Origin of the sequence: Pseudomonas syringae group sp. J254-4, from assembly GCF_032586855.1 — a bacterium.
In the GTDB taxonomy this organism is placed as follows: Bacteria; Pseudomonadota; Gammaproteobacteria; order Pseudomonadales; family Pseudomonadaceae; genus Aquipseudomonas; species Aquipseudomonas amygdali.
Window position 1 is genome coordinate 139,821 of record NZ_JAWHOO010000003.1, and the last position, 57,671, is coordinate 197,491.

General features: G+C 56.5%; 45 protein-coding genes and 1 pseudogene (2 of these 46 cut by a window edge). 13 read left to right on the forward strand and 33 right to left on the reverse strand.

The features are described from left to right. Nucleotides 1–82: the final stretch of a TIGR02285 family protein gene (locus tag RYB09_RS05700; RefSeq protein ID WP_058399625.1), read on the forward strand. It extends 758 nt beyond the left edge of the window; only the last 82 of its 840 coding nucleotides appear in the window; the start codon falls outside the window, past its left edge; the stop codon is at nt 80–82. Between the two features lie 183 nt (nt 83–265). Here the strand turns inward: RYB09_RS05700 and RYB09_RS05705 are convergent, their stop codons facing one another. Beyond that, nucleotides 266–562 carry a DUF3509 domain-containing protein gene (locus RYB09_RS05705; RefSeq protein ID WP_005743386.1) on the reverse strand — a complete coding sequence of 99 codons (297 nt, stop codon included), beginning with the start codon at nt 560–562 and terminating at the stop codon, nt 266–268. 287 nt (nt 563–849) lie between these two features. Between RYB09_RS05705 and RYB09_RS05710 the strand changes: the two genes are divergently transcribed. After that, complete coding sequence (locus RYB09_RS05710; RefSeq protein WP_316887630.1) at nt 850–1,512, forward strand: response regulator transcription factor; 663 nt, start codon at nt 850–852, stop codon at nt 1,510–1,512. Here the strand turns inward: RYB09_RS05710 and RYB09_RS05715 are convergent. The 11 genes from RYB09_RS05715 to ffh form a co-directional block, all read right to left on the reverse strand. Further along, on the reverse strand, nt 1,485–2,714 hold the full coding sequence (locus tag RYB09_RS05715; RefSeq protein WP_230018823.1) for an EAL domain-containing protein: 1,230 nt from the start codon (nt 2,712–2,714) through the stop codon (nt 1,485–1,487). The two genes, RYB09_RS05710 and RYB09_RS05715, sit on opposite strands and share 28 nt — an antisense overlap. 172 nt (nt 2,715–2,886) lie before the next feature. Beyond that, the gene (locus RYB09_RS05720) at nt 2,887–6,444 is read right to left on the reverse strand and encodes an ATP-binding protein (protein WP_316887670.1); all 3,558 of its coding nucleotides are present in this window, start codon (nt 6,442–6,444) and stop codon (nt 2,887–2,889) included. A 182-nt stretch (nt 6,445–6,626) separates the two neighbouring features. Further along, entirely contained in the window at nt 6,627–8,036 is a 1,410-nt protein-coding gene (gene thrC / locus RYB09_RS05725; protein WP_002552528.1) for a threonine synthase, read from the reverse strand. Between the two features lie 98 nt (nt 8,037–8,134). Beyond that, nucleotides 8,135–9,439, reverse strand: a complete 1,305-nt coding sequence (locus RYB09_RS05730) for a homoserine dehydrogenase (RefSeq protein ID WP_002552527.1) — start codon at nt 9,437–9,439, stop codon at nt 8,135–8,137. A gap of 145 nt (nt 9,440–9,584) precedes the next feature. After that, a complete protein-coding gene (dsbC, locus tag RYB09_RS05735) occupies nt 9,585–10,325 on the reverse strand; it encodes a bifunctional protein-disulfide isomerase/oxidoreductase DsbC (RefSeq protein ID WP_002552526.1) in 741 nt (246 codons plus the stop codon). 145 nt (nt 10,326–10,470) lie between these two features. Next, complete coding sequence (gene xerD, locus RYB09_RS05740; RefSeq protein WP_057411794.1) at nt 10,471–11,367, reverse strand: site-specific tyrosine recombinase XerD; 897 nt, start codon at nt 11,365–11,367, stop codon at nt 10,471–10,473. A 102-nt stretch (nt 11,368–11,469) separates the two neighbouring features. Then, nucleotides 11,470–11,820: a 50S ribosomal protein L19 gene (gene rplS / locus RYB09_RS05745; RefSeq protein ID WP_002552524.1), complete on the reverse strand. Its 351-nt coding sequence runs from the start codon at nt 11,818–11,820 to the stop codon at nt 11,470–11,472. 44 nt (nt 11,821–11,864) lie between these two features. Beyond that, nucleotides 11,865–12,617: a tRNA (guanosine(37)-N1)-methyltransferase TrmD gene (trmD, locus tag RYB09_RS05750; protein ID WP_002552523.1), complete on the reverse strand. Its 753-nt coding sequence runs from the start codon at nt 12,615–12,617 to the stop codon at nt 11,865–11,867. A gap of 5 nt (nt 12,618–12,622) precedes the next feature. Continuing rightward, nucleotides 12,623–13,162: a ribosome maturation factor RimM gene (gene rimM / locus RYB09_RS05755; protein ID WP_002552522.1), complete on the reverse strand. Its 540-nt coding sequence runs from the start codon at nt 13,160–13,162 to the stop codon at nt 12,623–12,625. Nucleotides 13,163–13,167: 5 nt separating this feature from the next. Beyond that, nucleotides 13,168–13,425 carry a 30S ribosomal protein S16 gene (rpsP, locus tag RYB09_RS05760; RefSeq protein WP_002552521.1) on the reverse strand — a complete coding sequence of 86 codons (258 nt, stop codon included), beginning with the start codon at nt 13,423–13,425 and terminating at the stop codon, nt 13,168–13,170. A gap of 247 nt (nt 13,426–13,672) precedes the next feature. Then, nucleotides 13,673–15,049, reverse strand: coding sequence for a signal recognition particle protein (ffh, locus tag RYB09_RS05765; protein ID WP_002552520.1), 1,377 nt, complete (start codon nt 15,047–15,049; stop codon nt 13,673–13,675). A 213-nt stretch (nt 15,050–15,262) separates the two neighbouring features. Between ffh and RYB09_RS05770 the strand changes: the two genes are divergently transcribed. The 3 genes from RYB09_RS05770 (at nt 15,263) to RYB09_RS05780 (ending at nt 18,795) form a co-directional block, all read left to right on the forward strand. Beyond that, nucleotides 15,263–16,075 carry an inner membrane protein YpjD gene (locus RYB09_RS05770; RefSeq protein WP_002552519.1) on the forward strand — a complete coding sequence of 271 codons (813 nt, stop codon included), beginning with the start codon at nt 15,263–15,265 and terminating at the stop codon, nt 16,073–16,075. A gap of 12 nt (nt 16,076–16,087) precedes the next feature. Further along, nucleotides 16,088–17,335, forward strand: a complete 1,248-nt coding sequence (locus tag RYB09_RS05775; RefSeq protein WP_005743378.1) for a CNNM domain-containing protein — start codon at nt 16,088–16,090, stop codon at nt 17,333–17,335. 149 nt (nt 17,336–17,484) lie between these two features. Continuing rightward, nucleotides 17,485–18,795 (forward strand): MFS transporter, encoded by a 1,311-nt coding sequence (locus RYB09_RS05780; RefSeq protein WP_122280211.1) that lies wholly within the window; start codon nt 17,485–17,487, stop codon nt 18,793–18,795. Between the two features lie 56 nt (nt 18,796–18,851). Here the strand turns inward: RYB09_RS05780 and purT are convergent, their stop codons facing one another. The 5 genes from purT to RYB09_RS05805 all read right to left on the reverse strand — a co-directional run bounded on the left by purT (nt 18,852) and on the right by RYB09_RS05805 (nt 22,233). Then, nucleotides 18,852–20,033, reverse strand: coding sequence for a formate-dependent phosphoribosylglycinamide formyltransferase (purT, locus tag RYB09_RS05785; RefSeq protein ID WP_058407377.1), 1,182 nt, complete (start codon nt 20,031–20,033; stop codon nt 18,852–18,854). Between the two features lie 103 nt (nt 20,034–20,136). Further along, entirely contained in the window at nt 20,137–20,604 is a 468-nt protein-coding gene (locus RYB09_RS05790; protein ID WP_004666056.1) for a preQ0 transporter, read from the reverse strand. 198 nt (nt 20,605–20,802) lie between these two features. Next, a complete protein-coding gene (locus RYB09_RS05795) occupies nt 20,803–21,021 on the reverse strand; it encodes a DUF1289 domain-containing protein (protein ID WP_122259228.1) in 219 nt (72 codons plus the stop codon). After that, the gene (locus tag RYB09_RS05800; protein ID WP_316887631.1) at nt 21,021–21,545 is read right to left on the reverse strand and encodes a gamma carbonic anhydrase family protein; all 525 of its coding nucleotides are present in this window, start codon (nt 21,543–21,545) and stop codon (nt 21,021–21,023) included. The genes RYB09_RS05795 and RYB09_RS05800 overlap by 1 nt, the downstream gene beginning before the upstream one ends. 85 nt (nt 21,546–21,630) lie before the next feature. Next, a complete protein-coding gene (locus RYB09_RS05805; RefSeq protein ID WP_316887632.1) occupies nt 21,631–22,233 on the reverse strand; it encodes a CoA pyrophosphatase in 603 nt (200 codons plus the stop codon). A 150-nt stretch (nt 22,234–22,383) separates the two neighbouring features. Here RYB09_RS05805 and RYB09_RS05810 point away from each other — a divergent pair, with 150 nt between their 5' ends. Both RYB09_RS05810 and RYB09_RS05815 read left to right on the forward strand, forming a co-directional pair. Continuing rightward, a complete protein-coding gene (locus RYB09_RS05810) occupies nt 22,384–22,935 on the forward strand; it encodes an NUDIX hydrolase (protein ID WP_058399620.1) in 552 nt (183 codons plus the stop codon). A 204-nt stretch (nt 22,936–23,139) separates the two neighbouring features. After that, nucleotides 23,140–23,562 (forward strand): annotated as a pseudogene (locus RYB09_RS05815) (L,D-transpeptidase family protein); the annotation flags it as partial. Nucleotides 23,563–23,677: 115 nt separating this feature from the next. Here RYB09_RS05815 and RYB09_RS05820 read toward each other — a convergent pair. Together RYB09_RS05820 and purL are read right to left on the reverse strand one after the other, a co-directional pair. Further along, nucleotides 23,678–23,989, reverse strand: a complete 312-nt coding sequence (locus RYB09_RS05820; protein WP_316887633.1) for a YqfO family protein — start codon at nt 23,987–23,989, stop codon at nt 23,678–23,680. 5 nt (nt 23,990–23,994) lie between these two features. Beyond that, nucleotides 23,995–27,891 carry a phosphoribosylformylglycinamidine synthase gene (purL, locus tag RYB09_RS05825; protein WP_316887634.1) on the reverse strand — a complete coding sequence of 1,299 codons (3,897 nt, stop codon included), beginning with the start codon at nt 27,889–27,891 and terminating at the stop codon, nt 23,995–23,997. Nucleotides 27,892–28,104: 213 nt separating this feature from the next. Between purL and mltF the strand changes: the two genes are divergently transcribed. Continuing rightward, nucleotides 28,105–29,595: a membrane-bound lytic murein transglycosylase MltF gene (gene mltF / locus RYB09_RS05830; RefSeq protein ID WP_080396146.1), complete on the forward strand. Its 1,491-nt coding sequence runs from the start codon at nt 28,105–28,107 to the stop codon at nt 29,593–29,595. On the opposite strand, the gene tadA is transcribed toward mltF, so the two are convergent. The 5 genes from tadA to RYB09_RS05855 all read right to left on the reverse strand — a co-directional run bounded on the left by tadA (nt 29,592) and on the right by RYB09_RS05855 (nt 40,803). Next, the gene (gene tadA, locus RYB09_RS05835; protein ID WP_057459677.1) at nt 29,592–30,101 is read right to left on the reverse strand and encodes a tRNA adenosine(34) deaminase TadA; all 510 of its coding nucleotides are present in this window, start codon (nt 30,099–30,101) and stop codon (nt 29,592–29,594) included. The two genes, mltF and tadA, sit on opposite strands and share 4 nt — an antisense overlap. Further along, complete coding sequence (locus RYB09_RS05840) at nt 30,101–31,474, reverse strand: multicopper oxidase family protein (protein ID WP_122280241.1); 1,374 nt, start codon at nt 31,472–31,474, stop codon at nt 30,101–30,103. Before RYB09_RS05840 ends, tadA begins: the two co-directional genes overlap by 1 nt. A gap of 178 nt (nt 31,475–31,652) precedes the next feature. Next, on the reverse strand, nt 31,653–33,629 hold the full coding sequence (locus RYB09_RS05845) for a tetratricopeptide repeat protein (protein ID WP_316887635.1): 1,977 nt from the start codon (nt 33,627–33,629) through the stop codon (nt 31,653–31,655). A 198-nt stretch (nt 33,630–33,827) separates the two neighbouring features. After that, nucleotides 33,828–36,545 (reverse strand): AAA domain-containing protein, encoded by a 2,718-nt coding sequence (locus RYB09_RS05850; RefSeq protein WP_316887636.1) that lies wholly within the window; start codon nt 36,543–36,545, stop codon nt 33,828–33,830. Nucleotides 36,546–37,086: 541 nt separating this feature from the next. Further along, nucleotides 37,087–40,803 (reverse strand): hypothetical protein, encoded by a 3,717-nt coding sequence (locus RYB09_RS05855; RefSeq protein ID WP_316887637.1) that lies wholly within the window; start codon nt 40,801–40,803, stop codon nt 37,087–37,089. Nucleotides 40,804–41,290: 487 nt separating this feature from the next. On the opposite strand from RYB09_RS05855, the gene RYB09_RS05860 reads away from it, so the two are divergent. Next, nucleotides 41,291–42,985 carry an LA2681 family HEPN domain-containing protein gene (locus tag RYB09_RS05860; RefSeq protein WP_316887638.1) on the forward strand — a complete coding sequence of 565 codons (1,695 nt, stop codon included), beginning with the start codon at nt 41,291–41,293 and terminating at the stop codon, nt 42,983–42,985. A 434-nt stretch (nt 42,986–43,419) separates the two neighbouring features. Here the strand turns inward: RYB09_RS05860 and RYB09_RS05865 are convergent, their stop codons facing one another. The 5 genes from RYB09_RS05865 to RYB09_RS05885 form a co-directional block, all read right to left on the reverse strand. After that, nucleotides 43,420–43,791 carry a plasmid mobilization protein gene (locus tag RYB09_RS05865; protein WP_316887639.1) on the reverse strand — a complete coding sequence of 124 codons (372 nt, stop codon included), beginning with the start codon at nt 43,789–43,791 and terminating at the stop codon, nt 43,420–43,422. Nucleotides 43,792–44,251: 460 nt separating this feature from the next. Next, nucleotides 44,252–44,374, reverse strand: coding sequence for a hypothetical protein (locus tag RYB09_RS05870; RefSeq protein ID WP_316887675.1), 123 nt, complete (start codon nt 44,372–44,374; stop codon nt 44,252–44,254). A 275-nt stretch (nt 44,375–44,649) separates the two neighbouring features. Then, nucleotides 44,650–46,227 carry a glutamine-hydrolyzing GMP synthase gene (guaA, locus tag RYB09_RS05875; RefSeq protein WP_004656303.1) on the reverse strand — a complete coding sequence of 526 codons (1,578 nt, stop codon included), beginning with the start codon at nt 46,225–46,227 and terminating at the stop codon, nt 44,650–44,652. A gap of 105 nt (nt 46,228–46,332) precedes the next feature. Then, a complete protein-coding gene (gene guaB / locus RYB09_RS05880) occupies nt 46,333–47,802 on the reverse strand; it encodes an IMP dehydrogenase (protein WP_004666065.1) in 1,470 nt (489 codons plus the stop codon). Between the two features lie 94 nt (nt 47,803–47,896). After that, nucleotides 47,897–48,445: a sugar ABC transporter ATPase gene (locus tag RYB09_RS05885; RefSeq protein WP_316887640.1), complete on the reverse strand. Its 549-nt coding sequence runs from the start codon at nt 48,443–48,445 to the stop codon at nt 47,897–47,899. 131 nt (nt 48,446–48,576) lie between these two features. On the opposite strand from RYB09_RS05885, the gene xseA reads away from it, so the two are divergent. The 4 genes from xseA (at nt 48,577) to RYB09_RS05905 (ending at nt 54,054) form a co-directional block, all read left to right on the forward strand. Then, complete coding sequence (gene xseA, locus RYB09_RS05890; protein WP_193601013.1) at nt 48,577–49,956, forward strand: exodeoxyribonuclease VII large subunit; 1,380 nt, start codon at nt 48,577–48,579, stop codon at nt 49,954–49,956. A 7-nt stretch (nt 49,957–49,963) separates the two neighbouring features. Next, a complete protein-coding gene (locus tag RYB09_RS05895) occupies nt 49,964–50,788 on the forward strand; it encodes a M23 family metallopeptidase (RefSeq protein WP_122259234.1) in 825 nt (274 codons plus the stop codon). 369 nt (nt 50,789–51,157) lie between these two features. After that, nucleotides 51,158–52,828: a 2-isopropylmalate synthase gene (gene leuA, locus RYB09_RS05900; protein ID WP_004667426.1), complete on the forward strand. Its 1,671-nt coding sequence runs from the start codon at nt 51,158–51,160 to the stop codon at nt 52,826–52,828. A 356-nt stretch (nt 52,829–53,184) separates the two neighbouring features. Further along, a complete protein-coding gene (locus tag RYB09_RS05905) occupies nt 53,185–54,054 on the forward strand; it encodes an oxaloacetate decarboxylase (protein WP_002552494.1) in 870 nt (289 codons plus the stop codon). 390 nt (nt 54,055–54,444) lie between these two features. Here RYB09_RS05905 and RYB09_RS05910 read toward each other — a convergent pair whose 3' ends face one another. From RYB09_RS05910 to der, 4 genes are all read right to left on the reverse strand, one after another. Next, nucleotides 54,445–54,879 carry a hypothetical protein gene (locus tag RYB09_RS05910; protein WP_002552493.1) on the reverse strand — a complete coding sequence of 145 codons (435 nt, stop codon included), beginning with the start codon at nt 54,877–54,879 and terminating at the stop codon, nt 54,445–54,447. Nucleotides 54,880–54,938: 59 nt separating this feature from the next. Next, nucleotides 54,939–55,730 carry an amidohydrolase gene (locus RYB09_RS05915; RefSeq protein WP_316887641.1) on the reverse strand — a complete coding sequence of 264 codons (792 nt, stop codon included), beginning with the start codon at nt 55,728–55,730 and terminating at the stop codon, nt 54,939–54,941. Continuing rightward, nucleotides 55,718–56,866 (reverse strand): pyridoxal phosphate-dependent aminotransferase, encoded by a 1,149-nt coding sequence (locus tag RYB09_RS05920; RefSeq protein ID WP_122259236.1) that lies wholly within the window; start codon nt 56,864–56,866, stop codon nt 55,718–55,720. The genes RYB09_RS05915 and RYB09_RS05920 overlap by 13 nt, the downstream gene beginning before the upstream one ends. Before the next feature lie 109 nt (nt 56,867–56,975). After that, a protein-coding gene (gene der, locus RYB09_RS05925) for a ribosome biogenesis GTPase Der (protein WP_004666071.1) crosses the window boundary here: on the reverse strand, nt 56,976–57,671 show its end. It continues 777 nt past the right edge of the window; 696 of the gene's 1,473 nt are visible here — the last part of the coding sequence; the start codon falls outside the window, past its right edge — the gene reads right to left on this strand; it ends in the stop codon at nt 56,976–56,978.

A 57,671-nucleotide genomic window follows, 5' to 3' on the forward strand; every position in this document is an offset into this window, starting at 1 on the left:
GGGCTTTTACGCGCAGTGGCTGGACCCCGAGCAACGGGCAAGCTACCTGGAAGACGTCAAGGCGCTGTTCGAGAAGAACTGACCACACAAAAGAAACCCCGGGCAGAGGGGGAGCCTGCTCGGGGTAAACATGACCATGATGGTCAGTACGCCAACCTTTGATCACCGGAGCACAATGATCAAACCTGACGTAATGGATAGGAGTGCGACGAGCGCGTCAGGTTCCGACATCGTTGACGCGAGTCAGATAACTGTTAAGCAACTGTTAAGCAAAAGACGGAGTGCCGACAAACGTTCGGCTGATTGCAGCATTGCGCATCGCGGCAATGACGCAGGGTTCGATTCGACCTTCGGCGACCATCAAATCCCGGCGCAGGCCGTCTACCACGTCGGTGAGCTGACGCTTGTCGCTCAGTTGGTCAGCGCCGAATGTACGCTCGATCACACAGACGCCCGCTTTATCCTTAAGCGTCACCAGACGTTCGCCCCGAGTACCCGCCGGGCCAATACTGGCCTGATAAGGAGCCAGCGCTTCGCTTAGCAGTAAGCTGATATTTTCCATCCGGATCACCACTCAACAGTTTGAATGCAAAGGTGCTAACCAATGACCGTCGGCGACAGCAGAAAGTTCTTTCTATCGCCTGATCACAGCACCGGTCTGTCATTTCGAGCATGCCTGTTGAATGTGACAAGGAAAAAACCGGAGGCCGATGGCGACGGGAAGTGGGCTTGTAGGAAAACTCAACATAATTCCGCTACACGTCCTACAAGGTGCCTATGCTATTGATCACTGCGTTAAACAATCCCGTCGTCTGTAATACCAATCAGCCTTTTTGATGGAGCCACATCTTGAGCGATTCCACTGATCGCCCGTTGCGCGTCATCGTGGCTGACGACCACCCTATTTTTCTCATCGGCCTGCGTGTCGTACTGGAACAGGACGATCTGGCTAGCGTCGTCGCCGAAGCCTGTAATCCGGACGAACTGTTACAGGTACTCGCGCGCCACACCTGCGATGTGCTGGTGACTGATTTCATGATGCCGGTCGAGTTGCAGAACGACGGCCTGCGCCTGTTGCAGCGTATCCACCGGGATTTTCCGGCATTGCCAGTGATCGTTGTAACGACACTGAGCAATGCCGGACTTTTCCAGTCCATGCTGGACCTTAACGTGCGCGGCCTGTTGAGCAAGGCCAGCCTTGCCGGAGAACTGCCTGCGGCCATCAGGGGCGTTCAGCGCGGTGAGTTTTTTGTCGCTGATTCCGTGCGCAGGGTGCTGAGGGAAGCCCGTCAGTACGGCCCTGACGCGCTGTCGCCAGCAGAAAAGCTGTCGCCAAGAGAGCTGGAGGTGTTACGCCTGCTCTCGGCGGGTCATACCGTCGGCCAGATCGCTGCGCAGCTCAATCGCAGCAAACAGACTGTCAGCGCACAGAAAGTCGCGGCCATGCGCAAGCTCGGTCTGACCAACGACGCCGCGCTGTTCATTTACTTGCAGGAAAGCGGCATGTCCTGAGGCTGGCCGTCTGTCAGCATGGCCTGCAGATGAGACTCGCGCTCGACGGCCCAGCGCACGAACTCTGATGCGGGCATCGGACGCGCAATGAAATATCCCTGAATGGCCGGGTTGCCCAATGCCAGCAGGCTATGAAAGTCGTCAATCGTTTCGACCCCCTCCACCACTACCGACATGGACAACCTCTGCGCCATGAGCATGGCTCCAGCCACCACTGCAGACTTGCGCGCATCGTCGGCCATGCCACGCACAAATTCGGTCGGTATCTTCAACTCGCTGAAGGGCAACTGCAGGAGCCTGTCGATATTCGAAGCCCCCATGCCAAAGTCATCAATAGACAATTTGCAGCCCTGCATGCACAACCGCAGCAGGCCCTCCATCTGCCAGGTTTCCGGGCGGGCAGCGTCCTGTTCGAGAATCTCCAGGGTCAGTGCGGTTGCTGGCACGCCATGACGGGCCAGCGCCTGCATGATCTGCCCGGCGAAATCCGCCTGTTGCAGCACTTGTGGGTCGATATTGACCGCAACCGAGAGCACTTCGCCCTGCTCGCGCATGAACTGTGCAGAGAACAGCAGGGCCTGATCCAGCACACGCCAGGTCAACGCAACCGTCAGCGCCTCAGCTTCGATGGCTTCCATGAATCGTCCGGGAGCCAGCAAGCCATGCGTGGGGTGCTGCCAGCGGACCAGCGCCTCGACACCCAACAACTTGCCCTGCAGACTGACCTTGGGTTGAAAATAGGCAATCCACTGCTCGGCAACAGACGCAACGTCTATGGGCATATTGTCTTTTGGATCAAACAACTCCACGGCAGACAGTGCCCCGAACGCACGCTTTACCGGTGACTGTGGCGCACTCCCGGCACGGCCTGGCCCGTAGGCCTCAAGCAGGTCATGGAGTACAGCGGCCGAAGCAGGTTTTTGCACATACCCCAACACGTCCAAACCCTGGCTGAGCGCCAGCTGCGCAACACCTTCCAGCACGCAGGCAGCTGAACTGCTGACAATGATCAGCGCCCTCGCCAACCCGTTTTCGGCCATAAAGCGGATCAGCTCAAGGCCGTCGGGGCCGTCCATCTGCAGGTCACAGATAGCAATGTCGACAGGACCACGGCTTTGCAGGGAAAGCCTGGCAACCTCAACGCTCTCGGCAGCCAGCACATCGAAGACCTGATTGGCGTTGAGCATCTGGTGCAGAGCCATCAATTGGAACGGATGGTCTTCGAGAATCAGAACCTTGAGTGAGTGCACGGTCACGCCTACGGGAGTCAGAGCCAGCGGCTCAGGGGAACACTTACTGTAGCTCCTCCCGAACGCATGCCCCATAGGACATGTCCTAAACCCGGTAGCGATAACAGAATTTTTTACGCAAGTCTCAATCGCGAGCCGCCGCAATGTCGGGCACTGCCACCAATTGCAACTCGATATCAGCGCGCAGGCCGGTCATCGCAGCTTCCAGCGCCAACCAGCGCTCATGCACACTGGCCACACACTCAAGCCGCACACTTTCATCGAGCGCCGCGCACGCCTTGGCCAACGGCACTGCGTCAACCAGACTCGCCGCGCCCTTGAGCCGATGCAGGCAAGCGCTCAAGGCGTTCCAGTCATTTGCCAGCACCGCAGGCTCCAGCAAGGCGTGTTCATGCCTGAGGTTCTTCCATAACTCGCCCAACAACCGTTGCATCTGTTGCGGGTTGGCCCGGGTCATGTTTTGCAGCGTGCTGATGTCGAACGTCGGCTCACGTACCCGATCCGCCAGCTCCTGGGCCAGACGCGCCAGGGAAAGCGGCTTGATCAGCAGACCGTCCATCCCCGCCTGCTCACACCGTGCAGCCTCGTCGCTCATTGCGTTAGCGGTACAGCCAATGACCGGGCAGCGCCGGCGCTGCTCTTTCTCTTCGATCTGTCGAATGGCTTCGGTCAATGCATAACCGCTGATACCCGGCATGTTGCAGTCGGTGATGACCGCATCGAACGGCTCTTCGCACCACCTCGACAGCGCAGCCTCGCCATCTTCGACAGCCACCACCTGATGGCCAAGAAACTCCAGCTGGCGGGTCAACACCAGCCGGTTGGCCGACATGTCATCGACCACCAACAAGCGAAGGCTGCGCGTATCCACAGGTGCATCCGGGACATCGCTGGAGGGCGAAACCGGCTCGCTTACCCTGACCAGCGGAAAATCGATGTTGACCAGCGTACCCTCGCCCGGCTCGCTGTAGAGGCTGATGTCGCCCTTCATCAACTCCACCAGTTGCCGGGTGATGCTCAGTCCCAGCCCGCTCCCGCCGTAATGTGCGGCAGTGTCATCGCTGGCCTGAGTGAAGGGCTGGAATATCTGCTGTTGACGCTCGGGATCGATACCTTCGCCACTGTCCTGGATACCGATGCGTACACGCGATGAGTCATCCAGCGCCGTCACACTCACGACGACCGCCCCTTGCCGAGTGAATTTCAGGGCGTTGCCCAAGACGTTATGCAACACCTGACGCAACCTCAGCGGGTCAAGCCAGTAATCGCCCTGAGCCTGTTCGGAGAATTCCAGTCGAAGTTCCAGGCCCTTTTCCCGAGCCTGCGCTGAAAAAAGCTCGATGACGCCTTCGAAAAGAGCCTGCAAGGGTGTGACCGTCAATGACAACTGCATGCCGCCCGCTTCGATTCTGGCCAGATCAAGACTTTCGCCAATCAGTGCCACCAGCTCCGTAGCCGAGCGATGGGCGACCTGCAAGCCTTGGGACGGTGCCTGCCCCTCGCGTAAAGCGTGTGCGCATTCCAGCTCGAGCAAACCGATGATTGCCCCCATTGGCGTGCGAATTTCATGGCTCATGCTGGCCAGGAAGATACTTTTCGCCTCGTTGGCCTGAGCCGCCAGACGCATTGCTTCCTGGAGCTGCTGCTCAAGCTGCTTGCGCTCGGTGATATCGACCCAGCCGCCCAGCAAACCCTGCAACTGCCCGTCGGCGGCGAAGAAAGGCACCGTCCATTGCCAGACGTCCATGCGTCTTCCGGACAGTTCGATGGTGCGATCGGAAAAGACCGGCTGGTGATTTTCCAGCAAATTCAGGTAATCGGTATGCATCTGTTCGGCCAATGCATGCGGTATCAGGTTGACATCGGTAAGGCGTCGGCCATTCATCTGCTCGAAACTGATGCCCAGGCTCTGCTCGTAGCTACGGTTGCAGGAAATCAGTCGCCCCTTGAGATCGCGTACATAAATCGGATTGGGGATACCATCGAACAAGGCGTGCTTGAAGGCCAGCTGGTCATTGAGCTGCCTTTCGGCCTTGAGACGCTGGCGAATCTGCACCTTGAGCCGACTGCTCCAGACCAGCGACACCAGCCCGGTGAGTAACGCCAGGGCCAGTATCCAGAATACCCACTGCGGTATACGCCCCCAGAGCGAAGGCTGAGGCAGTGCCGAGCCCAGCCACTTCAAACGGATCGAGCGCAACTCGGCCACCGGGAACTCCTCCAGCGCCTTATTCAGAATGCCCAGCAGTTCGGGCTGGGTCTTGATCACCGAAAACCTGTCGGGTGACCATTGTCCATCGACACTGCGGGCGACCTTCAGTTGCCCGGCCGGGAACAGGTAGGCACCTACTTCATTCTGAATGGTCGCGTCGGCAACACCGCTTTCCACCAGGGCTCGGGCCTGGTCGTAGGTGTCCACCAGACGCAGCTGGATCAAGGGGTGCTCGCGCCTGATCAGGTCCTCGAGCGCATGCCGGGCAGGCAGTGCCAGCACTTTACCGGCCAGACTGTCCAGCGATACTCGGGATGAGCGCTCGGAGCGCACCACGAACATCCAGCTATTGCCTCCGAACGAATAGGTAAAGTCCAGAAACCGCCGCCGCTCGGCATTTTCTGCAAGCGAGGTGTTCATCTCGGCAAGACCGACACGCAGCATTTCAATGCTCTGCTGCGTGGAAGGCACTTCCTGATGGACAAACTGCAACCCGGTCATGCGTGAGATACGGGACAGCACATCTGCGTTCAGCCCCACCCATTGGCCATTCTTGTCTTTGTAGATGTACGGCGGATGCTGTGTGGTGGCGATGGTCACGCTCGGGTGCTTGAGCAGCCAGCGCCGCTCGGCACCGGTAAGGCGAATGCGTTGTCCCTCCACGTCAGCGCCCAGCCCCATGGTCCAGCGGCCGAGCACTTCACGACCGATCGACGGTTCAATGCTGTCCAGCGCCCGATTGATGAAGGTCAGCAAGCGCTGCTCATCGTCACGCACTGCAAAAGAAAACCCTACCGGAGGCAACCGGCTTTCGAACTTGATCTGCAATCCGAGATAAGGACGCAGGGCGGTGTAGGCCCGGACAATGACTTCGTTGCCGATAAAAGCGTCGACCTCGCCTTGGCTCAGGGCCTCCAGAGCACTGTAGAGGTTAGGCGCGATAATCAGCTCGCTATCAGGATAAACGCGGTGAGCGACGTCCGAGTCGGCATAGCCATCAAGCAGCACAACCTTCTTGCCGGCCAGGCTTGGCGGCGGGCTCAGATCGTTGCCACGACCGACGACAACAGATCGGTCAGGCATGTATTCGGTTGAGAACGACAGTCCTTTCACGCCCCGCTCAAAGCCATTGGCGCTGGTCAGCAGGTCTATCTTGCCGTCGCGCAATGCCTCGATGGCCTCGTCACGCCTGGCAAACCCGGTCACCTGCACCGGAATGTTCAACTGGTCGCTGACCAACCCCAGATAGTCGGCACTGATGCCCTGATAACGGTTGCGGTCACTGGTGATATCAATCGGCTCGTAGTCGGCAATCGCAATACCGACCCGAAGCACCTTGCGTTGGTCGAGCCAGGCACGATCCTGATCTGCCAGGGCCAGATCCGCTGAAGCCACGAAAGGGGCTGTCAGGGTAAACGGCAAGCTTTGCGCCGCATCGACCGCCCCGACAAAAACCAGTGCCAACCACATGCATGCCATGCGCCATGCGCGGCCTCTCAATGTGCTGTCTGCCTCCCTGACTACGCTTTGCATGCTTGCCTGCTTCACTACAAATGACCCAACTCTATGGTTCGAAAACCAGCGAAGTTTGGCACGTAGAAACAGAAAGGCCCGCCAAGTGGCGGGCCTAAAGTTGTTACACGACGCTTCTGTCAGAGCGGTTTGCCGCGATTGCCATGCTGGCTGACAAACGCCTGTATGGCTTTCAGGTCATTTGGCAGCACAGTGCAGCGCTCGTCACGCTCGAACAAATCAGACAAATGTGCAGGTAGCTCAAGCGCTTTTCCTACACCGGCCTTCTCCACTGCCTCCGGAAACTTGACCGGATGCGCGGTACCCAGAATCACCATTGGCGTGTCCAGGCTGCGACGGCATTCGCGAGCAGCCTTCACCCCGATAGCGGTATGCGGATCAAGCAGTTCGCCGGTGCTGGCAAACACTTCAGCAATGGTCGTGCAAGTGTCCTCGTCGCTGACCGCCAGCGAATCGAACAGCTTGCGGGTTTCAGTCCAGCGCTCTTCTTCGACACTGAAACCGCCACCCTGCCTGAACGTGCTCATCAACTCGGCAATGGCAGAGCCGTTGCGACCGTGCATATCGAACAACAGGCGTTCGAAGTTCGACGACACCATGATGTCCATGGAAGGCGACAACGTCGCGTGCAGGGTTTCCTTGACGTACTGATTGCCGCTCATGAAGCGGTGCAGAATGTCGTTGCGGTTGGTGGCGACGATCAGTTGATTGACCGGCAGCCCCATGTTGCGTGCCAGGTAACCGGCAAAGATGTCGCCGAAGTTGCCGGTCGGAACCGAGAACGATACCGAACGTGCTGGCCCGCCCAACTGCAGCGATGCATGGAAGTAGTAGACGATCTGGGCCATGATTCGCGCCCAGTTGATCGAGTTGACGGCGACCAGACGAGTGCCCTTGAGGAAGCCTTGATCGGCGAAGCTGGCCTTGACCATTTCCTGGCAGTCGTCGAAGTTGCCTTCTACTGCAATGTTGTGGATGTTGTCGCCAAAGATGGTGGTCATCTGCCGGCGCTGGACATCCGATACCCGATTGTTCGGGTGCAGAATGAAGATATCGACGTTGTCACAGCGACGGCAGCCTTCGATGGCTGCAGAGCCGGTGTCACCCGAGGTAGCGCCGATGATCACCACACGCTCGCCACGCTTGGCCAGCACGTAGTCCAGCAAGCGACCGAGCAATTGCAGCGCGAAGTCCTTGAACGCCAGGGTAGGACCGTGGAACAGCTCAAGTACCCACTCGTTGCCATTCAACTGACGCAACGGTGCCACAGCACTGTGGGCGAAGACACCGTAGGTCTCTTCAAGAATTTTCTTGAAATCGGCATCCGGGATGCTGCCAGCCACAAAGGGGCGCATCACCCGGAAGGCCAGTTCGTGATACGGCAGACCGGCCCAGGAAGCGATCTCTTCCTGAGTGAAGCGTGGCAGGTTTTCCGGCACATACAGACCGCCGTCGCTGGCCAGACCAGTCAACAGCACGTCTTCGAAGTTCAGGGCCGGCGCCTGGCCGCGAGTACTGATATAGCGCATGGGATCAAACCTTTGGTTTGAGCTGAAAGCCTCAAGCCTCAAGCTCAAAACGACTGGCGTCTGACTTTGAGCTTGCAGCTGACGGCTCGCAGCTGATGTTAATTAAGATGTTCTACGCGAATACGAACCACCGGGCCAACCACGTCCTGAAGAGCTTCCAGGGCCTGAATGGCGTCATTGATGCGCTGCTCCACAACACGGTGCGTCAACAGGATCATCGGCACCAGGCCATCGTGCTCTTCGACTTCCTTTTGCATGATCGACTCTATGTTGATACCGCGCTCGGACAGGATGCTCGCCACCTGGGCCAGCACGCCCGGGTGATCCTTGGCCTGGATGCGCAGGTAGTAGGCGCTTTCACAGGCTTCGATCGGCAGAATCGGGTGCGCGGACAGCGAATCGGGCTGGAAGGCCAGATGCGGCACGCGGTTTTCCGGGTCGGAGGTCATTGCCCGCACCACGTCCACCAGATCGGCCACCACGGAGGAAGCCGTAGGCTCCATACCGGCACCGGCACCGTAGAACAGCGTCGAGCCGGACGCATCGCCATTGACCATCACCGCGTTCATCACGCCGTTGACGTTGGCAATAAGACGATCGGCCGGGATCAGCGTCGGGTGTACGCGAAGTTCGATACCCTGGGCCGTGCTGCGTGCAACGCCCAGGTGCTTGATGCGATAGCCCAGCGCCTCGGCGTAATTCACGTCGGCGGTGGTCAGTTTGGTGATGCCTTCGGTGTAGGCCTTGTCGAACTGCAGCGGGATGCCGAAGGCAATGGAGGCCAGAATGGTCAGCTTGTGCGCTGCATCGATACCCTCAACGTCGAAGGTCGGATCGGCCTCGGCATAACCCAGCGCCTGGGCTTCGGCCAGAACGTCCGGAAAGGTACGGCCCTTCTCGCGCATTTCGGTGAGGATGAAGTTGCCAGTGCCGTTGATAATGCCTGCAACCCAATTGATACGGTTTGCAGACAGCCCCTCACGGATGGCCTTGATGACCGGGATGCCGCCAGCGACAGCCGCCTCAAAGGCTACGATTACACCCTTTTCACGTGCCTTGGCGAAAATCTCGTTGCCGTGAACTGCGATCAGCGCCTTGTTGGCGGTCACTACGTGCTTGCCATGCTCGATGGCCTTGAGCACCAGATCACGGGCGATGGTGTAACCACCGATCAGTTCAACAACGATGTCGATTTCAGGGTTGGTCGCAACGGCAAACACATCACTGGTAGTAGGCGTACCGGCAATCTGGCAGTTGGGGTTTGGTGTACGAACCGCAATTTGCGCAACTTCGATTCCTCGCCCGGCACGGCGGGCGATCTCCTCGGCGTTACGCTGAAGTACGTTGAAGGTACCGCCACCGACAGTACCCAGCCCACATATGCCTACTTTGACCGGTTTCACTGATGAACTCCCCGAAAGACAGCCGATGCTTGATCAGCCGTGAAATCCGCCGCACGTTGCCATGCGGCTACAAATGTGAAGAGGCGCCAAAAGCACAGCCTCGTGTAGCGCATGCTTATATGAAGCATGCTGATGTGACAAAGCGTTATTTGGCGCCCATTGCCAGTTTGGCAACCTGAGCAGCAGGCTGATAGCCCGGAATCACCTGACCGTCGGCGAGGACAATCGCCGGGGTGCCGTTGACGCCGATCGACTGACCCAGCTCATATTGCTTGCTCACCGGATTGTCGCACTTGGCGGCCTTGATGTCCTTGCCGTCTACCATGCGGTCCATGGCACTTTTACGGTCCTTGGAACACCACACGGCCTGCAACTGCTCGTCACCCGGAGAACCCAGGCCCTGGCGCGGGAATGCCATGTAACGGACTTCAACGCCCATTTTGTTCAACTGCCCGACTTCTTCGTGCAGTTTGTGGCAATAAGGGCAGGTAGTGTCGGTGAATACCGTGATGTGCGATTTGGTCTCGCCCACCGCCGGGTAGATCACCATTTCGGAAAGCGGAATGGCATTGATGGTCTTGGCAATGGCCAGTCGCTCGGTCTTCTCGGTCAGGTTGACCGGCTTGCCGTTCTGCACCTGAAACAGGTAGCCCTGAACCACGAACTGGCCGTCGGCGCTGGCGTAAAGCACGCGACCGCCCTTGAGCTTCACTTCATAAAGGCCATTGAGCGGGCTCGGCGAGATGCTCTCGACCGGCAACTGCAATTCCAGCGAATCGAGGGTCTTGCGGATGGCCTGATCAGGGGCAGCATCAGCCAGGGCAGACATACTGAATGTGCCGGCCAGCAGTAAAGCGGCGGCAGCGAAAATCTGGGGCAAACGCATGGAAACTCCTATGACGACGGGCAGACTGGCGGCGGTCGAAAAAAGGCGCGCCAGCCTTGATATGCGAAACCGGCAAAGCCTACCACATAAGGCTCGCGGGGCCGACTCGGAGCGACGTAAGAAGCTTCGCAAAATACGTCGTGAGTCAACCGCGTGGATGGTGCTTGGCATGCATCTCCTGCAACCGCGCGCGCGCCACATGGGTGTAGATCTGGGTCGTCGAAAGATCGCTGTGCCCCAGCAACATCTGCACCACCCGCAAGTCAGCGCCGTGATTGAGCAGATGTGTGGCAAAGGCATGGCGCAGGGTGTGCGGTGACAAGGATTTGCCGATGCCCGCAACCGTTGCTTGATGCTTGATACGGTGCCAGAAGGTCTGACGGGTCATCTGGTCGCCGCGGGTGCTGGGGAACAGTACGTCGCTGGGTTTCCCGCCCAGTAGCTCGTCGCGGGCACCGCGCAGGTAGCGCTCTACCCAGACGATGGCCTCTTCGCCCATGGGTACCAGCCGTTCCTTGCTGCCTTTACCCATCACCCGCAGCACACCCTGGCGCAGGTTGACCTGCTCCAGTGTCAGGCTGATCAGTTCGGTCACCCGCAGACCGCAGGCATACAGCACTTCCAGCATGGCACGGTCACGCTCGCCGATGGCCTCACTCAGGTCGGGTGCTGCCAGCAGCGCTTCGACGTCGGCTTCGGAGAGTGACTTGGGCAATGGCTTGCCCAACTGAGGCATATCGATCTGCAGAGTTGGATCGAGCGTGATGAGCTTTTCACGCAGCAGGTAACGATAGAAGCCTCGGGCACCGGATAAAAAGCGCGCTGTAGAGCGCGGTTTGTAGGCATTTTCAACGCGCCACGCAAGATGATCGAGGATGACCTCGCGTCCGGCACTGGGCAGATCAACGTTGCGCTCCTGCAGCCAGCCGTTGAACAGCGCCAGGTCGCTGCGGTAGGAATCGCGGGTGTTATCGGACAGCCCCTTTTCAAGCCAGAGCGCATCCAGAAACCGGTCAATCAGCGGGTGGTCGATGGCAGCCATTTCAACTCAGTATGTGCGTGATACGCCGAAGACGAATTTTCAAACATCAGATAGCAAAAAGGCAGCCCGAAGGCTGCCTTTTTTATGCATCGAAAAACTGTATCAGGACAGTTTTTCCTTGATGCGCGCTGCTTTACCGGACAGGTCACGCAGGTAGTACAGTTTGGCCTTGCGAACGTCACCGCGACGTTTCACAGCCATGCTGTCGATTTGCGGGCTATAAGTCTGGAAAGTACGCTCAACGCCAACACCGTTGGAGATTTTACGAACAGTGAAAGCACTGTTCACGCCACGGTTACGCTTGGCAATTACAACGCCTTCGAATGCTTGCAGACGAGCGCGGTCGCCTTCCTTCACTTTAACCTGAACGACGATGGTGTCGCCTGGTGCAAAGGTAGGGATCTCTTTGGTCATCTGCTCTGCTTCGAGGGCAAGAATGATTTTGTTAGTCATGCTGGTGCTCCTAAGGTAATCCGTATGGATCGACCATCGATACGTTAACTATCGTCCCGCTCGCGGATGTATTCCGCCAGCAGCTTCTTCTCTTCTCCAGAAAGCGAGCGGCTTTCCAGAAGATCAGCGCGTCGTTCATAGGTCCGCCCAAGGGACTGCTGTAAACGCCAACGCCGGATGTGCGCGTGATTGCCACTTAGCAACACGTCGGGAACACGCTGATCCGCATACACCTCAGGTCGGGTGTAGTGCGGGCAATCCAGCAGACCGTCCGTGAAGGAATCTTCCTCCGCGGAGTCCACATGCCCTAAAGCTCCAGGCAGCAGCCGCGTAACCGCGTCAATCAGGACCATAGCCGGCAGCTCGCCACCGGAAAGAACATAGTCACCAATCGACCACTCTTCATCGACATGAGCATCAATAAAACGCTCGTCAATGCCTTCATAACGACCGGCGATGAGGATAATCGCTTCCTCCTGCGCCAGTTCGCGTACCGCAGACTGATTCAGCTGGCGGCCTTGTGGCGACAGGTAAATAACCTTCGCCGCATCCCCTGCCGCTTGCCTGGCCTGAACCAGAGCATCTTCAAGGGGCTTGATCTTCATCACCATGCCCGGACCACCGCCAAATGGGCGATCATCCACAGTGTGATGGCGATCAGTGGTGTAATCCCGCGGATTCCAACAAGTCAGCTGCAACAGCCCTTGTTTCACCGCACGGCTGGTAATGCCGTATTCGCTGATGGCGGAAAACATCTCGGGAAACAGACTGATGACTTCTATGCGCAGGCTTGCCATGGCATTCAGAAGTCCGCGTCCCAATCCACCTTCATCTCGCCAGCAGCCATATCGATTGCCAACACGCATTGCTCCGTATAGGGCAACAGGCGTTCACGATCATCCAGGCTACCCGCGCAGGGCTTTACAACCATTACATCGTTCGAACCGGTTTCGAGCAGGTGATCGATTTTCCCGAGCAGTTGCCCGAGTTGGTCGATGACCTTGAGGCCTTCAAGCTGGTACCAGTAGTACTCGCCATCGTCCAGATCAGGGAACAGGTTACGCGGCACGCAGATTTCGTAACCGGAGAGAAGACGAGCTTCTTCACGATCATCGAGACCTTTGAGCTTTGCGACCAGAAACTTGCTTTGCAAGCGTCCGCTGACCAGCTCCACCTGTTTCTCAACGCTGCCTTCGCGCCGAAGCGTCCAGGTTTTGTAGTCCAACAGGTTTCCAATCGGATCAGTAAAGGAAAAGACCTTCACTTCGCCGCGAACGCCATGAACCGAGTAAATCTTGCCAATGACGATCAGATCGTCGGCAGATGCAGGCGTCGCGTTCATAAGACTCAGGCCGCGGCCTTGGTCTTGTTGTGCTCTTTGAGCAGCTGGGCAACGCGCTCGGAAGTTTGTGCACCAACGCTCAACCAGTAGTTGACGCGTTCTTCGTTAACGGACAGACGGATTTCCTGACCACGGGCAACCGGGTTGAAGAAACCAACCTGTTCCTTGTGGGAACCGTCACGAGCGTTGCGGCTGTCGGTTACGGTCAAGTGGTAAAACGGGCGCTTTTTGGAGCCGCCAAGGGCAAGACGGATGGTTAGCATTGAACATCGTTCCTGTAGTCGGTGCTGCAAATCTAAGATGCACAGCGGGCATAGGTGCCCGAAAGGCCGCATATTCTAAGGAATATCCCGACTTTTGCAAATGTCTTTTTCCGGCGCCTATCGGCATGCCTTCCAGATTTGCGAGGGAGCTGTCGGTATGACAGCAGGTAAAAGCCCGCATAACGCGGGCTGACCGGGGGTCGCCCCCCGCGTGGGACGCGTGCAAAGAAGCTTGCACGCGACGCAATTACATTTTTGGCATGCCGCCGCCAGGGAGCATTCCGCCCATGCCGCGCATCATTTTTGCCATTCCGCCCTTGGCGGAGAACTTCTTCATCATCTTCTGCATCTGTTTGTGCTGCTTGATCAGACGCCCGATGTCCTGCACCTGGGTACCCGAGCCCATTGCAATACGGCGCTTGCGCGAGCCGCTGATAAGGTCCGGGTCACGGCGTTCGCCAGGCGTCATCGAGTTGATGATGGCTTCCATCTGCTTGAACTGCTTCTCGGCCGCGCCCTGGGCATTGCCCATCTGCGCAAGATTGACGCCGCCGATGCTTGGCAGCTTGTCCATGAGACCGCCAAGGCCGCCCATGTTTTTCATCTGCTGCAACTGATCGCGGAAGTCTTCGAGATCGAAGCCTTTGCCTTTCTTGAGCTTTTTCGCCAGTTTGTCGGCTTTATCCTTATCGAGGGTCTGTTCAGCCTGCTCGATAAGGCTGAGCACATCGCCCATGCCAAGGATTCGCGACGCGATACGGTCAGGGTGGAAAGGCTCCAGCGCCTCGCTCTTCTCGCCCATACCGATGAACTTGATCGGCTTGCCGGTAATTGCACGCACCGACAGGGCCGCACCACCGCGAGCATCACCGTCGACCTTGGTGAGGATCACACCGGTCAGCGGCAGTGCATCGCCGAAGGCCTTGGCGGTGTTGGCCGCATCCTGACCGGTCATGGCATCGACCACGAACAGCGTTTCAGCTGGCTTGGTCGCAGCATGCAGCGCCTGAATCTCGCCCATCATCTCGACATCGACGTGCAGACGACCGGCGGTATCGACGATAACTACGTCAATAAACTTGAGCTTGGCTTCTTTAATGGCCGCCAAGGCGATGTCGACCGGCTTCTGGCTGATATCGGAGGCGAAGAACGTCACACCGATGTCGTTGGCCAGGGTTTCGAGCTGCTTGATGGCGGCAGGACGGTAGACGTCGACCGACACCACCATCACGGTTTTCTTCTTGCGCTCTTTAAGGAAGCGCGCCAGCTTGCCGGCGGTAGTGGTCTTGCCCGCACCCTGCAGGCCCGCCATGAGGATGACGGCAGGCGGCGTGACATTGAGCACCAGATCTTCGTTGGCAGCGCCCATCAGGCTTTCGAGTTCGGCCTGGACGATCTTCACGAACGCCTGGCCTGGTGTCAGGCTGCGCGACACCTCGGTGCCGACGGCGCGCTCCTTGACGTTGTTGACGAAGTCTTTGACCACCGGCAAGGCGACGTCGGCTTCAAGCAACGCCATACGCACTTCGCGCAAGGTATCTTTGATGTTGTCCTCGTTCAGCTTGGCCTTGCCAGTAACATGGCGCAGCGTCTGCGAGAGGCGGTCAGTCAGGTTTTCAAACATGCGCGATCCTTTCAGGCTCTCGTCGAACCCCGGTTGATGCGGCCCGGCCCGTAATGCAGAAATGGCGCTCGGCGAGCCTGCGGCTTGAGCAGGTCGCGGATTATAGCGAAGACTCCGCCGCACGGACACCACGCAGTCTGCTTCTGTGGTCTTTCGTGATTTGCCGGTTCTATGCCAAACTCAACGTCTTTTCAGGCCCGTCCATCAGGATCTATGTCCCCTTTGCCACCCAGCCTGCTTCCCAGCCTCGCCGCCGCCGTTCTGTACGCCGCTGCGACCGTCTATCAGAGCCTGCGCCTGAGCCAGGCCGTCAAGCCCGACAAGCGGCTGCTTTGCCTGCTCGGTACGCTGGCGGTGATCGCACACGCCATCGGTCTGTTTTCCCAACTGACGCATTCCGTCGGCCTGGGTCTGGACTTTTTCAACTCGGCCAGCCTTATCGCCGCGTCAGTGATCGTTGTGACCCTGATCGCCACGTCACGCATTCCGGTGGAAAACCTGCTGGTGCTGCTGTTCCCATTGGGAATGGTCACCGTGCTGCTCGCCCAGTTCGCCCCCAGCGGCACCGTACAGCCGATCATGGAAGAACCCGGCATCCTGAGCCATATCCTGCTGTCGCTGCTGGCTTACGGGATGTTCACCATTGCCGTATTCCAGGCGTTGCTGCTGCTGTTGCAGGACTACCGGCTCAAGCACAAGCACCCTTCCGGACTGATCAAGAACTTCCCGCCGCTGCAAACCATGGAAAGCCTTTTGTTCGGCTTTCTCTGGGCTGGCTGGACACTGCTTTCACTGTCGCTGATTTCCGGCTGGCTGTTCGTTGAAAACCTGTTTGCCCAGCATCTGGTGCACAAGACCCTGCTGGCTTGCCTGGCCTGGGTCGTGTTCAGCGTACTGCTGTGGGGGCGCAATCGCCTTGGATGGCGAGGCCACAAAGCCATTCGCTGGACCCTGGGCGGCTTCTGCCTGCTGATGCTCGCCTACTTTGGCAGCAAGCTGGTACGCGAATTCATCCTGCACATCTGACGGGCCCTGATCATGGATAATCTGCCCCTTGGCCCACTGCTTGGCGTCCTCGCCCTCCTTATGCTCTGGGCTGGTCTGCTGACGTCAGTCGAAGCCGCGCACCATCAACTCAAGGCAATGCGCGCCGCCAGCCGCTCGGACAAGGCTGCGCCGCTTCCCGAGCTGGCGTTCAACCTGAACAGCCTGATCCTGGGCAATACGCTGATCAGGGTGTTGATCACCGTAATCGCAACACTGATTGCTGCCAATTACTGGCTCTACAACGGCCCGACCGTGGCATGGCTGGGCACCGTGAGCGTCATGCTGGTGTTCGCCGAATACATACCGCGCCGCCTGGCGAACCGTCACCCTGTCTCGACACTGCTACTGGGCAATGGCGTACTGCGCATTCCAATGAAGATCGTCTGGCCGCTGGCCTACGTGTTCAACGTGCTCGCCAAGACGCTGCTGCGCCCGTTTTTGTCACGCCACGTGCAGCAACAGGAGCAGAACTTTGAAGACGATGTGCAGAAAACCAACCGCCACGACATTGTTCACGAGCATTATCCGCGTGCCAGTGTGCTGTCGGGCATACGGGCACTGGACAGCATAACGGTCAATGACATCCTGATACCGCGCAACGAGGTGGATGGCGTCAACCTTGATGATCCGATGGAGCTGATCATCGAGCGCCTGATCATTTCACGTCACACGCGCCTGCCGGTCTATCACAACGACATAAATCAGGTCCAAGGCGTCATCAATACACGCGACATCAGCCACCTGCTGCCCAAAGGCACACTGACCAAAGAGCAGTTGCTGGCAGTCTGCTACGAGCCTTATTTCGTTCCGGAAAGCACTCCGTTGCAGTTGCAACTGCTGAATTTCCACAAACAGCAGCGCCGCCTCGGCGTGGTGGTTGATGAGTACGGGGAAGTGCTGGGTATCGTCACCCTTGAAGACATTCTTGAAGAAATCGTCGGCGAGTTCGAAAGCGAGCAGCGACTGGACAATCCCCACGTCAAGCAACAGGAAGACGGACGCCTTGAGGTGGAAGGTGCTGCGTCCATTCGCGAACTCAATAAAAGCCTTGGCTGGCACCTGCCTTCAGATGGTCCGAAAACCGTTAACGGGTTGGTTACCGAAGCACTGGAAACCATTCCAGAGGCTCCGGTCTGCCTGAAAATAGGGCCTTACCGGCTTGAAATTCTCGAGACCGAAGACAATCGCGTCAAGCGCGTGGCCATGTGGCAGAACACCCTCGTTCGCACCTTCAAATAGATTTCTGCCTTCAAATAGATCCCGGCGACACCCTTGCCTCTCGCCCCATTCGGGTTACTCTGCTCGACGCTTTACCCACAATCACAATAATGAATGCTTGCCGGAGCACGGTCCTTGCCGCCCGGCGAGTCGACAGTCAGGGAATCTGCATGACCAGCACCCCGCTCTCTCGCGAAGATAATGCCGCGCCCGTAAAACCGGTGAATTCGGCGACCCGCGTCGCCACAGCCAGCTTCATCGGCACAGCTATCGAGTTCTACGACTTTTACGTTTACGCCACTGCCGCCGCCCTGGTGATAGGTCCTGTGTTTTTTCCGCAGACCTCAGGCACGGCACAGATGCTGTCTTCATTTCTGACCTTCGGTATCGCGTTTCTCGCCCGCCCCCTCGGGTCGGCGCTGTTCGGTCATTTTGGCGACCGGATCGGGCGTAAATCGACCCTGGTGGCGTCGTTGCTGTTGATGGGTATCTGCACCACGCTGATCGGCGTATTGCCTGGTTACGCGACCATTGGCGCGTGGGCACCGATCCTGCTGTGTGTCCTGCGATTTGGTCAGGGGCTTGGCCTGGGTGGGGAATGGGGTGGCGCTGCGCTACTGGCGACCGAAAACGCCCCGAAAGGCAAGCGAGCCTGGTTCGGCATGTTTCCGCAGTTGGGACCTTCAATCGGTTTTCTGGCCGCCAATGGCCTGTTTCTGGCACTGGCCATGACGCTCACCGATGAGCAATTCCGCTCGTGGGGCTGGCGAATCCCGTTTCTGCTCAGCGCCGTGCTGGTCATGGTCGGGCTGTACGTGCGCCTGAAGCTGGAGGAAACTCCGATCTTCGCCAAGGCCATGGCCCGTCACCAACGCGTCAGCCTGCCGATCGTGGAAACCTTCAGCCAGCACTGGAGGCCAATGCTGCTTGGTGCAGCGTCGATGGTCGTCTGTTATGCGCTGTTTTATATCTCGACGGTGTTTTCATTGAGTTACGGTGTGGCCACGCTGGGCTATACCCGTGAAACGTTTCTGGGGCTGCTGTGCTTTGCGGTGCTGTTCATGGCGGCTGCCACCCCATTGGCTGCGCTGGCAAGCGACCGCTTCGGGCGCAAGCCGGTACTGATTGTTGGCGGCGTGCTGGCGATTCTGTCAGGTTTCACCATGGAACCACTGTTAACCCACGGCAGCACCTGGGCTGTGGCGTTGTTTCTGTGTATAGAGCTGTTTCTGATGGGCATCACGTTTGCCCCCATGGGCGCACTGCTGCCGGAGCTGTTCCCGACACAGGTTCGCTACACAGGCGCATCGGCGGCGTACAACCTGGGCGGAATCGTCGGCGCTTCGGTTGCACCCTTCTTCGCCCAGAAACTGGTGGCGATGGGCGGCTTGAGCTGGGTGGGCGGGTATGTATCTGCAGCTGCGCTGATCAGCGTGCTGGCGGTGTTGAGCCTGAAGGAAACTCGGGATAGGGAGCTATAAGCCTCAAGCTGCAAGCAAGAGCACCACACTCCTGCTTGTAGCTTGCAGCTGCACCCTTACAACTTTACGTCTACCGCTTGCGATGCTCGGGTCGCTTTGGCCCGCGCGGCTTCGATGGACTCATCGCGAGCCAGGGCAACGCCCATGCGGCGTTGACCGTTGACTTCCGGTTTGCCGAACAGGCGCAACGCGGTGTCAGGCTCGGCCAGCGCCGCGCCGAGGTTGGCGAAAGCGGTCTGAGTGGACTGGCCTTCGACCAGAATCACTGCGGAAGCAGATGGCCCGAACTGGCGGATCAACGGGATCGGCAGGCCGAGAATCGCGCGAGCGTGCAGGGCAAACTGCGACAGGTCCTGAGAAATCAGGGTGACCAGACCGGTGTCGTGCGGGCGCGGCGAGACTTCGCTGAACCACACTTGATCGCCCTTGATGAACAGCTCGACGCCGAACATGCCACGGCCACCCAATGCCTCGGTCACCGCCCTTGCAACACGCTCGGACTCTGCCAACGCTACCGGGCTCATGGCCTGCGGCTGCCAGGATTCCTGATAGTCGCCCTTTTCCTGACGATGCCCAACCGGCGCGCAGAACGTGGTGCCACCGATGTGACGCACGGTCAGCAGGGTGATTTCGTAATCGAAGTCGATGAAACCCTCGACGATGACGCGGCCCTTGCCAGCGCGACCGCCTTCCTGCGCGTAATCCCAGGCTTTCTGCACGTCATCAGCGCTCTTGAGCAGGCTCTGCCCTTTGCCCGACGAACTCATGACCGGCTTGACCACGCAAGGGAAACCGAGGTCTTCGACCGCCTTGCTGTAGTCCTCGAAGGTGTCGGCAAAGTGGTAAGGCGAAGTTGGCAGCTTCAGCTCTTCGGCCGCCAGACGACGAATGCCTTCGCGGTTCATGGTCAGTTGCGCGGCGCGCGCGGTCGGAATCACAGTAAAGCCTTCGGCCTCAAGCTCAACCAGGGTTGCGGTGGCGATGGCTTCGATTTCCGGAACGATGAAATCCGGCTTCTCGGCCTCGATGACTGCACGCAACGCAGCACCGTCGAGCATGTTGATCACATGGCTGCGATGAGCAACCTGCATCGCGGGCGCGTTCTCATAACGGTCAACAGCGATCACTTCAACGCCAAGGCGCTGCAGCTCGATCACGACTTCCTTGCCCAGTTCGCCGCTGCCGCAGAACAGTACGCGAGTCGCGGTGGGCGACAGTGGAGTTCCGATTTGAGTCATCTCAGGTCCTCGTGAAGCAGATATCGAGGGCTGCCTGCCTTATGCAAGCAACCGCTGTGGAGAAAGGCGCGCAATTTACCACGAAGCCCCGGCAAATGGGCGCTCAGCCCGGACAAGCATTGTTGCGCGCTCGCCAGGCCATGATCATCCAGACCAGGGTCACGCCGGCGAACTTCGATGCCAGTGCGGTGAGCACAACCGGTGCAGTCAGGGCGTCGATCATGCCGAAGAAGATAAAGGTATCCAGCGGGATGCTGAGTGCCGAGCTGATCCATAACCGGTCACGCAACGGGCGTCTGGTGATACTGAACACCAGCCAGTCAATGCACTCGGAGACCGCGAACGCAGTGGCGCTGGCCAGGGCAATGGTCGGATCGCTGGTGACGTAGGAAAGCACCAGCGCCACCAGCATGGCGATGATCGCGCCATGACCAAAGCGAATCTGCACCATATCGCGCAGCACAAACACCAGCCCGCCCCAGGCAGACCAGATGATGTCCAGATGCGGCGCACTGGAGAAGGCGAAGTTGATCAGCACGACACTGCCGATGTAAGCGATCAGGAAAAGCATGGAGGGTTATACGCTTGGGGAAACGGATGGCAATGATAGCTCAACGAGCCTCAACTATCGTACGACGCAGAGCGTCGAGAACTGCATTCCCACGCTGGAGCGTGCGGAACGATCAACCCGACTATCGTGCGGCGCTCTGCGTCGCATGCCGTTCCGGACGCTCTGCGTCCTCTTGCGACGCAGAGCGTCAAGCACTGATCAGCCTGCCCCGCCCACCGTCCACATCAACCCGCTGGCCCTGGCGCGCTCGTCGCACAGCCCGAGCACAACACGGCGCTCGTCGTTGCTCATCCGGCTCCACCGGGTGATCTCGTTCACGGTTCGCTGGCAACCGGTGCATATATCCTGCTCATCGAGCGCACAAATGCTCACGCAGGGAGAACGGACCGGCTTTTCAATCGGGGTATCAGTGCTCATCACTCTTCCTGCACAACCAGGTCACGGGCGTAACGCTGGGCATTGTGTACGTAATGGGCGGCGCTGGCTTCCAGCATTTTCTTCTGCACGTCGGCGAGTTCGCGCACTACTTTGCCCGGTGACCCCATGACCAGCGACCCGTCGGGAATGACCTTGTTTTCTCCGATCAGCGAATTGGCGCCGATGATGCAGTATTTACCAATCTTCGCCCCATTGAGTATGACCGCATTGATACCGATCAGGCTGTAATCGTCAACACTACAACCATGCAACATCGCGTTATGCCCAATGGTCACGCTCTTGCCGATGCTCAGGGGCGAGCCCATGTCGGTGTGCATTACCGTACCATCCTGCACGTTACTGTTTTCACCGATATGGATCAGCTCATTGTCGCCACGCAACACCGCGTTGAACCACACACTTGCCCCGGCTTCCAGCCTGACATTGCCGATCAACACTGCATTGGGAGCAACCCAGCTCTGCGGGTCGGTCTGGACACGGGATTCCCCCAGGCGATATTTCATGCAGCTTCCTCAGGCGGGTCGTACTCATGGGTACGGATTGTTATGAAAAGCACTTTCTGTGGACAGCACTTCTGCTGCAGGCCACTCAGGTTAAGGTGGTCGAGCGTTCGGGCGGATGATGCAGACTGATTTTGGTGTCGTACAGCACATTGACCAGCTCGACGATCATGATCGCGGTAAGCCCCCAGATCTTGTACCCGCCGTAACGGTAACTGGGCACGTACCAACTGCGGCCTTCGTAATCGATGCGGTGCGTGTGCTCACGAGTGTCCTGACGGAAGAACTCCAGCGGTACGCTGAACACCGCCGCGATCTCGTCGTCATTGGGCTGGTATTCGACAAAGTCAGGTATGACACCGACATACGGCGTGACTTTAATGCCATGTTTGGAGATGAGCGGGCTTAACGGGCCGACTACTTCGACCAGCCCGGGAGGCAGGCCGATTTCTTCCTCGGCTTCGCGCAGGGCAGTAAAAATCAGGTCCGGGTCGCCTGGATCGCGTCGACCACCCGGAAAAGCCACTTCGCCACCATGCGTCGACAGGCCACTGGCACGCAGGGTCAGAATCAGCTCGGGTTGTTCACTGCGGGTGACAGGCACCAGAACAGCCGCCTCGGGGAATCGTCGATCCGAGTCGAGGGTTTCGGGCGTATGATTGACTACACGGCGAAGTAGCTCATCCAGCATGGGAAATCTCGATCTGTTGCCTGTCTGGCATCATGCACCAAAGCGAGGTTGCGCCCAACCCCTCGCAAGGCAACTCCTGTCACACAGAGGGTTGCCGAGCCGCAGCACGACAGGCCAAGATAGCGACTGCGTTCACTATCGACTGACCCCATGAAATTTTGCAGCCAGTGCGGCAACCCCGTTATCCAGCGTATTCCCGAAGGCGACAGCCGATTGCGGTATGTCTGCGAGCATTGCCACACCATTCATTACCAGAATCCGAACATCGTGGCGGGCTGCCTGGTGACGCTGGGCGACAAGGTCCTGCTGTGCCGCAGGGCCATAGAGCCGCGCCTGGGTTTCTGGACGTTACCGGCCGGTTTCATGGAGAACGGCGAAACCATCGAACAAGCCGCGCGGCGTGAAACCATCGAGGAAGCCTGCGCCACTCTGACCGACCTGCATCTATACACTTTGATCGACGTTCCGCACATCAATCAGGTGCATGTGTTCTATCGGGCAGAAATGGCTACTGACTCATTCGCCGCAGGAATCGAGAGTCTGGAAGTGCAGTTATTCGACGAAGCCGACATTCCGTGGTCGGACCTGGCTTTCATGACAGTCGGGCGTACCCTAGAATACTTCTTCGCGGATCGGCGTAGGCAGGTTTACCCGGTTCATACCAGCGCCCTTCCCCCGTCACGTCCGTTGCTGGACACCTGAAAGTCAGGGTCGCACACAATATCGGCGCTTTTTATAGAAAGAAGCATCTTCAGGGAAATCGTAATGCGCTGGTTGTTCGCCTTCTTTTGTATGTCATTCGTACCGCTTTCGCAGGCTGCGTTTACCCAGACCATCGTGCCCAAGGGCAGCGAACAGAAAATCATCAACAATAAAGTCATCAATACCGAGAGTATTGCCAGCAAACCGATCGACAAGGTGCTGGTGCTCAAGTCGGTTCGCCAGTTGCAACTGATCAGCGGTGGCGAGGCCCTGAAGACCTATCGAATCTCTTTGGGCAAGAACCCCAAGGGCACCAAGCTGCAGGAAGGCGACCAACGCACGCCGGAAGGTTTCTACTGGCTCGACTGGCGCAAGCCCAGCAATAACTACAACCTGTCGATGCACATTTCCTACCCGAACATTTCGGACTCGGCACGGGCACGTCGCGAAGGCGTGAAACCGGGCAGCATGATCATGATTCACGGCACGCCGGTGGATGAAGAGTACCCGGAATGGTACTTCCACACGCTGGACTGGACCAACGGCTGCATCGCGCTGAAGAACAACGACATGCGGGAGATATGGGATCTGGTGAAAGACGGGACGATGATCGAGATTCGGCCTTGAATAGGCGGCTTTGCGCATTCGCGAGCAAGCTCGCTCCCACGAGACGCTCTGAACGATAGTTATCGTCCCCACGCGCCAGCATGGGGACGCATTTCCGGACGCTCTGCGTCCAACTTCAGAACTCTGCCAGCCGCCATACTTCGTAAGCAGGCGTTTCGCAGGGATGGCTCTGCTTGAGAGCCACCACTACTTGCCGAATCAGATCATCAGCCACGACCAGCTCGACCTTCCATTCCTCCACTGATTCGACCACTCCACTCTGCCCGACAAATGGCTGACTGCCATCCAGCGGGCGGAACTGGCCCTGGCCGAGCACTTGCCATGAGCAGTGATCGTAAGCGCCGATTCGCCCTGCACCAGCAGCGAATACGGCGTTCTTGACCTCGTCCACATGGCTCGGCGGAACGAAGAAGGCGAGCTTGTACACGCGCCTTAGTTAACCCAGGCCCGCGCGTTGCGGAACATGCGCATCCAGGCAGCGTCCTCGTTCCAGTCCTCGGGACGCCACGAGTTCTGCACTGCGCGGAACACACGTTCCGGGTGCGGCATCATGATCGTCACGCGACCGTCCAGGGTGGTCATGCCGCCGATACCGCGCGGCGAGCCGTTCGGGTTGGCCGGGTAGGTTTCGGTGACCTTGCCGTGGTTATCGACAAAGCGCAGTGCCACAGTACCGGACACATCCGCTTCAAGCAGCGCGTCGTCATTGCGGAACTCTGCGTGACCTTCACCGTGAGCGATGGCGATTGGCATGCGCGAACCGGCCATGCCTTGCAGGAAGATCGATGCCGACTCCTGAACCTGGACCATGGCCACACGCGCTTCGAACTGCTCGGAGCGGTTACGCACGAAATGTGGCCAGAACTCGCTGCCCGGAATCAGCTCGTGCAGGTTGGACAGCATCTGGCAACCGTTGCACACGCCCAGCGTGAAGCTGTCGGCACGCTCGAAGAAGCCCTGGAACGCATCGCGGGCGCGGCTGTTGAACAGTGCCGACTTGGCCCAGCCTTCACCGGCGCCCAGCACGTCGCCATAGGAGAAGCCGCCACAGGCAACCATGCCCTTGAAGTCGTTCAGGTCGACGCGACCGGCAAGGATGTCGCTCATGTGCACGTCAATCGCGTTGAAGCCTGCGCGATCAAAGGCTGCCGCCATCTCGACCTGACCGTTGACACCCTGCTCGCGCAGCACGGCAACCTGAGGGCGGACGCCCGTCTTGATGTACGGCGCAGCGATGTCTTCGTTAACGTCGAAGCCCAGTTTGACGGTCAGGCCCGGATTGTCCTCTTCCAGCAGCGCATCGAATTCCTGATCCGCGCATTCGGCGTTGTCACGCAGGCGCTGGATCTGGTAGCTGGTCTCGGCCCACTGACGTTGCAGCAGACGACGCTGGCCGCTGAAGACCGGCTCGCCGTGGAAACTGATCGAGACTTCGTCGTTGTTGATCGGCTGACCGATCACCGCAACGCAATCTTCCAGACCGGCCGCGCTGAATTGCGCCAGCACCAGCGGAGTCGCGTCCTGACGCACCTGAATGACCGCGCCCAGCTCTTCGTTGAACAGGATCGCGCTCAGCTCGGAAACGTTGTCGGCCAGACCGTCGAGGTGCAGGTTCAGGCCGCAGTGACCGGCAAAGGCCATTTCCAGCGTGCTGACCAGCAGACCACCGTCGGAACGGTCGTGATAGGACAGGATATGACCGTCTGAATTGAGGCCCTGAATCACGGCGAAGAAGGCCTTGAGGTCTTCAGCGTCATCGACGTCTGGTGCGACACGACCCAGCTTGCCGTGAGTCTGGGCGAGAATCGACGCGCCCATGCGGTTCTGGCCACGGCCCAGATCGATCAGGATCAGGTCAGTGATGCCTTTGTCCATGCGCAGCTCGGGCGTCAGGGTCTGACGAATATCGACCACTGGCGCGAAGCCGGTCACGATCAACGACAGCGGCGAAGTCACGCTCTTTTCAGTGCCTTCGTCGCTCCAGCGGGTTTTCATGGACATCGAGTCCTTGCCCACCGGAATGGTAATACCCAGCTCCGGACACAGCTCCATGCCCACTGCTTTCACGGTGTCATAAAGACGCGCGTCTTCGCCGGGGTGGCCAGCAGCCGACATCCAGTTGGCCGACAGTTTGATGTCAGACAGCTTTTCAATACGAGAGGCCGCAATGTTGGTCAGCGTCTCGCCAATCGCCATGCGGCCCGAAGCCGGAGCATCCAGAAGAGCCAGCGGCGTGCGCTCGCCCATCGCCATGGCTTCGCCGGTGTTGACGTCGAAGCTGGTCGCAGTCACGGCGCAGTCAGCCACAGGCACCTGCCATGGACCGACCATCTGATCGCGAGCGACCAGACCGGTAATGCTGCGGTCACCAATGGTGATCAGGAAGCTTTTGCTGGCAACTGCCGGGTGACGCAGTACGCGTTGCACGCTTTCTTCGATATCCAGCGTGCTCGGGTCGAAATCATCGCCGATCTCGGCTTCGCGCTCGACCGAACGGTGCATGCGCGGCGCCTTGCCCAGCAACACTTCCAGCGGCATGTCTACCGGACTGTTACCGAAATGGCTGTCAGTGACGGTCAGTTGCGGCTCTGCCGTGGCTTCGCCGACAACCGCAAACGGGCAGCGCTCGCGCTCGCAGATGGCCTTGAAACGCTCGAAATCTTCGACGCCGACGGCCAGCACGTAACGCTCCTGGGATTCGTTGCTCCAGATTTCCAGCGGGGCCATGCCCGGCTCGTCGTTGGGCACGTTGCGCAGTTCGAAACGTCCACCGCGATCGCCATCGTTGACCAGTTCGGGGAAGGCGTTGGACAGACCACCGGCACCGACGTCATGGATGAAGCTGATCGGGTTACGGTCGCCCAGCTGCCAGCAGCGGTCGATCACTTCCTGACAGCGACGCTCCATCTCTGGGTTTTCACGCTGAACCGAAGCGAAATCCAGATCGGCAGAACTTGTACCGGTCGCCATCGAGGACGCTGCGCCGCCGCCCAGGCCGATCAGCATTGCCGGGCCACCCAGCACGATCAGCTTGGAACCCACTGTGATCTCGCCCTTCTGGACGTGATCTTCGCGGATGTTGCCCATGCCGCCAGCCAGCATGATCGGCTTGTGATAACCACGAACTTCGTCGCCATGTGGCGTGGCAATCGACTGCTCAAAGGTACGGAAGTAGCCGGTCAGCGCCGGACGGCCGAACTCGTTGTTGAACGCCGCGCCACCCAGCGGGCCTTCAATCATGATGTCCAGCGCGGTGACGATGCGCTCGGGCTTGCCGTATGGCACTTCCCAAGGCTGCACGAAACCGGGAATCTGCAGGTTGGACACGGTGAAACCGGTCAGCCCCGCCTTGGGCTTGGCACCGCGACCGGTTGCACCTTCGTCGCGAATCTCGCCGCCGGAACCGGTCGCTGCACCAGGAAACGGTGCAATGGCGGTCGGGTGGTTGTGAGTTTCGACCTTCATCAGAATATGCACCGGCTCCTGCACCGCGCCGTACTGACGGGTTTCCGGGTCCGGGAAGAAACGGCCGGCAACGTTGCCGACGATCACCGAAGCGTTGTCCTTGTACGCGGACAGCACGCCTTCGCTGTGCATCTGATAGGTGTTCTTGATCATGCCGAACAGGCTTTTTTCCTGGCTCTGGCCGTCGATATCCCAACTGGCGTTGAAGATCTTGTGACGGCAGTGCTCGGAGTTTGCCTGGGCAAACATCATCAGCTCGATGTCGTGCGGGTTGCGCCCGAGACCGTTGAAGCTGGTGATCAGGTAATCGATTTCATCTTCAGCGAGGGCCAGACCCAGTTCGACGTTGGCTTTTTCCAGCGCCGCACGGCCGCCACCCAGAATGTCCACCGCGGTCAGCGGCTTGGGCTGGGCGTGGCTGAACAGGCTGGCGGCTTGCTCGTGATCGCCCAACACCAGTTGCGTCATGCGGTCGTGCAGGCTGTCGGCGATTGCCTGAGCCTGGGCCTCACTGAACTGGCCTTCTACATAGAAGGCAATCCCGCGCTCGATACGCTGGATTTTCGTCAGGCCGCAATTGCGGGCGATGTCGCTGGCCTTGCTCGACCAGGGTGAAATGGTGCCAAAACGCGGCAACACCAGAAACAGACGGCCGCTCGGCTCTTGAACCGGCACGCTGGGGCCGTATTTCAGGAGACGATCGAGAACCTGCTGTTCTTCGCTGGTCAGAACGTCGTTGACGTCCGCGAAGTGGGCGAATTCGGCGTACAAGCCACTGACAGCTGAAACTTTTTGTTTCAGTTGTTCTAGTAATTTGCTGTGGCGGAAGGCAGAAAGGGCAGGAGCACCGCGCAGGATCAACATCTTCGGGACAGCCTCGAGAAGGGGGTGTGCTTTGAGGCCGCACATTCTAGCCTAAAGCGGGCCTTTGATCACCCAAAACGGCGGCATCGGGTGCGCCCGAATGTCGCTCCGCGCAAAAAAAGTCTGAAAATGCCTGTAAAACCCCCTCGCCTATCAGACGCAGGCTTCACTGTCGAGATATGGCGCCCGGTGCGCTTTGCGTATACTGCACCGATGTTCTTCAGACCAGATTTCCGCCCACGCTGCGCCAAGTGGCTCATCGCAACCGGACTCTTCCTGATGCTCGGCGCCTGTGTGGAGAAACCCACCACACTGGAGCGAGTCAAGGAGGACGGCGTACTGCGGGTGATCACCCGTAACAGCCCGGCGACTTACTTTCAGGATCGCAACGGCGAAACCGGCTTCGAATACGAGCTGGTCAAGCGTTTCGCCGACGATCTGGGCGTCGAACTGAAGATCGAAACAGCCGACAATCTGGACGATCTGTTCGACCAGATGAACAAGCCGGGCGGCCCGGTCCTGGGTGCCGCGGGCCTGATCGAGACGCCAAAGCGCAAACAACAGGCGCGTTTCTCGCACTCTTATCTGGAAGTGACCCCTCAGGTTGTCTACCGCAACGGCCAGTCGCGCCCCACCGACCCGGGCGACCTGGTGGGCAAACGTATCGTGGTCCTGAAAGGTAGCGCGCATGCCGAGCAGCTTGCGGCACTCAAGGCGCAGAATCCCGGCCTTGAATACGAAGAGTCGGACGCGGTCGAGGTCGTCGATCTCCTGCGCATGGTCGATGAAGGCCAGATCGACCTGACGCTGGTCGACTCCAACGAGTTGGCGATGAACCAGGTGTACTTTCCCAACGTGCGTGTAGCCTTCGACCTGGGCGAAGCCCGCGAACAACGCTGGGTAGTTGCACCGGGCGAAGACAACAGCCTGCTTAATGAAATCAACGCGTACCTCGACAGGGTCGAGAAGAACGGCACGCTGCAACGCCTGAAAGACCGTTACTACGGCCACGTTGACGTACTCGGCTACGTTGGCGCCTATACCTTTGCGCAGCATTTGCAGGAACGCCTGCCCAAATACGAGAAACACTTCCAGACATCGGCCAAGAAAGAACAGGTCGACTGGAGATTGCTGGCCGCCATTGGCTATCAGGAATCAATGTGGCAACCGGCCGTTACCTCGAAAACCGGTGTGCGCGGCCTGATGATGCTGACCCAGAACACCGCTCAGGCGATGGGCGTGACCAACAGGCTCGACGCGCGACAAAGCATTCAGGGCGGGGCAAAGTATTTTGCCTACGTAAAGGATCAGCTGGACGACTCGATTAAAGAGCCAGATCGCACTTGGCTAGCTCTCGCGTCCTACAACATTGGCAGCGGTCACCTCGAAGATGCACGCAAATTGGCCCAGAACGAGGGGCTGAATCCTGATAAATGGCTCGACGTGAAGAAAATGCTGCCGCGTCTGGCACAGAAAAAGTGGTATAGCAAAACGCGTTACGGCTATGCCCGAGGCGGCGAGCCGGTACATTTCGTTGCCAACATTCGTCGCTATTACGACATTCTGACCTGGGTCACGCAGCCTCAGCTTGAGGGCAGCCAGGTCGCCGATGGCAACCTGCATGTTCCCGGCGTCGACAAGACCCAACCGCCTGCGCCGCCTGCACCTGCTTCAGGCAGCAGCCCGGACAAGCCTGCGCTCTAAACGCCGCCCTGGCTTTTATCTGCATCCTTGGCCGCCCGGCGCATTCTGAAAAACTCGCTCAGCATTGCCCCGCATTCCTCGCCCAATACCCCGCCCTCAAACAGCACGCGGTGATTGAGAAAGCCCTGACTGAAAAACTGCCCCTGGCTTTGAACGATGCCCGCCTTGGGCTCAAGCGCGCCGTAGACCACGCGCGCTACCCGCGAATGCACGATCAACCCGGCGCACATGCTGCATGGTTCCAGCGTCACGTAAAGCGTACTGCCCGGCAGACGATAATTATCCAGCGCCCTGGCGGCATCACGAATAGCGACCATTTCGGCATGCGCACTGGGGTCGCTCGCGCTGATCGGGCAATTGTAACCACGACCGATGATCTCGCCGTTCTGCACCACGACTGCACCGACCGGCACTTCGCCCAGCAATGCGCCTTGCGCGGCGAGCGCCAGGGCCTCACGCATGAAGTCCTGATCCTTGCTGCGGTCGATGATTTGCGGCTGACGCATCACGACACCTCGATCGCGGCCATGAGGCCGGTTTCCATGTGATCGATCACATGGCAGTGGAACATCCACACGCCTGGGTTATCCGCCACCAGCGCAACCCGCGCCCGCTCGTTGCGGCCCAGCAAGAACGTGTCGGTAAAGTACGGAATGATCTTGCGCCGATTGGACGCAATTACCTTGAAACTCATGCCGTGCAAGTGAATCGGGTGTTGATACTGAGTCATGTTCTTCAATTCAAAGATGTAGCTCTTGCCCAACTTCAATTTGGCGATAGGCCGGTCGGCGCAAGTCTTGTCGGTAATGTCCCACGCTTCGCCGTTGATCTGCCACAAGCTGGGCGGCTTGCCGTTGTCGGTGTTGACCGACATTGAGCCCACCCATTCGAAGTTGAAATTGATCTTCTCGGCGCTCTCCATATCCGGCTCGGCCACCGGATTGGCCGGCAGCTCAGGTGGCCATTGGCCGGGCGCTTCGTTATTGGCGACTGACCGAAATGTCCCCAGACGCACCGGGCCGTTACGCAATGAAATTTCCTCACCCGCAGGCGGTGCCTTGATTGCCAGACAGATGCGCATGCCCGGCCCAAGCCAGTACTCGTCGCCAAACGGCCGCGGCGTGACCGGGTTGCCATCCAGTGCATAAATCTGCGCCTCGGCGTCCGGCAGGTTGAGGCGATAGGTGACGGTATTATCGAGGTTGAGCAAGCGCACGCGGGTAATCTGCCCAGCAGGCAATTCAATGACCGCCTGCGGAACACCATTCAATGTCGAAAGCCGCCCCGCCGTACCTTCACGCGCCGCCTCACGCAGCACGCTGAACTCGGTAAATGCGCCAACTTCATCCACATGCCAGCTTTTCAGGCTGACCGTACGCTCATGGGCGAAACCGGTCGGCTCGCGCTCTTCAACGATCAGCGGCCCGACCAGCCCACGGCCCAGCTCTTCGCTGCTGCTGACGTGCGGGTGATACCAGTAGCTGCCAGCATCCGGCACACGGAATTTATAATCGAAATACTCACCCGGTTTGACCGGCAACTGTGACACGTACGGCACGCCGTCCATCTCCAGCGGCAAGCGGATGCCATGCCAGTGAATGGTCGTCTCGACCGGCAGCTGGTTGATGAAGCGCAAGCGCAACCACTCGCCCTGCCGCACCCGCAATTCGGTGCCCGGCGCAGAACCGCCAAACGCCCAGGCAGGTGTCTTGTGGCCAGAGACCAACTCTATATCCAGCGGTGCAGCGATCAGCACGAAGTCCGAACCCGCTTGCGACTCACGACGCCCCATCCAGTAACGCGAAGCACCACCCGCGCCAAGGCCGACTACAGCAAGACCGGCGATGCCTGTGAGGATCTGACGACGAGTAAAGGACATGAACGGCGGGACCTCGAAAACGACGACTGAGCGCATCTGCGAGCAAATGCGAGGGGCGAATACGATACACCTGCATTTGCGTAAAGATAAGGGTGGATACCACGAACTGAAGTTGAGGCGTAAAAAAGCCGGGCAAGGCAGTGACGCCCGCTCCGGCTTTTTGCATCAATTAACCCCGCTACGACTGACTAACCCGCTCCAGCCATTCGATATATCCAGGCTCTGCATCAGGCGGTACATTGGCGCGGTGATCCTGCAACTCTGCCTGCATGCCAAACCCTTTCCATATCAGCGGTGCGAGGCGCGATGCCGGGCTGTTCGCCCGTTCCAGTTCGCTCAGCACTTGCAGGCTTCGTTGCTTGTGTTCGGCCACTGTATCCGACTTGTAATCGAAAGCCTTTCCCAACCCGGAGAGGTACATCAGTTTTGCGGTTTCTATCTCAGGCCACTGGAGCGCCATATTCAGGGGCCATTCAAGCATGGCGCGCTCACCCCACATCGACGACTTGGGTAAATGGTCGTTCGCAAGCAACGTCAGCATGAATGATTGGCCCAACTGGGTCAGATACACCGGCAAGATCTCAGCGTCAGGCTGCCGGTAAAACACATCCAGTGGCTGCTCACGCTTGAGTCCGATGCCGGCCAGCAAGCGCTGCTGAAGATCAAGTACCAGCGCGCCAAGTTCCGCCTTGCCTGCACTACCGTTTTCAACGGTTTGCCGGGTGCGGGTCGTGCAATTCCATAAGCTTAGTGAAATCCGCCATTGGGCCTGATCGCCCTCACCCGAACAACCCACCTCGCCCGTCACGAAATACTTCGTCGTTGGCGGGACGATATCGAACAGTGTGTTGCCGTCGACCTCAACCCCCGATACGACCGGCCCCGCACCCTCCGCGACCTGGACATAAAAATTGGCTGCATAGTCATTCCAGTAGTGAACCGACTCAGCCATGTAAAGAGGGATGGCACGCGTATAGCGCCCGACATCATCCTCGCGCTGCGATTCGGCGGGCTCTGCTTTCTCCATGATTTTGGACAAGGCGAAGAAACAGATTTCTGGCGCACCTTCCGGTTTTTGCGCGAAGAGCCAGTCAGCATTGCGCAAACCGTAGTGCCAGACCGGCTTGGTCAACGCCACGGTATTGATCGCCACGCTGGCAGGATCAATCGGAATGCCTTTGTCTTCCTGCCTGCGCACGTCCTCGAAAGCGTGCGCAAACTGGTCAAGGTGACTTTTGATTGGCGCAAAGCCGAGGGCATACAAGCGCGTAAGCAACGCCTCGCCTTCATCCACCCTGCCCAGTTCCTGATAGGCACGCAGCAAGTTGAGACCTGCCGTCGAATCATGTTTGTGCTCATCATAAGCAGGCCCGACAAGCTCGACGATCAGCGGAATGTGGCCATTGTTGCCCAAGTCACCCGATATCATCTGCAACGCACTGCGGTCGAAATGACCTCCCGCCAATACCTCCTCATACAACCCACGCGCCTGCGCGACGTTGTGCTGTTGCAGGTAATGCCGCGCCATCCACAACTGCGCACGCCAGCTGCCCGGCAACGCCGCTACGATGTGAAGAGCAGCGAGATAGGCCGCCTCGCCGCCCCGCTCCTGCTGGATGCTCAGCCACCACATCACACCATTCTCTTGATTCGGATCGGCTTCAACCGCCTGCCATAGCGTTGCCTCTGCAACTGATTGATCGCCACGCTCGGCAAACACCTTGGCCAGATTGGTCAGAATGATTCCCGACACACCGACTTTCGCCAGCCCTTCGCGCAGCGTGGCTTCTGCGGCATCAAGCCGGGCGTTATGCATCAGCACGATACCGTTCACCACATGGCTGCGCTCGGGATTAGCGTCGATCTCGACCAGTCGTTCGGCTGCTGGCATTAGATCAGTCGCAAATCCATCGTTCAGGCCCGAAACAATGAGATTGTAGAGCTCGTCAGCATCGCCCCACTGCTGCTTCAGATTGGGCAGGAACACCTTCTCGCGCCACTCGGCCCGAGTGATCTTTATCTCGCGTCCGTAACTGTCGTAGGCAGTGATCAACTCGCCGTCGTGGGCTTCTGGCGACGTCGTATCAGCAGGCGCGTTATCTGTTGAAGCTTGAGATTTCTTGCCGCTGAGAGCGGACAGAATGCGTTTGAACATGAGTGGAGTCGCCGCGGTTTGGGGTTAATGGGTACTGGCAGATCCAGGGCGAGGCTTGCCAGTGAATTCAACGCTGTACTGGAAGAGGCGATCAAGTCTGGTTTGGCCTGGAGCCACCGGAATCTGGTTTAACAATAGCTTGTCTCGATACCGCTCAATTTGATGAACGGGCCCTCATGCTGAACGTTAGAGCCACCTTCAACCCGGCGAAACTCTACGACTTTCATCCCGCGCAGGTGGCGTCCATTGATCCAGAAACGCCGCAACCTTCTCTTCAATACGGCTCTCGATGGTCCGCAAACGAAGCAAAGGAATACCGCATTTATTCAGAATGCTGTTTTTCACAGCGTCTCGTTCAATCTGTAACGGATCGTCATGGTGACCTCCGTCGACTTCAATCACGCCCAAGGGGGTCTTACCCACCTTGAAATAGAGCACGAAATCGCATCGCGCAGCGTTTCTCATAAACTCCAGCTCTCTCTCCGTGAAGCTTGCGCGGGCCACCGCTGCCAGTTGCATCAGCCGGATCTCACGGTGGAACATGATCCCTCGGCGGGGTTCCTGAGCCAGTGCCTCACGAAGTATCTGCGCCACAATCTGCTCGGACTTGAATAACGAGTCATCGGGATTGAGCCTTTTATTGAGACGCTCAAGTGATCGGTCGTACTCTTTATAGAGCAGATCGAATGCCGAGATAACAGGCGCTCGATGGACCTGCCCGTCATCCGCGTAATATTCCATGTAGCGGATCAGCGCAGCGATATGGCCATTACTGGTTTTGAAAACATTATCACCCGTGACCAGCGTGAACCTGCTTTTGGCTCTGGAAACCGCGACGTTGACCATACGTGCATCGTCGACGAAATTCAGGCGTTCCGGGCTTTTGTACTTGTCCAGCACAGTAGAAAAGACGATTTCGTCGCACTCCCTGCCCTGAAATTTATGCACAGTGGCTTTGACGAAATCAGCTGGCAGGCAGGAACCTGAAAGCATCGCTTGATTCTTGAAGGGGGCAATGAACCCTCTGCCATCTTCGCCCTCCCAGAGGCTTTCCCCGTCGGCCTCAAGCACTGCCAATAAAGAGTCGAGCTCTCTGAGATTGGAATTGTTGCGCGTGTGGTTTCCCTTGGCAGTCACCAGCAGCGTCAACGGTTTTTCGCCATTGTCCATTGTCATCGGTACTAGCTGACTATCGTAAAACTGCTGATTGCAGAACTGAATAATCCGGGGATGACACCGATAGTGCTCTTTGAGCAACGTCATCGGTATCGAGTTGCCGAACACACTGACGCATGAGTCCAAAAGGCTGTACTTCTCACAGTCATACCAGGGCGCGGGCGCTTCCAGCCCGAGTTTTTCCGGGATGTGTGCAAGTTGCTTCCTGTCCCCCACGATGATCAGATTTTTCGCACAACTGAGTGCCAGTACACCTGGGACGATGTCCTGTTGCGAGGCCTCGTCAATAATCACGTAATCGAGAACAGCCTTGCCGCCAAGGGAGTTGACGATTGAATGCGTACTGCTGCCAATGACCGGGTAGCGCTTCAGGAACGCATCAAGCCGCTTTCTGTAAGTAGTGTCGAAGGTATCGTCATCAGAGATATGACGATGCAGGTGGTGTTTCAGGTGAAGCATGGAAGAAGTGGTCAACTCCTCCAGCAGCGCCTTGAAGTTACCGAGTCGCAACGCTTCTTCATGGGCAGCCAACTCCGTCTTTTTATCTTGCAAGACCTTGTCGTAATAATGGAGCTGCAGGCTGTAGAAGGCAGACATGCGCTTGTCCCAATTATCGAAGGGTCGGGTGCGCAAAATTCTGAAATTGAACAAGAGCTCGATACGGTCCTTGATTCTGATGCGCTCGCTCGCAAGCTGCTCGAGGTAAGCCATCAAGTCCGTCGTCTTTTGTGGCGACAGTTTATATCTGTCCAGAGAAGGACCGGCCACAACGTTATCCCGCTGCCACTCAGTAAGGTAGCGACGCTCTATCTCCAGTTCGCTAATCTCGATCTGCAACTGCGCCACTGCGTTACGAGCGCCCAGGTAGCCTTTGAGCTGTTGCAGCACAGCCTGGATATGCTCAATGGCAGGCGCTGGTGAAGGATCTGCGGAAGGTCGAGAAGGACGGTTGGCAAAAAACTCCTTCTGATTGTCGTTTTTACCCAGCCTCGCGACCAGATAATCCAGGCCACACTTGCCTAGCTTTTCATAAACATTCTCGACCGCGGAATTGTTGTTGGACACCACCGCCACTGTTTTTCCCTGCAAAAGAATGTTGGCAATGATGTTCAGAATAGTCTGCGTCTTGCCCGTGCCGGGAGGACCTTCAATCACGCTTACCTGTGAAAGGAACGCTTGCTCCACCGCCCTGAGCTGACTTTCGTTGAGGCCGAAAGGAAAGATGAAATTACCCGACGACTCCAGCTTTCCATGCTGCCCTTTGCAGTAAGCATGCAGCGCCGTGGCCGGAGACAACGAAAGGCCCCCCATTTGGCGGTCAATATTTTCGGCCATGCCCTTTTTATCACCGGCAGCGGCAGCGCTGACCTTGGCTGTGGCCACTGAGCGAAAATAAGTGAATGCAGGCTCATCAGTGATTGAGGTCGGGGAAAAGAACTCAACACTGTCCATGTTAAAAATGTATTTTTTCGATTTTCCCGGGTATTGAACGAGGGCGTGTTTATCACCGTATATCTCCACCCTATCGACGGGATTGAATTCCGAGCTTCCTTTTCTCAGAAGAAGCATGTCCTTCAATTCCAGGGTAGGCACGACCCTGCAATCACCCAGCGGGCGGGAATAAGTTTTTTGAGAGGGGTAGTAGCACGTCAGGGTGAACTCGCCCTTGCCATCTGGCTTTATATCCCAGCCACTGATCTGCCGGGTTTTGTCCTCGCCACACACATAGATGGAAACCATAAATCCCTTAAACAGGCGTGATGACCGCCTGTACGCATCCGTGCCGTAAGAACCCGAATTTATTGATTCGGGTAGCCAGTGACATTCTGGCATTGCTAAACGGACCAATGCCAGCGCGACGTGTGGCGAGGGGCCGTTGATAGGTCACGCCACATGAACAAAGTGCTTGGCGATGCGCAAAGCTGCGAGAATTTACCGGGCCCAAAAAGCCAAAAGCCCGCAATTAAGCGGGATCCAAGGCGTTTTTTGCTAGCGGATGCCGGACAGTGCCGGACGAGGAATCATTCCCACTCTATTATAATCGATGCAAGAAAACTCATTAAAAACATGATCTTAAAAACTAAAGTAGCGCTCAGTACCACGACTAACACCATACCCAACCGAGGGCGAGCTACGATATACTGCAGCGATCTGTGAGCACCATTTCGATTCACTCAAATCGCTGCTCCCAACGATTATGCTCCTCAGACTCGCGCGCTCTGTTGTGTCGAATGGATTGGTCCATTAGAGCGAGCTTGGCTTTCGCGCAGTCTCGGACCTCCTAAGCGGAATGGTGCAGCAACTCAGAAAAGGCGTGCGCCCTGACCTCAAGAATATCAGCCAAGGAACCCGACCACCCGGATGGCCTAGCTCGGGCGTAAATGACATCTACAATTTGAGTCTTATCCTCTGCGGCATCTAATATCGTTTTGATGTGAGAACTCAACTCAACACGACGAGGGTTCTCAATCAAGCCATCCTCCGGCTCTCCTGCTAAATAAATACTAACCACACTACCTAGCTGTTTTAATTTATTTTGATCTGCGTTACACCAATCAATCAATTTTCCTATCGGAACCTTATTAAGCGAGGAAGTTTTCACACCGTAACCTCGGTCGCGAAAGATCATGTAGGCTAATACATCGTCACCTTCATCACCTCTAAAGACACCAGAAAGAAAAAGCTCAGGAAAATTCTTGATTAGTACTGATGTAATATCAGTAATCTCAAAGCTGTATAGTCGATAGTTAGTAACACCATCACAAATGAGCGATACCATTTTAGAGATTTCGGCCAATGGCGCCGAGATAGAGAGACAATACTTAGCAATTCTCTTTAGACCATGAGATGAAATTTGACCGATTTCGTCTCTGTGCATAGCGAGCATTCTTAGAAAGACCTGCCGACCGAAAGCAAGCAAACTATCTGAAGGTGTATAGCTACTGTCGTGATCTATAAAAAAACGCATCTCAAGTATCTGAACTACTGATATGAGGCCGCCATCCAACTCAATTAAAACACTTAAAAGCTCAACCAACATTTCATCTGATATTTTCTCGTGCATTCTCCCCAGACCAATATGCGTAAACCGCCAAGAGTCTACTATTCCAGACTTCGCTAGCTCTACCAACTTAATCACACCCCACGCTTCAAGAGGCGATGCACATAAAAGGTATACGGCGTGAGGAGCCAACTTACGCTCATGTAAAACCACCTCAATCATAGCACGAAACATACTTACATTTTGCTCGTGTATTTCATGGAGGAAGCCTACAAGGAGTATCGGCTGAACTTCCTCAAGCTCCGACTCTTCGACCTGCCTGATAAGTTTCTCGAACATTGCGTTTTTATCAACACTACCCCTCGCCAGTCCTTTTCCAAAGTGCCATAACGAATCAATATGGGTCCTCCACAATCTATCGCCCAGACGATCTATATAGCTTTGCTCCGCACTAGCGATCTCGCCAAGCATCATTAACTTTTCATGCATTGCTGCCGAAGCCGTTGAAAAATTTTGCGCATCAACTATCACATGAGTCCATGTATTAGTTAGGGCATAGGCTTCAATTTCAGAAAAAGGGTCTGCTGGAGCAGAAATTTTTTCTAGCGTGCGCAACCTCTCAAGTAATTCTGAGTTGTGTCTGTCGCTGTCAAAATGAATTACATTTTTTATAGCAACCCACATTTCCGGCCACGCTCCAGCCCTAGCATAGGTATTGACTATACGCTCCAATAGCTCAAAACAGCCAGCGGAGGTCCATAGTCGGCGAAAATTTGAAGATAGTAATATCTTGACGTAATCATTTAATAAAGCGTGTTCCAAAACTAGATAACGCTCGAGCAACTGAATAATTTGCTCGTACCAATCCGTTTGTTCAGCGTGATTTCCAGGAACCCAACCAGGCCCCCGTTTTCTTGCACCGAAATCGAAAGTACCCCATGAACTCCAATGCCCGGTTTCTAAAGCTGAGTCTAGTAACCTGAAGGCAATTTGATGGAACCTGGGTTCTGATGACTGCAATAAACCTTCTATAACGGATCTACGCCTACTAGGTGATGCTTGAGTGCCAGATAAATACAGAGAAAACAACTGTTTAATCTGTGCAACTATACTATTATTGTTTTCTCTTTCACTCTCATCTTCGGCAAAATTTAAGAGCACGGCAATAGCTCTATCGAAGTACTCATCCTCATAAGCCAAATGGCAAAGCAATCGAACAAATACTATAAAATTTGGATTTGACCTGGTTGCAAAGCCCGGTTGCATAGACGCACTTTCAAGACACGACAGCACGGTAGCGGGAAACACAGGAGCTATATAATTCAAGCAGTCAATCAAGTCTGAATTGCATATAGATATATCCCCAAGTGGCGCGCCAGGGACAATCCAGCTCTCAGCAAGATCTTGCGCAGCCTTACAATCATGTAAATAACCAATACGATGTGCGCAGGACTTTAAAAGGCGTATATTTGCAGACTTGAATAATTCAGAGTTCACTTCCGAGATTGCTATATTTTCAAGCGCACTTTTGGCCAATCGATTAGCTAGCGCGTGAGGCAATATAGCACGCCAATCACCCCTCTTCTGAGCAAGTTGTCGACGCAGAAGCTCTGCTGCGTGGCGATAAAGTGTGCGGCGCTCAATGCCGGATATCGAACTAATAACGCTAAGTTCATCATTGAGACCTCCATGTGAAATATCAAACGAATAAAATAAAGACAGCGCTTCTGCGCTTTCTAATAGAATCTCGCTTTTCCCTTTTCGCTGACTAAACAGCCTTTGAAAAAGCTCTTCGTCCGAAAAGTTAGTTAGCGTTTCATCGAATTTTACCCTACTAGCAAGTGCAATGGCCACTCGAGTATTGCCACCCGAGAACTCAGCTATTTTATCAGCGTTCCCGCGTTCCAAATCAGGAAAGCGCAGTTGTATTACTTTCGAAACCGTAGACTCGCTCGAAGGTTCTATCTTTACAACCTCTGTTTCTTCTGGCTTGTCGTCAGAGATATCGTACTCAATAGTAAGTATTCGAAGCTTTGTTCCACTCGAGGAAACTGCCTTTTGAAGTTGTCTGTGAACATCAGCAGGACAGTTATCGAGGACAATATAAGATGCAATGTCATTTGCAATGAAATACCCAACAAGTTCTAGAGCAGAGGGCAGCAAGTCATCACCGAGGTCAGCATAAATCGCACTAGATTTAGGTAAAGGTTCACCGCCAAGATTTTCCTCGAATAATGCCTGCGCGAAGCGCGTCTTGCCCACACCCGACAAGCCAATAATACGGACGGCGCTTCCTGGGGTGCGTAGCTTTTCCCGCGTACGAAGTAAACCGCTGAGTAGAGGCTGAGGCTCATCCGCAGCGGTATCAGCCAAAAACACACACGGATGCTCATCCGTCAAAAATTCATCGGCTATATCAACGGGCGTAGCTGCCCATCGGCCGAATGGGCGCCATCCCGAAAGAGGTTTACCCAGTTTATATCTTACCCAAAGCGCGACTCCCGGGTACTGGCGCAGCCAAGTCGCTATCCGATCACGCCCATAGAAGTCCAGCATTAGCTGATCTTTAGATGGTAAGGACGCTACTGCCTCTACCATTCCACTTAAACGTTCTGACAACATTTTATCAGAGCAATTATCTTTACCGCTTACGATGATATAAGCCCCTCTCTGGTGGGCAATAGCAGCAATAACGGGCTTTAATGAACCTTTATCAAGCATTTCCTTAGTGCAAGAAGCCTTACCCATAGCATGTTTTTTAACTTGAAATCCAGTAACGCTACGAGGTACAAAATTTGGATACTTTAATGGCCTAGTTTCGTTAACACTAACATCTAGTCCACCATCAGCGGCTTCCTGAGCACCGCCCCAAGTGACACACGAAGTTGCAAGACCAGCTTGTACCAGCTCGGCCTCGCATAGACGTCCGACAAGCTCTCGGAGGTCATCATCACCAAGTTCTGATATATCTTTGGCTTCAATTTCGAAAAATCTCATGTATTCCACTTCCTAAATATCACACAGCATCTGTGCGAACGCAGAGTCAAAATAATTAGCAAGCCAGGAAGTGATGAGTTCCGATAATTTGAAAACCATCCGGGCGTAGCTAAAGCGCCACAACGACCACGACCACGACCACAACGACCACAACGACCACAACGACCACAAGCATAGTGGCCTTTCGGCTTGGCCGGGAGAAATTGAGCGCGACGATCGACGAAAAACTAGAGTGCTATCGACTATGCATTGTGACCGAATGCCGACAGCTCACCCGGTCATGCCGTTTAGCGGTGGGCGCACGCTAAGCAGAGCGCGGTTCGAACATAGTGCTAGGACGTAGTCGACCACTCGTTTGCGTCAGCCCCTGAGCGACCTTCGGCCACAGCACGGCAGGCAGCATCCGCAAGGTATTTTCAAATGTGTAGAAACACTATAAAAGGTACCTTAAGTTTCACGCTCCTAGGGCACCGAGGTCATTATACCCATGTTGATAACTACAGATGAAATAACTAAATTTAGCCTAGAAGCCGACACATACATCCTGAGCAATGACCACAGAAAGTTAGAAGAACTTGTCACAAAAATCACAGAACAAGAATATGAGTTTGAGCACCAATATCATGAAGCACAGTACATATACACGGCAGCTAACTGTTATTCAGTACTTTACGGTGCCAGAACAGTCACGTGGCATTCTGATGATCTAATGAAGGCTGTAATACTTTATAGGAGAGCTCTACACTGCCTTCCAAAAACAAACTGGATGGACAAGCCTGACATTATTCAATCGAGCAACCAACTGAGATCGATGATACTTACGAACCTGGCTAACAGCCTTTCATCACAAGGAAGGGCTTTTTGCTGTTTACCCTTTTATGATGAAGCCATTGCTTTAAATCAAAAGCCTGAAGCAATTATTTCTAAAGCACGAAATCAGTTATTTCTTGCAGAATCACTGTTCGACAACGGCCATAGAGAATACCATTACTTCGTAGCAAACAACCTCATCAAGACCGCACAAAAAAACATTAATGCGTTATACCCCGAGCACAAAAAAGACATTGAGAAAGGCGGGGATTTATATGAGTTTAGCCAGTGGTTCGAGCAAAATTTTGAGCAATCCAGCTTTGATTATTTTTCCGTAAAAAACAGCAAATTTAAAAACAGAAAAGAAAATCAGTACTTACAATGGTGCGCACAGCACAAGCTATTTATAAACGACCTTAACGATGTTTGCGACTTCGAAATATGTTATCAAGACGTCATCTCTTTACCTTCCATTAGAAGAACTATAAATACAACCTTGGCACTGCATGAAGAGTTAGCATACCATGGAAACTTCGATGAAATAAAAAACGATTACTGCTATGCGCGATATATTTACTTTTCCGCAACAAACATTCCTGCTGACACACCACACATGTTCAACTCCACTTATCATCAAGTGAATGACATGTCTCACTCTATCAGCAACCTAAAAACCAGTCATTACAAATCTTCATTTAGAACGCTGTACTCTTTATTCGACAAAATAGCGTACATAGCCAGTCGCTTTTTTGACTTAAACAATATAAAAGATGATAGATCAATAAGCATAGACAATTTATTTAGAGACATCAAATCAAAAAACCGAAGAACAAAATGGGAACCCAACGAAAAATTAAAAAATAGTGACAACCATTTTATCCATGCACTTTTTTACATACTCAAAGATATTCGAGACGTAACAGGTACTTCCTCTGTATCTAAATGGATCGATCCAGATGCTAGCGCTTTTTCAGAAATTAGGAACGCCATGGAGCATCGGTCTCTGAAGATAGTTGATGACTTTGGATACGAGTTAACTTACTCACACTCCAGCTATCACGACGATGAACTAGAGAAAGTAAAAAGTCAGGCTTCCGAAATAAATAAGAAAATCGACTCAGTTTCGGATGCCGCTGAAGCTCTCGCTTTAGAAGACAGATTAGCTAAATTGAAAAACACTATCTATGAAAAGGAAAAATTATCTACTCACTCATTGCTGATACCTATTACCCAATTTGAATCTCGACTGATGACCTTGATCAAACTAGCTAGGAACTCAATCATGTATCTATCTCTTGCCATTCACTTCGAAGAGAGAAAACGCCCAAACGACCAAATTTGGATTTCGATGGATTTACCTTTAAAAGATTAACCATCACAATATTTATTTCTGCCGCAGCGAGAGTAGTTTTAGCAACATAATCAAAACACTTTAATTCAAACCATACCTAATAGAGCCAGCATAAGCTAACAACTATAGCATTAGATATTCTTTCATTAGTACAGGCTAAGCCTCTTCAATATTATCATGCATGCCGAACGCATTAACGAGCTACTGTAACAAAATAATTAGCTTTTCTGGATTGCCGCCAACAAATACTTCGCGCAGTAATTCTTCCGCATATCTGGGTCTGCCCGAAACAGCTCTGACATAGCATCGCTGTGTGCTCGATCTATCATTCAATCCCGACCTTACTTACGAAACAAAATTGATGTGGGCCATTTCGTAGATAAACAAACTAAGACCCATTAAGACACGACAATACTTGCGACGGACCCATATGCATTTGACAATCCATTTAGAATCTACCTATGCGCCTTAACAATTAATCCCATTTTTTCTGCTACGGCTCTTTGCAATTTGCGGAACTCTACCATCGTACTCTCGACGTTGGCGGCATTTACCCCTTCTCCATGCTTCTCTGCAAGCCAGAGTTTCAATAGGCCAACACCCCGCCCAAGGTCGCCATTTACCTTGGCCAAATCGGCTACTGCCTTAAGATCAACGACAGATCGGATGGGCGTGTTCAAACCAAGGGCGCTAAGATAGCCCGACCGCGACATTCCAGCTTCTTTTGCCTTCTCGCTTATCACCGTCTTTTCCTCCTCAGTAACCCAAAACTCAATGGGCTTGCCGCGTCGGCGAGCCGTTGTTTTTTCTTTGGTGCCGCCTGTCATGGGCGCTTCTGTTGCTGCTGTGCTTTTGCTCTTAGACGCGGTAGCGGCTGTGCGCCTCGCAGAGCAAGATACGTTGAGCCGAAGGCGAATAAGTGGCAGTGGTGGATGGGTACGGGCTTGCCCGTACCCGTACAACACATATTTTGCCGTCTGATCATCTGCAATTCTGGGCAACTTGCCCGCCTTAGGTTCGCCTTACCGCACTTTCGGTCATTTCTGACCAAGAATTGCCCTAAATCTCTTTGAGTTGCGTTAAATTGCGTTACAAAGATGAAAAAGCTCCTTTAATTTCCTAGAATTTCCTTGAGTTGCCTAAAGCAAATGCCGACCACTAGTACGACTACATAAACAGGAGACGCTAAATGACAGACGGGCCGAAAAAGGTCTATCGCGGCACAGAGCGAGTTGCCTTTCTGGCCAGGCTTGATGACTTTCGTAAGCTGATAGATGCAGGCATTCGCTACGTGCGATCTATGACGATTACGCTGAACAGCCCGTCGCGGTCGTTCACCTTGTAGAGTTTTTCTTGCAGTTTGAGGTTACGCAGCTTGGTATCGGTCAGCATGGCAGTTACGGATTCCATGGAAAAAATACCATGCTCAGAAAAGCACTCATGCACCACTATAAAACCCAATGAAACCGGGCTGATGATGAGATTTAATACCATACCCTACTAGGGCGACATGGTATCGAGCACCGAACATGGCATTTGGCTCAGTCAATGCCCCGTGCCGTGCCATACAAACACGGTGCTTGGCGATGCACAAAGCTGCCAGAATTTGCCAGACCCAAAAAGCCAAAAGCCCGCAATTACGCGGGCTCCAGAGCATTTCTTGCTAGATAATGCCGGACGCAGGGTCACTCCCACTCAATAGTAGCCGGCGGCTTGCTCGACACATCATAAGTCACCCGCGAAATCCCTTCGATCTCGTTGATGATCCGACCGCTCACCGTCTCCAGCAGCTCATAAGGCAGGTGCGCCCAGCGAGCGGTCATGAAGTCGATGGTTTCGACAGCGCGCAGGGCGACGACCCAGGCGTAGCGGCGGCCGTCGCCGACGACGCCAACCGATTTGACCGGCTGGAATACCACGAACGCTTGGCTGACCTTGTGGTACCAGTCGGCCTTGCGCAGTTCTTCGATGAAGATGTGGTCGGCACGACGCAGTAGGTCGGCGTATTCCTTCTTCACTTCGCCGAGGATGCGCACACCTAGGCCTGGGCCTGGGAATGGGTGGCGGTAGACCATGTCGTACGGCAGGCCGAGTTCGAGGCCCAGGCGGCGGACTTCGTCCTTGAACAGTTCGCGCAGTGGCTCGACCAGTTTGAGGTTCATTTCTTCCGGCAGGCCGCCCACGTTATGGTGCGACTTGATGACGTGGGCCTTGCCGCTTTTCGCGCCAGCCGACTCGATCACGTCGGGGTAGATGGTGCCTTGCGCCAGGTACTTGATGTTGTCCAGCTTGCAGGACTCGGCATCGAACACGTCGATGAAGGTGCGGCCGATGATCTTGCGCTTTTTCTCTGGATCGCTCTCGCCTTCCAGGTTGTTCAGGAACTGCTCTTCAGCGTTGGCGCGAATCACCTTGACGCCCATGTTCTCGGCGAACATGGCCATTACTTGCTCGCCTTCGTGCAGGCGCAGCAGGCCGTTGTCGACGAATACGCAGGTCAGTTGATCGCCGATGGCCTTGTGCAACAGCGCCGCGACCACGGAGGAGTCAACGCCGCCAGACAGGCCCAGCAGGACGTTGTCAGTACCGACCTGGGCGCGAACCTGAGCGATAGCGTCTTCAGCAATCTTCGACGGGGTCCACAGTGCTTCACAGCCACAGATGTCGAGGATGAAGCGCGACAGGATGCGACCGCCCTGCTTGGTGTGGGTCACTTCCGGGTGGAACTGCACGCCGTAGTAACCGCGGGCGTCATCAGCCATACCGGCAATCGGGCAACTCGGGGTACTGGCCAGAATGTGGAAGTCTTCCGGCAGTTTGGTGACCTTGTCACCGTGACTCATCCATACGTCGAGGCCAAACAGGCCGTCGGCGTCGATATGGTCTTCGATACCATCGAGCAGACGGCTTTTGCCGACTACGTCAACGCGAGCGTAGCCGAACTCGCGCAGCTCGGAACCGGCAACCTTGCCGCCCAACTGCTCGGCCATGGTCTGCATGCCGTAGCAGATACCAAAAACCGGCACACCCAGGTCAAATACCGCTTGCGGGCAGCGTGGGCTGTTGGCTTCGTGTACGGACTCGGGGCCGCCGGCGAGGATCACGCCTTTTGGAGCGAATTCGCGAATCGCTTCGTCGTCCATGTCAAACGGATGCAGCTCGCAATACACGCCGATTTCACGCACGCGGCGGGCGATCAGCTGGGTGTACTGGGAACCGAAGTCGAGGATCAGGATACGGTGGGCGTGAATGTCGAGGGCCATGACTCATTCTCGTCAAAAAACAGAAACGACACGGGGCTGCGTCAACAGCCCCGGCTATAAAAAGTGTTGGCCTGCATCGCGGCGCACACCACGATGCAGTCCGGATCAACCAACGCGATAGTTCGGCGCTTCCTTGGTGATCTGCACGTCATGGACGTGGGATTCTGCCATGCCTGCGCCGGTAATGCGCACAAACTCGGGCTTGGTGCGCATCTGCTCGATGTCGGCACTGCCGGTGTAACCCATGGAGGAACGCAGGCCGCCCATCAACTGATGGATGATGGCCGACAACGGACCTTTGTAGGCCACACGGCCTTCGATACCTTCCGGCACCAGTTTCTCGGCACCTGCGGACGAGTCCTGGAAGTAGCGATCGGACGAGCCTTGCGCCTGGGACATTGCACCCAGCGAACCCATGCCGCGATAGGCCTTGTAGGAACGGCCCTGGAACAGTTCGATCTCGCCTGGCGCTTCTTCAGTACCGGCGAACATCGAGCCCATCATCACGCAGGAGGCACCGGCCACGATGGCCTTGGACAGGTCACCGGAGAAGCGGATGCCGCCATCGGCGATCATCGGCACGCCTGTACCTTCAAGGGCAGCGGAGACGTTGGCGATGGCGCTGATCTGCGGCACGCCGACACCGGCAACGATGCGCGTGGTGCAGATGGAGCCTGGGCCGATACCGACCTTGACTGCATCGGCGCCTGCAGCAACCAGAGCCTTCGCAGCTTCGCCAGTGGCGATGTTGCCGCCGATGACCTGCACCTGAGGGAAGTTTTCCTTGACCCAGCGAACGCGGTCGATCACGCCTTTGGAATGGCCGTGAGCGGTGTCGACCACAACAACGTCAACGCCAGCCGCGACCAGTGCGGTGACGCGCTCGCCAGTGTCCTTGCCGGTGCCGACAGCAGCGCCGACGCGCAGGCGAGCCTGGTCGTCCTTGCTGGCCAGCGGGTACGCCTTGGCTTTTTCGATGTCCTTGACGGTCATCATGCCCTTGAGCGCGAAATTGGCATCCACGATCAGGACTTTTTCCAGACGGTGTTTGTGCAGCAGCTCACGCACTTCGTTCTTGTCGGCGCCTTCACGCACGGTGACCAGACGCTCTTTGGGCGTCATCACTTCGCGGACAGGAACATCAAGACGGTTTTCGAAGCGTACGTCGCGGGACGTCACGATGCCGACCAGGTCGCCATTGTGCAGCACGGGTACGCCGGAAATGTTGTGCATGCGGGTGAGTTCGAACAGATCACGAACAGTGGCGTCGGCTTCGATCGTGATCGGGTCCTTGACGACACCGGCCTCGAACTTCTTGACCTTGCGCACTTCGGCAGCTTGCTGCTCGATGGTCATGTTCTTGTGGATGATACCGATACCGCCTTCCTGGGCCATGGCAATTGCCAGACGGGCCTCGGTGACTGTATCCATTGCAGCAGAGACCAAAGGTATATTCAGCTCGATGCCACGGGTCAAACGGGTTTTCAGACTGACTTCGTTGGGAAGTACCTCGGAATAACCGGGCACAAGGAGAATGTCGTCGAATGTAAGGGCTTCTTGACTGATACGCAGCATCGCGGGGGCTCCCGGGCGGGAAATTGGAAGCGCGCCATTATACCTACAGACCCCGGTCGGCTCAATGTAAACCTCAGCCTATTATCCAGGCTGTTTATAGACGCACATGAACGAAGGACACCGGGCGATCCAGACGTTCGGCGAAGTCATCCAGAAAGGTCTGGGTGAACGACGCATCCAGCCAGTTATTGAAGATGAAACCGAGGTTGGAAAATCCGCAGGCGTCCAGAAACAAAAAGCCGTTGATGTCATCTTCATAACGGCATTCGGGGCAGGTGAAATTATCGGTATGACCGGGCATCCAGTCTTCCAGGCTGTCGAACAGCGCCTCCCCCACTTCGCGGCGGCACTCCGGGCAACCGGCCTCTTCGGCGAAGTCGTTCAGCGGGGTGTAGATGCAGCGCTTGGTGACAATTTCCAGACCATTGACTGTTTGCCCGAAAGGCAAGGCATCGGGGTGCTTTACTACCCTTCTCGCTCCGGGTGCCACGGCATAGGCCATCTTGTTATAGGTGCGCCCGCATGTTGTCAGCTCCGGCTCGACTACGTCGAGCTTGACCAGCCAGCGCAGAATCAGCCGCGCCCTGGCCTCGTGCCCGGGAAAGGTGGAAATTTGCGGGACGATGATGCTTTGGGTGTTCATAACGGAGCGTCGCTTAAAGCTGTTCGAGGCCGCAGCTTAATAGGCTGATGATTCTGGTCAAGGTGAAATCCTGATCGAAGTGACGATACGGACCTGTGCGCCAGACCGGCATTGCCATTATGATGCCCGACATGATCAAAGACCCTTTCGCAAGACTCGGCCTCGACCGGGAAGTCCTTACTGTCAGCCAACTCAACGGCCGTGCGCGGGTGTTGCTGGAGGACGTATTCAGCAGTATCTGGGTCGAAGGCGAGATATCCAATCTCTCGCGTCCGGCTTCGGGCCATGTGTACTTCACGCTCAAGGACTCTGGCGCGCAAGTTCGTTGCGCGCTGTTCCGGCAGAGCGCGGCGCGTGTGCGTCAGGCGCTCAAGGACGGCTTGCAGGTCAAGGTGCGCGGCAAGGTGTCGCTGTTTGAAGGCCGTGGCGACTACCAGCTGATTCTCGACACCGTCGAACCCGCCGGTGATGGCGCTTTGCGCTTGGCGTTCGACGCGTTGAAAGCCAAGCTCAGCGACGAAGGCCTGTTCAGCGCCGAGCGCAAGGTTGCCTTGCCATTGCATCCGCAACGTATCGGCATCATCAGCTCGCCGACCGGCGCGGTAATCCGCGACATCATTAGTGTGTTTCGCCGCCGCGCACCGAGGGTCGAGCTGACATTGATCCCCACCGCCGTTCAGGGGCGTGAGGCGATCAACCAGATTGTCCGCGCGCTGAAACTGGCCGACAGCAGAGGCTTCGATGCGCTGATTCTTGCCCGTGGCGGCGGCTCGCTGGAGGACCTGTGGTGCTTCAACGAAGAAGCCGTCGCCCGCGCCATCGACGCCTGCGTGACGCCGATTGTCAGTGCCGTTGGCCATGAAACCGATGTTTCCATCAGTGACTTCGTGGCCGACGTGCGAGCGCCGACGCCGTCGGCCGCTGCTGAACTGCTCGCCCCGGACTCCAGTGACCTGCATCGACGCGTCGACAACCTGCACCGCCGACTGTTGAGCCGCATGCAGGATCGACTGATGCGCGAGCGCCTGCGTCTTGAGGGCATTTCGCGGCGTCTGCGTCATCCTGGCGAGCGCTTGCGTCAGCAGTCGCAACGGCTGGATGACCTGGACATGCGTATGCGCCGCGCTTTCGAACAGAACATGCACCAACGTCAGGTGCGTCTCGCCCACATGCAGAGCCGTCTCGCTGCACAGCATCCGGGCCGAACTCTGGGTTTTCTGCGTCAGCGTCTGGATGCCTTGGCCGAGCGTCTGCCGCGAGCCATTCGTGAACAGATCAAGGCGCGCAAGCTGCAACTGCAAAGTCAGGTGCAGACCCTCAACGTGGTCAGCCCGCTCGCCACACTGGGACGCGGCTACAGCATTCTGCTTGACGAGCGGGGCCATGCGATCCGTAATGCCGCACAAACCCGAACGGGCCAGCGACTCACCGCCAGGCTTGGCGAAGGCGAACTGCAAGTACGCGTCGAAGACAATCACCTCACGCCTGTGACCCTTTCCCTTCTGGACTGACTGCCTGATGCTACGTTTTATTGCCCCGCTGTTCGCCCTGCTCCTGTGTTTGCCCGCCCACGCCGACAGCTTCATCACCCGCGCACTCGACAAACCGGTGCCCGGTGGCGTTGCCGTAATTGATCTGGGCACTGGCGCTCAGGCGCCGACTGCCACCTATCAAGGCAAACCGGTGCTGGTGGTCAAGGAACAGGGCACGCGATGGCTGGCCATCGTCGGCATCCCGTTGACGGTCAAGCCTGGCACTCAACAAGTGACCTCGGGCGGGCGCACGCTGAACTTCACGGTCGGCAGCAAGAAATACCCGGAACAGCACATCACGCTCAAGAACAAACGTCAGGTGAACCCAAACCCTGAAGACAACAAGCGTATCGAGGGCGAACTGGCTGAACAGCTACGCGCCTACCGCAGCTTCAGCCCCGGAACGCCGAGCAACCTGATTCTGGACAAGCCAGTCAACGGACCGCTATCGAGCAGGTTCGGCGTACGTAGATTCTTCAACGGCGAGGAGCGCAACCCGCACTCAGGACTGGATTTCGCTGTACCGGCAGGCACGCCGATCAAATCTCCGGCTGCGGGCAAGGTCATCCTGACCGGTAATTATTTTTTCAATGGCAACACCGTATTTGTTGACCACGGCCAAGGCTTCATCAGCATGTTTTGCCACATGTCGAAAATCGATGTGAAAGTCGGTGATCTGGTCCCGCGTGGTGGCGTGGTCGGCAAGGTCGGTGCTACCGGTCGCGCAACCGGCCCGCACATGCACTGGAACGTCAGCCTCAACGATGCGCGCGTGGACCCGGCAATCTTCATCGGCGCGTTTCAGCCGTAACACTGTTCGTCAGCAAGCGCTAAGGCGCTTGCCAACGACAGTCGTTCTTTGCGCACATCGCTTTCGACCAACAATAACCAGCAAATAAACGCTCATAACCCGCTATAAAAAATCGATAACGGCGTATTTTCGAGAATTTATCCCAATCTTTTTCAAGTGCTTGCCATCATTCATTCCAATGGTTACGGTTGGCCTCATGAAAACCTCTCAAACCCTTATTCTGTTGCGCCAACATCGGTGCCTCAGCCTGGTCAGTGCCCGACTGCCAGGCTAGATTGCTGTGCCTCGCCCCTGTGTTCGCAACCCCTGTGCTTTTTAGAACGGAAGGCCGACCCTAACCCGGCCCCGTGAATACAAAAGGATTTCCTGATGACAATGCTCAAAGACCCATCGAAGAAGTACCGCGCATTCCCGACCATCGATCTGCCTGACCGCACCTGGCCTTCGAAGACCATCGATGCAGCGCCGATCTGGTGCAGCTCCGACCTGCGCGACGGCAACCAGTCTTTGATCGAACCCATGGACGCGGCCAAGAAACTGCGCTTCTGGAAAACCCTGGTCAGTGTTGGCGTCAAGGAAATCGAGGCATCCTTTCCATCGGCTTCGCAGACTGACTTCGACTTCGTGCGTACCCTGATCGAAGACGGCCATATCCCGGATGACACCACCATTCAGGTGCTGACCCAGGCTCGCGAAGACCTGATCGCTCGCACGTTCGAATCGCTGCGTGGCGCGAAAAAGGCCATCGTCCACCTGTATAACGCGACCAGCCCGTCGTTCCGCCGCATCGTCTTCAATCAGGACAAGGCCGGGGTGAAAGAAATCGCGGTCAATGCGGCCAAGCTGTTCGTCAAATACGCTGCACAACAGCCTGAAACCCAGTGGACCTTCGAGTACTCGCCGGAAACCTTCAGCGCGACCGAGCTGGAATTCGCCAAGGAAGTCTGCGATGCAGTGATCGAGGTCTGGAACCCGACGCCCGAGAACAAGGTGATCCTCAACCTCCCGGCTACCGTGGAAGTGGCGACACCCAACATTTACGCTGACCAGATCGAATGGTTTGGTCGCAACATCACCCGCCGCGACAGCGTGCTGATCAGCCTGCACACTCATAACGACCGTGGTACAGGCGTCGCTGCTACCGAGCTGGGCCTGATGGCCGGTGCGGATCGCGTCGAAGGTTGCCTGTTCGGTAACGGCGAGCGGACCGGCAACGTCGATCTGGTCACCGTGGCCCTGAACCTTTACACCCAGGGCATCGACCCGGAGCTGGACTTCTCGGATATCGACGGTGTGCGCAAGGTCGTCGAAGAGTGCAACCAGATCCCGGTGCACCCACGTCACCCGTACGTTGGTGACCTTGTCCATACAGCGTTCTCCGGTTCGCACCAGGATGCGATTCGCAAGGGTTTCACCCAGCAGAAGGACGGCGAGTTGTGGGAAGTGCCTTACCTGCCGATTGACCCGGCCGACATTGGCCGTAGCTACGAGGCGGTGATTCGCGTCAACAGCCAGTCAGGCAAAGGCGGCATCACTTACCTGCTGGAACAGGAATATGGCATTTCCCTGCCACGCCGCATGCAGATCGAGTTCAGCCAGGTGGTTCAGGGTGAAACCGATCGTCTGGGCCTGGAGATGTCCGCTCAGCAGATTCATTCGCTGTTGCGCCGTGAATACCTGCAAGCCAACACACCTTACGCGCTGATCAGCCACAAGTTGCAGGAAGAGAACGGCAACAGTGCGGTCGATGCCGAAGTGCATGTGGACGGTGAAACCCAGCATTGGCGCGGCAAGGGCAAAGGCGCTCTGGAAGCGCTGGTCGCCGGTCTGCCAGTTGCTGTGGAGATCATGGACTACAACGAGCACGCCATTGGCTCGGGCACCACGGCCAAGGCGGCTGCCTACATCGAACTGCGCGTGAATGGCGAACGCGCCGTCCATGGCGTGGGCATCGATGAAAACATCACCACGGCGAGCTTCCGCGCCCTGTTCAGCGCCCTGAATCGCTCACTCAGCCAGACCCAGGCCAAAGCTGCCTGATTCAATAGCCGGATGACGGACGCAGGTCCGTCATCCGCATCGCCCTCTTCCCTCCCCGCCTCACACTGCACCAGCCTCTTGCATTCCGCGCATGACCCTGCCTGTTTCGGCATAATCTTTTTCATTTATGCTGTGGTAGCATGCTGCCCTTACTCCAGAGCGCGCCCAATCCAACAGCAATTCATATGCTGACGATGCCTGCTCGGACTTACCTGCCAGCTGCACCTTTCCTATAAAACCAAGACGACTATTGCATTGATTTCCGGACGAAAAGAATGCTCGGGCAGACCCACCGTGCATTGAAATTACCATCGGCCTCGGTACGCTGAGCTGATCCAATCACATTTGGAGCGATTATGCCCAAGGCTTCCCATCAAGATTTGCGCCGCAGTTTCCGTGCGCTCACCTCGTCGAATTCATGCTTTCACACCGCCTCGGTATTCGACCCCATGTCAGCGCGAATCGCAGCGGACCTGGGCTTTGAAGTAGGCATCCTCGGCGGTTCTGTCGCATCGCTGCAAGTCCTGGCAGCACCTGACTTCGCACTGATCACCCTCAGCGAGTTCGTTGAACAGGCCACGCGCATCGGCCGCGTTGCGCAACTGCCTGTTATCGCGGACGCAGACCATGGTTATGGCAATGCCCTTAACGTCATGCGTACCGTTGTTGAACTGGAACGCGCCGGCATCTCGGCGTTGACGATTGAAGATACCCTGCTGCCTGCGCAGTTCGGGCGCAAATCCACTGACCTGATTTCCACGGCTGAAGGCGTTGGCAAGATCCGCGCAGCACTGGAGGCACGTGTCGACCCGGAGATGTCGATTTTCGCTCGCACCAACGCGGCGATCATCCCGGTTCAGGAAGCCATCAGTCGGGTTCAGCAGTATCAGGCTGCCGGGGCTGACGGCATTACCATCGTCGGCATTCGTGACTTTGATCACCTGGCGCAGATATCCGAAGGCGTGACCGTACCGCTGATGCTGGTGACTTACGGCAACCCTGAGCTGCACGACAATGCGCGTCTTGCCGAGATGGGCGTGAGAGTCTGCGTACATGGCCACGCCGCGTACTTTGCCGCGATCAAAGCTACCTACGACTGCTTGCGCGAACAACGCCAGATTCTGGGCAGCGAGTCGAACATGAGCGCTACCGAATTGACCCACACGTATACGCAGCCTGAAGACTACGTAGAGTGGGCACGCAAGTTCATGAATGTGAACGAGTAAGGGCTCTGGATACTGTGGCGCTCTGCGTCACAGATCTGCGCCAAACCGCACACTCAAAATCGGACGCAGAGCGTCCAGAACTGCATGCGACGCAGAGCGTCGCACGATAGTTGAGGTCATCGTTCCGCACGCTCCAGCGTGGGAACGCAGTTCTCGACGCTCTGCGTCGCAAGAGGCCGCAGAGCGCCCAGAACTGCATACGATGCAGAGCGTCGCACGATAGTTGAGGTTATCGTTCCGCACGCTCCAGCGTGGGAATGCCGTTCATGACGCTCTGCGTCATAAATCCAAGCCGCACCGCACATTCAGGATCGGACGCAGAGCGTCCAGAACTGCATGCCGGCGCCGAGCATCGGCACGATAGTCCAGATCATCATCCGCGTCAGGACATCAGGCAGTGGTGTTGACGCCACCTTCAGTCTCCAGCTGCAGCAAGGATGCTTGCAGCGTCTGCAGGTTAGCGCTGGTGGACGCAATCTGGCCCTGAATCGCCATGGCTTTCTGGGCCTTTTCTTCCGCTGTGCCATTACCGCTTTGAGCGGCAGCCAATTGCGCCTGCTGTTGAGCCAGTTGCTTCTGGGCGTCCTTGATCTGCTGCTTTATCTGTTCGATCGTCTGATTAAGAGCCGATTTGCTGGAGCCGCCAACGCTGCCCCCACCACCGGCCGCTCCGGCCTTACCGCCTTCGGTCGAGGCCTGATCAGAGGTCTTCTCGGTTTCAGTCGTGGTAGTTGCAGACTTGATTGCCTCTGCGTCGGTAGATTTAACCGCTAGGGTCAACGGGCTTGAATAGCTGTTCAATGTGGACGTATTGATGGTAATCATGGCGGTCTCCTAGGTGTCTGCACACGCTATCGGCCAACTCGTAACATTCTGAAGTAATTTTATTGAATATTAAAAGAGTCAGCGTCCAGGCCGGCCGGAAAGCGTGTGCGATAGGCTTGCAAGTCTGCCGCGCTTAACGTCGCACTGAACACTCCATCCGCTTCGCCTGCGCCCAACAGGCTCTCGCCTTGAAAATCCAGAACCTGACTGTCACCGGTGTACGCGAAGCCCTTCCCGTCCGCCCCCACCCGATTGACCGCGGCAACGTAGCACAGGTTTTCAATGGCCCTGGCGGGCAGCAGGCGATTCCAGTGCAGACGTCGCGCGCCTGGCCAGTTGGCGGTGTACAACAACAGGTCGGTACTCTCGGCATCACGGCTCCAGACCGGGAAGCGCAGGTCGTAACAAATCAGTGGGCGAATACGCCACCCATTGAGCTCGAACATCACCTGACGCTCGCCCGGCGTGTAGTGTTCGTGTTCACCCGCCATACGAAACAAGTGACGCTTGTCGTAATGCAGCAACTCGCCATCCGGTCGCGCCCACAGCAGACGGTTGCGATAACTGCCATCGGCAGCGCGAATGATGACGCTGCCGGTCACCACCGCATTGATCCGCTTAGCCTGCGCCGACAGCCAGGTCGATGTAGGCCCCGCTTCAGGCTCAGCCAGGGCCTCGGACTCCATCGAGAACCCGGTAGTGAACATTTCAGGCAGGATCACCAGATCAGCGCCATGCGCCTGGCCCAGCAAGTGCTCGAAATGCTCCAGGTTGGCCTCGCGATCATGCCATGCCAGAGTCGTCTGAATCAGCGCAAGGTTCAGGTTTGGCAGTTCGCTTATATCGCGCATAGTTTCTCCGCCGCCTGACGCAACGTGTCCTCTTGCTTGGCGAAGCACAGGCGAATCAGACGCTGGCCTGCTGGAGGGCTCTGGTAGAACACAGAAATCGGAATGCTCGCCACACCGTGTTCACGGGTCATCCACAGCGCCATGTCGACGTCATTCAGGTCAGGCCGTATCTGCGAGTAATCGACCAACTGGAAATAAGTACCGCCAACAGGCCGGAAGCTGAAACGCGATTCAGCCAGATGGCCGCAGAAGAAATCCCGCTTGGCCTGGTAGAAACCTGGCAGCTCGTCGACATGCTCCGGGTGCTCGGCCATGAAATCGGCCAGCGCGTATTGCAATGGCGTCACGCCACAGAAACTCACGTACTGATGCACCTTGCGCAACTCGGATGTCAGCGCGGGTGGCGCGACCACGTAGCCGGTTTTCCAGCCGGTAACGTGATAAGTCTTGCCGAAGGAGCTGACGACAAACGCGCGCTGGTACAGTGCTTCGTGATCAAGCACGCTGACATGGCGCGCGCCATCGAACACAAGGTGCTCGTAGACTTCATCGCTGAGCAGGTAGATATCACGATCGGCAATCAGCGCCGCCAGTCGATCAAGCTCGGCGCGACTGATCAGGGCACCGCTGGGGTTGTGCGGGCTGTTGATGACAATCATGCGCGTACGCGGGCTCAGCGCATCGCTGAGCTTTTGCCAGTCGATGGAGAAGTCATCCAGCCCCAGTTGCACATGGACGCAGCGCCCACCGGCCAGCTCGACGGCGGGCTCGTAGCTGTCATAGCAAGGGTCGAAAATGATCACTTCGTCGCCAGTACGGATAACGCTCTGGATTGCGCAGAAAATCGCTTGGGTGGCACCCGGTGTGATGGTGATTTCGCTGTCCGGATTGACCGTACGGCCATAGCTGCGGGCGATCTTTGCCGCGACCTGCTGACGAAGTGCCGGCAGCCCGGTCATCGGTGAGTATTGGTTATGACCTTGAGTGACATGCCGACAGACCGCATCGCGCAGCGCCTGCGGCCCATCAAAATCGGGAAAACCCTGGGACAGGTTGATAGCGCCGGTTTCGGCGGCCAGCTGTGACATGACGGTAAAGATAGTGGTGCCCACGTTGGGCAACTTGCTGTCGATCATGGAACCCTTTCCCTGCAATCTCCCGGCACCGGGTGGCACGGGTCAGGCAGGATAGCCCATTAAACAGGCACAAAAAAAGGCGCCGAAGCGCCTTTTTCCAGATGCCGACTCAGCGCTTGTCGCGGCGCTTCTTATCGGCTTTCTTGTGGTGCGACATCATCCGGCGCTTCTTGTTGACCTGACGGTCGGTCAGCGTGTTCTTGTTACCTTCGTACGGGTTCTCGCCGCCCTTGAACTCGATGCGGATCGGCGTACCGACCAGCTTGAGCACGCGGCGATAAGTGTTTTCCAGATACCGGACATAGGACTTCGGTACTTTTTCGACCTGGTTGCCGTGGATTACGATCAGCGGCGGGTTGGCGCCGCCCAGGTGAGCGTAACGCAATTTGATACGGCGGCTGCCGACCATGGGTGGCGCATGCTCGCTGACCGCATCTTCCAGAATCTGGGTCAGACGGCTGGTTGGCCAGCGCGTTACGGCAGACTTGAACGAGTTCTGTACCGACTGATACAGGTTGCCCACGCCCGTGCCGTGCATCGCAGAGATGAAGTGGATGTCTGCGAAGTCGACGAAGAACAACCGGCGTTCCAGTTCGATCTTCACGAAATCACGTTCGCCCGGCGTCATGCCATCCCACTTGTTCAGCGCGATAACCAGAGCACGACCCGCTTCAAGTGCGAAGCCCAGCAGGTTCAGGTCGTGGTCGACCACACCTTCGCGGGCGTCCATGACAAAGATCACCACGTTGGCGTCCTTGATGGCCTGCAGCGTTTTGACCACCGAGAACTTTTCAACTTCCTCGTG

Coding starts and splice junctions, on each gene's coding strand:
- RYB09_RS05705 (WP_005743386.1), bottom strand. CDS start 562: ATGGAAAATATCAGCTTACTGCTAAGCGAAGCGCTGGCTCCTTATCAG.
- RYB09_RS05715 (WP_230018823.1), bottom strand. CDS start 2,714: ATGGCTCTGCACCAGATGCTCAACGCCAATCAGGTCTTCGATGTGCTG.
- RYB09_RS05720 (WP_316887670.1), bottom strand. CDS start 6,444: ATGTGGTTGGCACTGGTTTTTGTCGGGGCGGTCGATGCGGCGCAAAGC.
- thrC (WP_002552528.1), bottom strand. CDS start 8,036: ATGCGCTATATCAGTACTCGCGGCCAGGCGCCGGCCCTGAACTTCGAA.
- dsbC (WP_002552526.1), bottom strand. CDS start 10,325: ATGCGTTTGCCCCAGATTTTCGCTGCCGCCGCTTTACTGCTGGCCGGC.
- xerD (WP_057411794.1), bottom strand. CDS start 11,367: ATGGCTGCCATCGACCACCCGCTGATTGACCGGTTTCTGGATGCGCTC.
- rplS (WP_002552524.1), bottom strand. CDS start 11,820: ATGACTAACAAAATCATTCTTGCCCTCGAAGCAGAGCAGATGACCAAA.
- trmD (WP_002552523.1), bottom strand. CDS start 12,617: ATGGCAAGCCTGCGCATAGAAGTCATCAGTCTGTTTCCCGAGATGTTT.
- rimM (WP_002552522.1), bottom strand. CDS start 13,162: ATGAACGCGACGCCTGCATCTGCCGACGATCTGATCGTCATTGGCAAG.
- rpsP (WP_002552521.1), bottom strand. CDS start 13,425: ATGCTAACCATCCGTCTTGCCCTTGGCGGCTCCAAAAAGCGCCCGTTT.
- ffh (WP_002552520.1), bottom strand. CDS start 15,049: ATGTTTGAAAACCTGACTGACCGCCTCTCGCAGACGCTGCGCCATGTT.
- RYB09_RS05770 (WP_002552519.1), top strand. CDS start 15,263: ATGTCCCCTTTGCCACCCAGCCTGCTTCCCAGCCTCGCCGCCGCCGTT.
- RYB09_RS05775 (WP_005743378.1), top strand. CDS start 16,088: ATGGATAATCTGCCCCTTGGCCCACTGCTTGGCGTCCTCGCCCTCCTT.
- RYB09_RS05780 (WP_122280211.1), top strand. CDS start 17,485: ATGACCAGCACCCCGCTCTCTCGCGAAGATAATGCCGCGCCCGTAAAA.
- purT (WP_058407377.1), bottom strand. CDS start 20,033: ATGACTCAAATCGGAACTCCACTGTCGCCCACCGCGACTCGCGTACTG.
- RYB09_RS05790 (WP_004666056.1), bottom strand. CDS start 20,604: ATGCTTTTCCTGATCGCTTACATCGGCAGTGTCGTGCTGATCAACTTC.
- RYB09_RS05795 (WP_122259228.1), bottom strand. CDS start 21,021: ATGAGCACTGATACCCCGATTGAAAAGCCGGTCCGTTCTCCCTGCGTG.
- RYB09_RS05800 (WP_316887631.1), bottom strand. CDS start 21,545: ATGAAATATCGCCTGGGGGAATCCCGTGTCCAGACCGACCCGCAGAGC.
- RYB09_RS05805 (WP_316887632.1), bottom strand. CDS start 22,233: ATGCTGGATGAGCTACTTCGCCGTGTAGTCAATCATACGCCCGAAACC.
- RYB09_RS05810 (WP_058399620.1), top strand. CDS start 22,384: ATGAAATTTTGCAGCCAGTGCGGCAACCCCGTTATCCAGCGTATTCCC.
- purL (WP_316887634.1), bottom strand. CDS start 27,891: ATGTTGATCCTGCGCGGTGCTCCTGCCCTTTCTGCCTTCCGCCACAGC.
- mltF (WP_080396146.1), top strand. CDS start 28,105: ATGTTCTTCAGACCAGATTTCCGCCCACGCTGCGCCAAGTGGCTCATC.
- tadA (WP_057459677.1), bottom strand. CDS start 30,101: ATGCGTCAGCCGCAAATCATCGACCGCAGCAAGGATCAGGACTTCATG.
- RYB09_RS05840 (WP_122280241.1), bottom strand. CDS start 31,474: ATGTCCTTTACTCGTCGTCAGATCCTCACAGGCATCGCCGGTCTTGCT.
- RYB09_RS05845 (WP_316887635.1), bottom strand. CDS start 33,629: ATGTTCAAACGCATTCTGTCCGCTCTCAGCGGCAAGAAATCTCAAGCT.
- RYB09_RS05850 (WP_316887636.1), bottom strand. CDS start 36,545: ATGGTTTCCATCTATGTGTGTGGCGAGGACAAAACCCGGCAGATCAGT.
- RYB09_RS05855 (WP_316887637.1), bottom strand. CDS start 40,803: ATGAGATTTTTCGAAATTGAAGCCAAAGATATATCAGAACTTGGTGAT.
- RYB09_RS05860 (WP_316887638.1), top strand. CDS start 41,291: ATGTTGATAACTACAGATGAAATAACTAAATTTAGCCTAGAAGCCGAC.
- RYB09_RS05865 (WP_316887639.1), bottom strand. CDS start 43,791: ATGACAGGCGGCACCAAAGAAAAAACAACGGCTCGCCGACGCGGCAAG.
- RYB09_RS05870 (WP_316887675.1), bottom strand. CDS start 44,374: ATGGAATCCGTAACTGCCATGCTGACCGATACCAAGCTGCGTAACCTC.
- guaA (WP_004656303.1), bottom strand. CDS start 46,227: ATGGCCCTCGACATTCACGCCCACCGTATCCTGATCCTCGACTTCGGT.
- guaB (WP_004666065.1), bottom strand. CDS start 47,802: ATGCTGCGTATCAGTCAAGAAGCCCTTACATTCGACGACATTCTCCTT.
- RYB09_RS05885 (WP_316887640.1), bottom strand. CDS start 48,445: ATGAACACCCAAAGCATCATCGTCCCGCAAATTTCCACCTTTCCCGGG.
- xseA (WP_193601013.1), top strand. CDS start 48,577: ATGATCAAAGACCCTTTCGCAAGACTCGGCCTCGACCGGGAAGTCCTT.
- RYB09_RS05895 (WP_122259234.1), top strand. CDS start 49,964: ATGCTACGTTTTATTGCCCCGCTGTTCGCCCTGCTCCTGTGTTTGCCC.
- leuA (WP_004667426.1), top strand. CDS start 51,158: ATGACAATGCTCAAAGACCCATCGAAGAAGTACCGCGCATTCCCGACC.
- RYB09_RS05905 (WP_002552494.1), top strand. CDS start 53,185: ATGCCCAAGGCTTCCCATCAAGATTTGCGCCGCAGTTTCCGTGCGCTC.
- RYB09_RS05910 (WP_002552493.1), bottom strand. CDS start 54,879: ATGATTACCATCAATACGTCCACATTGAACAGCTATTCAAGCCCGTTG.
- RYB09_RS05915 (WP_316887641.1), bottom strand. CDS start 55,730: ATGCGCGATATAAGCGAACTGCCAAACCTGAACCTTGCGCTGATTCAG.
- RYB09_RS05920 (WP_122259236.1), bottom strand. CDS start 56,866: ATGATCGACAGCAAGTTGCCCAACGTGGGCACCACTATCTTTACCGTC.